This window comes from Caecibacter sp. AF58-12pH5A (genome assembly GCF_027681725.1).
Classification (GTDB): domain Bacteria; phylum Bacillota; class Negativicutes; order Veillonellales; family Megasphaeraceae; genus Megasphaera; species Megasphaera hominis.
The window spans coordinates 1-44,656 of record NZ_JAQDBC010000021.1; the positions used below are offsets into that span (position 1 = coordinate 1).

Here is a 44,656-nt window from a genome sequence, read left to right on the forward strand (position 1 = left end):
TTTCGAGCCAGTGATCCTCATTCGTTTTTATAGGGGCGTTATTTCACAGCCCCTTTTTTATTACAGAAGCAATATAAAAGACTACACTTTTTCCGTTTTTCAATAAAAAAACTTTATCTATCTATTTCATTTTTTTATCAAAAAATTATTTCATTTTAACCCTAAAAGTGCTAAAATGAATTAGCTTAAATTAAGGCTGATTCTATTATTTTAAAAGACACGTCCATTTTTACATTGTGTCTGGCCTAAGAAAGAAGGACTGATAATGAAAACTTCCCGTCGTAAAATGTCTATGGTTCAGCTGACGTTTGTCACTGCAGCCAATATGCTCGGTGCCGGCATTATAATGTTGCCGACCAAGCTGGCCGAGGTTGGTACGATTTCTATTATTTCTTGGATTATTACTTCTCTTGGCTCGCTGGCACTGGCTCTCACCTTTGCCAGGTGTGGCATGTTCTCTACCAAGCCGGGTGGCATGGGAGGATATGCTGAGTATCGGTTTGGACGCTTTGGACATTTTATGACGAGCTACTCCTACTCCGTATCGATCGTTATTGCAAATGTGGCTATTGCCATTTCCGCCGTAGGCTACGGTGCCGGATTCTTCGGTGTCGACCTCACGCCGGTGCAAACGTGTCTATATACTATCGCTCTCCTTTGGCTCGCTGCAGTACTCAACTTCAGCGGCTCTCGCTACTCCGGCAAACTCAGTACGATTACGATCTGGGGTGCCATCATTCCCGTCTTAGGCATTTCCCTTATCGGCTGGTTCTGGTTTGATCCCCAGCTCTGGATTTCCTCGTGGAATCCCAACAGCTTTGGTTTCAGCGATGCCGTAGGCAATTCCATTGCCCTGACGCTCTGGTCGTTCCTAGGTCTCGAATCGGCAGCTGTCAACATGGATGCTGTAGAAAACCCGCAGCGTTCGGTTCCCATTGCAACCTTTGTCAGCACCCTGGCGGTGGCCTTTATCTACGTGGCTTCAACGAATGCCATTGCCGGCATTGTGCCTAATGCAGATATTCTCAGCTCCAGTGCCCCGTTCGGTCTGGCCTTTGCTACGATGATGGGTTCTACAGCCGGTAAGGTCGTCATGGGTCTCATGGTTTTCTCCTGCGCAGGCTCGCTCCTTTCGTGGCAGTTCACTTTAGCCCGTGTTTTTAAAACCAGCGCCCAGCGTGGCCTCTTCCCGAAGGTCTTTGCCAAGGTTACCGAATCGGATGTACCCTTGAAGGGCATCATCGTCATTCTCATCATCCAGACTCTGTTATCCTTTATGACCATCAGCCCGACCTTGTCGGAACAGTTCGAAAACCTGGCCAATCTGGCCGTCGTTACCAACGTCATCCCCTACATTCTCTGCTCGGCAGCCTTAAAATCCATTTTGGATCAGGAAGGCATTGATGGCAGTGTCTGTAACCGGAATACGTCGTATTTTCTCGCCGGCGTATCGATTATCTATTGTTTCTATGCCATGACGACACTGGATCTGCCCACCTTCCTCGGTGGCTGCACTGCTCTGCTCATCGGCTGGATGACCTATGTCGTCCGCTTCAACATTATGAAACAGACCTTTATTCAGGAACAACGCGTAAAAAGCTAAGCTATACAACCAGTCATAACGGAACGGCACCTAATGAATGTATGCTTCCATTAGGTGCCGTTCTTTTGTATCCGTGTATTATAAATTCCCCCTACGTGCCTCTCTGTGCCGATTTATCTATACACCCTAGGAAAGATTACTCTATTTGTGCTACAGGCCGTCAACATGTCTCTGGAGCGCAAAAAAACGCTGCCTTCCACAAAAGGAGAACAGCGTTTTGCATGACTATAGATACTTTTTGTTAGACGGCACGAGGAATACGAGATTACTGCAGGCTACAGCTACGCAAAGAGCCAATGCTTCTGCCACCAGGGGAATGAGATAGACCAAATAACTCCCCTGGAAAATGGGCGTAATGCCTACGGAAAAGCTGATATAGGGAGAAGACGGCACGTGCAGTCCCACCCAGACGAGAAGCATGATCAGCAGCCGAACCAGCTGCCAGGCCCGTTCTGCCGACGAACTGTACCGGTTCTTACGGGGATAGAAATATAAGACCAGCGTGCCGATGACAAAGATAAGCGTGAGGAAATAACAAAGTCCCATGAGGACGAAAATTCCCGGACCGAAAAGGCTAAGCTGATCGAACTCATTCATAGAATGAAAAAAGGTAGTGCCAAAGAAGACACAAGGAATTGGCAGAGCATAGAGACAGGGATCCAAAAACTCGGAATAGGCGTGCTTGCGGCGGTTATCTTTCCACCAGTCAAAGCCCCGTGCCAGCAGGCTCTGCAAAATCAAGGTCGTCAGCATCCACAAAAAATAGGCCGCCACGCGGCTGTAATAGTTCTGCCATAGGACTGACGAATTGAGCAGATCCAAAAAGCTGAGAGAAAAGAGGAGCCCCGTCAATGAGGCGTACAGCTGCATAGCTGTTGTCGCATAGGCTGAGGTCCCCTGTTTTTTAATCTGTCTGTGCCGCAGCCATAGAGGCAACAAAAACGAGCCCAGAGCGAAGATCAAAAAAGAAAGAGTGACAAAGAATACCCGGTCTGACGCAAAGGCCCCAAAGGGTACCGGAATCAGACAGACGGCCAGCCAGCCAATAGACAGGGCCCGCTGACGCCATGCTTCTCTATTCATAGGCCCCTCCCTTCTGTCTTGCCCATGAGCCGCGTTTGCACGTAGGCGCCGGCCATAGTAAGACAAAGTTCAATATACATGAGAATGATAAAAACAATGTCCCTGCCGAAGGTCGGCCAATTCCAAAAGGACGAATGCTTCCATACAGGTCCCATGAACTTGCTGAAAACAATGCCGGCAAGTGCCAGAAGAATCCAGACGCACACATAACTCGTGCGCGTAATCACTTCACTGTGCGGGCCAAAGGAAGCCTCCCGGCTGCCCAGATAGGCCAAAGGAATGACGAAAGAAAGAACGATATAAGAAATCAGTGCGACAGCCGCACTGGAACCGCTATGGATCGTATACGAACCGATGGGAATAGGAATAATGAAAAAACTCATAAAAACGCATTGACGGATAAGATCACGCCATAAGCTCATGGTATCTGCCTCCTGTACTCGTAGTCATTTGGGCTACATCTTCTTTAGTATATCAAATTATAGAAGCCTTGGGTAGCCTTGCGTTACGGCGGAAGACTGCACGATAAGCGCATCCATGGTATAATAAACATGATATATTTGCTTTGACGAAAGGAAAGACATATGACCATACAAACAGAACCTCTTTTTTCATTCCTGACCCAAGCCGTTTCTCCCTATCACGCCGTACGGGCCGGCAAGGACGTGTTGCGCCGTCATGGCTATAAAGAACTACCGTGGACGCAGGCCTGGCACCTGCACCAGGGAGGCAGCTATTTTGTGTCTCTCTATGGCTCAGCTCTCATGGCCTTTCATATCGGTAAGAATGTACGCAGCCATGTGCGTCTGGCCGCTGCCCATACAGATTTCCCCTGCTTGCGCATAAAGCCTCAGGCCGTTGCCAAACAGCGCGTCTACAGCCGCCTGAACGTGGAAGTTTACGGCGGTATGAACCGCAGCACCTGGCTGGACCGTCCTTTATCCTTGGCCGGCAAGATCGTCCTTCGTGGCAGTGATGCCTTTCAGCCCCGCACACAATACGTGAACCTGACGCGGCCCTTGCTGACCATTCCCAGCCTGGCCATTCATATGGAACCAAAGACTAACGACGGACTCGTCCTCAATCCACAAAAGGACATGCTGCCCCTCTTTTCCTGTGACGGTACAGAACTAGCGGAAGAATCTCTCCTCTCCTATTTGGCGGATGCCTTACAAGTCGACAGCGACGCCATATTGGCCTACGAGCTGACGGCTTATCCCGTAGAACCGCCGTGCTATTTAGGTGCTCACGATGAACTCATTTCCGCATCGCGTTTGGACAACATGACCTCTGTTCTGGCCTGCCTGGACGGCCTCGTAACAGTCAAAGAGGCCGACGGCCTCTCCCTCATTGCCCTCTTCGATAATGAAGAAGTAGGCAGCCGGACCAAACAGGGTGCCTTATCGGCAGCGCTGCCCAACGTCCTGCAGCGCATCTATGCCGCCCTGGGTCTTACGCAAAACGACTATCTGACAGATCTCAGCAGGGCCTTCCTGCTCTCTGTAGACGTAGCCCACGCCCTCCATCCCAATGCGCCGGAAAAAAACGATATTACGAACTTCCCTGTCTTAAACGGCGGTGTTGTCCTGAAAACGGCTGCCAGCCAGAGCTACGTCTGCGATGCCGAATCAATCGCCATCATCCGCGCACTCTGTGAAACGAATGACATCCCCTGGCAATACTACGTCAACCGCTCGGATATCCGTGGCGGCTCTACCTTAGGCTCACTCGTCTCGGCTAACCTGGCTATCCGCGCCATGGATATCGGCGTGCCACTCTTGGCCATGCATTCGGCACGGGAACTCATGGGAACCAGGGACCAGGATGCCCTGACGCAGCTTCTCACAGCCTTCTTTGCAGGCTGAGTCATTGTTTGACAGCCCTTCATTTTCTCTATAGAAAGGTATACACATGAAAACATTTCAAACCCTGGGTGTTACGCCCTTTATTTCCGATTTATTGCATAAACAGGGCATTGACGAGCCTACAGAAATTCAGGCCCAGTCTATCCCGGCGCTCTTTAAAGGCCGCGACGTTTTGGCCCAGGCCCAGACCGGTACAGGCAAAACCCTGGCCTTCCTCTTGCCGGCACTGCAGCAGATCCGTACGGATCTCTCACGGGAACAGGTACTCATCGTCGCACCGACGCGGGAACTGGCCAAGCAGATTGCCGACGTAGCAGAAACACTGGCTCCGGCCCTCTCTGTAGACGTACTCAGTCTGATTGGCGGTAAAACCATTGAAAATCAGCTGCAAAAGCTGCATCGCCATCCGCATATTATCATCGGTACACCGGGCCGCTTATTAGACCATTGCAACCGGAATTCCCTCGATTTATCCAACGTCAAACGGGTGATCGTCGACGAAGCAGACCAAATGCTTCAGGCTGGATTCCTGGAAGACATTGATATGCTCATTTCCATGACACCTAAGAGCCGGCAGCTGCTTTTCTTTTCGGCTACGATTCCCGACAAGATTCGTAATCTGGCCAAGAAACACATGACCAATCCCTTAGTGCTCAACGTGCGCGAAGGAGAAACGATTGCCTTGGAGACGATTGAACAGCGCATTTATATGGTCAGTGAAGAACACAAGCTAGAGCTCCTTTGCCGGATGCTGACGGACATGAATCCTTACTTAGCCATCGTCTTTTGCAATACGAAGGAACGCACGTCTATCCTGGCCAGTGATCTCATCGCCCGGGGCTTCAATATTGGCGAGCTCCACGGCGATATGAGCCAGGGCCGGCGTACGCAGGTACTACGCGATTTTGCCAAGGCGAAAACGCAAATCCTCGTAGCCACGGATATTGCCGCCCGCGGCATCGATATTGAAGGAATCACGCACGTCTTCAGCTATGACGTGCCTCACGACGTCGATTATTATATTCATCGTATTGGCCGTACAGGCCGTGCCGGCAGCGAAGGTCTGGCCATCATGTTCGCTACGGCCGCTGATGAAACGTGGGTACGCCGCATTGAACACAACATTCAGGCGACGATTACCAAGTACGCTGCCAACGGCCAAGTGCGCGTAAAAGCCGCGAATACAGCGCCTAAACGCAAAAAGGTATTCAAGGATAAATTACCAGCCAGCACGTACCAGGCCACGAAGAGCAAGCGCCATAAAACACTTCATAAAGGTGGCGACAACCGGCGTCGCCGCAAGTAACCGGATACAACAAAACAACCCCCGTTACCAGCATAGGCTGATAACGGGGGTTGTTTATATTACGTCAGATCAAAGTCTGCCAATATCTTTGAGGAGCTGCTGGCATTTAGCGCGAACTTCCGGCGAAGCTTCTACCAAAGGCAGGCGGAGCGGGCCGGCCGGGAAACCGAGCATGTTGACCATGGTCTTGATGGGTACAGGGCTGACCGTACAGAAAATCCCTTTCATAAAGGGCAGATACTTCTGGTGCATAGCCGCAGCCTTTTTAACGTCACCGTCTTTATGAGCCTGAATCATTTCGCTCATTTCTTTGCAGATCACGTGGGACGCGACGGAGACAACACCTTCACCACCGACGGCAATGATCGGCAGAGTCAGATTGTCATCGCCACTGTACAGGTGGAAGCCTGCCGGGGCGTTGGCTGCCACATAACCGGCATAATCCAGGTCACCGCTGGCGTCCTTCAGGCCGATGATGTTCGGGAAGTCATGAGCTAAGCGGCACAGGGTCGGTGCTTCGATTTTCCCGCCCGTACGGCCCGGTACGTTATAAATGAAGATCGGCAATTTCGTCGACTTGGCAATAGCTGCAAAGTGTGCATAGCAGCCATCCTGGTTCGGCTTATTATAATACGGAACGATGCACAAGAGGGCATCAACGCCAAGACCTTCGGTCCTCTTGATCAAATCGATGGTCTGCGCTGTATTATTAGTCCCTACGTTAGCCATGACGAGGGTTTTATCCTTCAAGGCATCGGCGGCAATTTTGAAGAGCTTCAGCTTTTCGTCTTCCGTCATGACGGCGCCTTCACCTGTCGTCGCGGCAACGAGAATGCCCGAGCCTTGGGCTGTATATTTTTCTGCCAATTCCCGGAAGGCTTCATAATTGACGGAGCCATCTTCATGGAACGGGGTAATCATAGCTGTGATTACATTTGGAAAGGTTAACATAGTAAATCAACTCCCGTAACAATGCATATTAGATCATATCATGAGCCAGCATGTATTCAGCAATCTGCAACGCGTTCAATGCTGCCCCTTTACGAATCTGGTCACCGGAAACCCAAAGATTAATGGCTTTCGGGTTATAAATATCTTTACGGATACGGCCTACATATACATCATATTTTTCCGATGTATAGAGCGGCATAGGATAGTCCATTTCAGCAGGATTATCCTGTACCTGTGCGCCCGGGAAGGCCTGAATGGCCTTGCGTACGTCTTCTACGCTCAGTTCATCGGCCGTTTCCACCATGATGGATTCGGCGTGGCTGCGGAAGACCGGTACACGGACCGTCGTCGGCGTAATGGCAATGCTGGCATCGTGAAGCATCTTATGTGTTTCATTTACCATTTTCATTTCTTCTTTTGTATAATCATTTTCCATGAACTTATCGATCTGCGGAATCAGGTTGAAGGCAATCGGATAATGTTTGGGCAGGGATTTGCTCGGCAGGATATGTGGCTGCATTTCTCTGCCATTGAGATAATCCACCGTTTCTTCCCGCAATTCATCGAGACCTTCTTTGCCTGCACCGGATACGGCCTGATACGTGCTGACGACGATTTTCTTGATAGGAGAAAGATCGTGAATAGGCTTTAAGGCCATGAGCATGATGATGGTCGAGCAGTTCGGATTGGCAATGATATTTTTATGCCACGAAATGTCTTCCGGATTGACTTCCGGCACGACGAGCGGCACTTCCGGATCCATCCGGAAGGTACTGGAATTATCGATGACGACACAGCCGCGTTTTGCTGCTTCCGGCCCCAGTTCCTTACTAATGGAGCCACCGGCAAATAAACCGATGTCTACGCCATCAAAGGATTCCGGTTTCGCTTCTTCAATTGTATATTCCTGTCCGTTAACAGTCATTTTTTTGCCAGCAGACCGGGCGGACGCCAGTAATTTTAACGTACTGTACGGAAAATTCCGTTCTTCAATCAAGCGGATAAATTCCTGTCCTACAGCGCCTGTGGCACCTAAAATAGCTACTACCGGTTTCTTTGTCATATTAAAATTCCCCCTATAACCCCGGTTCCCTCGTTTAGATTATAAGAAATTTTCCAGACCAAAGGTCAGGCCCGGATAGGAACCGACTTTCTTTACAGCCAGGATAACGCCCGGCATAAACGACTTGCGGTCGATGGAATCGTGGCGAATCGTCAGGTATTCGCCATAGCCACCAAAGAGTACCTGCTGATGGGCTACATAGCCGGGCAGGCGCACACTGTGAATGGTAATGCCGTCAACCTTGGCACCACGGGCACCGTCGAGACTTTCGTGGGTCTTATCCGGCGCCGGTTCGATACCGGCTTCCTTGCGGGCTGCCGCAATCTGGTTCGCCGTCATGATTGCCGTACCAGACGGAGCATCGAGCTTGTTATTGTGATGCATTTCAATGATTTCTACATCCGGCAGATACTTGGCCACTTCTGTAGAAATTTTCATCATCAGTACAGCCCCGAGGCCGAAGTTTGGCGCAATGAAAATGCTGGTTTTCTTGGCTTCAGCCAATTTGCCCAGTTCCGTCCGCTGTTCTGCCGTCAGGCCTGTCGTGCCGACAACCATATTTACACCATGTTCAATGACCGTTTTCGCATTTTCGAAAATGGCTTTAGGCGACGTGAAATCGACGACGACATCCGGTTTTAAATCATCCAGGGCCTGGCCCAATCCTGCACGGATAGGCATGCCTAACGTACCAAGTCCGGCAAATACGCCTGCATCTTCGCCAACGTGCGAAATACTGACGCCACCGACCAGTTCTAATTCTTTATCATCATACACGGCTTTTACTACCTGGCTACCCATACGGCCGTCTGCCCCATTTACGAGTACCTTCAGCATATTATCACACTCCTTGCCGGCAGATTCTGATGCCACACGGCAACAGTGATGTCCACCTTACTATAAAATAAATGAATAGCTGTATCTCTCATCGGCGCTGCGAATTCATAGTATCAGTGCAACAGATACATAAAGACTATCCCTTTACATTATGCTAATTATAAATATAGCACACATTGACACGCTTTACCAATTATTTTTACCTTTTTCGTTGCAGTTTTCATGCAGGAAAAGCATCATCTTATCAGCATTTCTGATCGTTGCCCCGTACTTGCTCTACTAACTGCCGGGCAGCCTCTAAACTGGCCTCACTCGTATCATCACCGGCAAACATACGGGCAATTTCCCGGACGTGCTCTGCTTCGGTAAGGCAACGGACCCGGGTCAGCGTACGGCCTTCCTTTTCTTCCTTATAAATGAAATCGTGATGATCGGCAATGGCCGCCGTCTGTGGCAGATGGGTAATGCAGAAGACCTGGCCGCGGTGTCTTAATTTGCGTATTTCTGCAGCTACCTGAAGGCCGGTCTGACCGCTTATACCCACGTCGATTTCATCGAAAATAACCGTGCGGCCATTATTTTGATTGGGATTAGTCGTCTTCAGGGCTAAGGCAATACGGGATACTTCCCCGCCTGAGGCGATTTTCGCTAAGGGCTGCATCGCCTCGCCTGTATTAGCGGAAAAATACAGCTCAATATTGGCGGCCCCGTCCGCTGTAATAGCCTGCATCGGTTCGATATGAAAACAAATGCGGCTGTTGATGAGGCCTAGCCGTTGCAGCGTGTCTTCCATGCGCTGGCGGAAGTCCGTATCCGCAGCCTGGCGCAATGACAACAGCTCATCGGCCTTGCGGCGTAGCGCTTTTTCCTTTTTCTGAATGGCTGCTTCGAGTTCAGCCAGCGTACTTTCCGACTCGGCCAAACGACCATACTCATGCTTGGCCTTTTTGAGAAAAGCAAAAATTTCTTCAATAGTAAAACCATACTTACGTTTCAGCTTTTCAATGGCAGCGAGGCGGGACTGCATCTTGTCTAAGGCCTTTTCATCGAAATGGAAGGAATCGGCATAGCGGGCAATCTGATCGTGCACATCTTCCAGTTCGTACGACAGGGTTTCTGCCCGTTTTGCCAATTCTACAAAGGCCGGTTCATAGGCAGAAGCCTTTTCAAGACTACGATGAACGGCATCGATCTGTTCCGTCAGACCTTTCTGCCGCTCGCCGCCTTCAAAGGCAAACAAGGCCGTCCGCAGCGTATCCTTAATGTGTTCGGCATGGGAACTCTTGTTGATCTGTTCTTCCAGTTCCTCATCTTCCTTTTCTTTTAGCTGGGCCCCTTCAATTTCCTTGATCTGAAAATCATAAATGCTTAAGAGGCGTGCCTTTTCCTGTTCGTCCTTTTGCAGGTGTCTGGCTTCCCGGCAAAGTCTGGCCCAATCCTTGTAGAGGTCATCATATTCTTCCCGCGTCTGTTTTAGGGACGGCGTGAGGCTATCGAGAATCTGCACGTGATAGGCCGGGTCAAAAATCAGCTGGTTATCGAACTGGCCGTGAATATCCAGCAAATAGGCGGCAATACGACGCACGACCGTTACCGGTACGAGCGTGCCATTGACCAGAATGGAGCCACGGCCGTTACGATGAAAGCGGCGGGAAATAATAAGCTGTCCGTCTTCCCATTCAATGTGATTTTCTTGTAAGAGCTTGGACAGGTCACCCTTTTTATCCAAAAAAAAGAACGCTCCCTCAACGAGGAATACGTCTGTACCGTGCCGGACGAACGACGCGGAGGCCCGTTTGCCGCTCAGCATACCGATGGCGTCCAAAAGAATGGATTTCCCGGCGCCGGTTTCCCCGGTGAGGATCGTCACGCCATCGGCAAAGCTAAGGTGCAAATCTTCAATGAGAGCAAAATTGTGTATATGCAGCGACTGCAGCATACGGCATCAGTCCTTCATTAAAGAAACGATAATTTTAGTAATTTTCGGTACACTATCGGGATTATTGGTAATGATCAGAATCGTATCGTCGCCGGCAATGGTGCCAATTACGTTTTCCCATTTAGCCAAATCAATGGCCGATGCCACCATCGATGCCGAACCGGGCATGGTGCGAACGACAATTTGGTTCAGGCACGAATCGACGCGGACGATCGAATCCTGGAACAGGCGGGCCACACGGTTTTTAGACATGAGCATGCTTTGTTCCTGGCTCAGAGCGTAGCGGTAGTGGCCATCGCTCGTCGGTACCTTGACCAGCATGAGTTCTTTAATATCACGAGAAACCGTAGCCTGAGTAACTTCAATACCTTCTTCCTGTAAGGCCTTGGCCAGTTCTTCCTGTGTTTCAATCGGACGGGACTGCACAATTTCTTTGATTTTCGTATAGCGGAATCTCTTCATAATTACCCTCTTTTCTGTATCATATATAAAATCGGCGGAAAATGTATCTGGTTAAGAGGCTGCCAGGAGGATACATCAAACTCCTTCTGGGGCAACTTCTGTAAAAACGAACGGACAGCCTCAGCCTCGGCAGCACCTGTTTCTGTGCCGGGGTACGCTGCTATCATAATTATACCCATTTTCGCAATTTTATGCAAGCCTATTTTTATTGCTTTTATGGTAATTTCACTTTTTGTGCAAAGAGAATGATCACCTGACGGCAAATAACCCAAATTAAAGAGAATAATATCCGCTGTTTCCTGCAGCTCTTCCAGGAGCTTATCGTGCGATCCCTGCTGCAGCTTGATCTGAGGGGACCACAGATTCTCTGCGGCCAGCCGTTTTCGCGTAACTTCAATAGCCTGCGCCTGCAGATCAAACGCATAGAGCGTCGCTTGTGGCGACATATGGCCGGCCAGAAAGGCTGTATCATGTCCGTTGCCACAGGTCATATCAACAAGTACGCGTGCTGTCGGAATGTATGGCTGTAACAAGGCATGTCCTACATATACGGCATTTTTTAAAGGATACTGTTCCATTAGCCCTTCCCCATTAATTTTGTAAAAAGATTCTTATAAAAATAATTTTTATTAAAGCGGATAATCTTTAGCACTTTATCCGATTCATGAATATGAATGACCATATTCTTAGTAAATTCCTGGTCCATCATACCATCTACAGAAATACGGATGCTGTTGCGGCTGTTAGCTACGGAAAGGCTGACCGTATCGGTATTGCTCAAAACCAGGGGCACCTTGAGAAGCAAATGAGGACAAATAGGGGTAACCATGAGACAGTGCACATCCGGTGAAATAATGGGGCCGCCGGCAGAAAAGGTATAGCCTGTAGAGCCCGTCGGCGTGGAGATAATCATGCCATCGCTGGGATACTGCTGAATAAAATGACCGTTAATACTCATATCGATACGAGTCATTTTGCCTACATTGCCATGGCCGATGACCACATCATTCAGGGCTTCCGACAAAACCTGGACAGAGCCATCTTCATAGGCCAGTTCGGAGTGAAGCATCATGCGCTTTTCCAAGAAATAGCGGCCTTCCAGGATATCACAAAAGCGTTGTTCCAGATTCCGTATTTCAACTTCGTACAAAAAGCCCAGGGAACCAAGATTGACTCCGCAAATGGGGATATCCGCTGCCGCAAACTGGCTGGCTAATTTTAAAATCGTACCATCTCCGCCTAAGACAAGAGCCACATCAATGGTATTCAGGAGCGGCAGATGGGGCAGCAAATGAGATGCTTCTACGTGGTGATAAAAGTCTTGTGTACTCTGTGCGACATAGGCAGGAAGATAATAATTTTGCCCATATTTTTCGCAGAGGTCTATTAATTTCTTTACAATCTGCGTACTCTCTTTTTTTACTAGATTAGGAAAAATGCCAATCCTCACGTTATCACCTACATTTTATGCGATATGTCTACTATTTCGTCTATGATTTCATCGGTTATGTCATTGTGACATAGTTCATCTTTACGGCTGAAGAGCAGGTATTCAATGTTGCCATCTGCCCCTTTAATCGGAGAAAAGGTCAGCTGTAGCGGCGATAAGCCGCAGGCAGCGATACCATCTGTGACGTGGCGGATTACCTGGCGATGTACATCTCTGTCCCGCACGATACCGCCTTTGCCAACGTGTTCCCGGCCTGCTTCGAATTGCGGTTTAATGAGCGTCACCATAGAACCGCCTGCCTTTAAGAGCGGTGCTACGGCGGGCATGATTTTTAGAAGCGAGATGAAGGACACGTCGATCGAAATGAAGTCGACAGGTTCGCCAATATCTTCCGGTGTCACATTGCGGATATTGGTCCGTTCCATATTGACTACCCGTTCATCTGTACGCAGTTTCCACGCCAGCTGGCCATACCCTACGTCGACAGCGAAGACCTTAGCCGCCCCGTTTTGTAAGGCACAATCAGTAAATCCTCCTGTCGAGGCACCGATATCCATCATCGTGACGCCTTCTAACTGCAAGGGAAATTCCTGCATGGCTTTTTCTAATTTCAGACCGCCCCGGCCTACGTAAGGAATGGGATTGCCCTTGACGAGAATGTCTATATCGGCCGGCAGCTTTGTACCGGCTTTATCACACCGCTGGCCATCGACAAATACGAGGCCCGCCATAATCGTAGCCTTCGCCTTTTCCCGGCTTTCGGAAAGGCCCCGTTCTACGAGAAGGACATCGAGTCGTTCTTTATGCTGCATATCATCCCCTCCTTATTGTACGCGCGTCAGCATGGAAAGGACGAGGTCGCGCAAAAACCAGGCCCGGTCCCCCAGAGGTTCGATAGCGGCAACGGCCGCCTGAGCTGCTTCGTCTGCCAGGCGCTGCGCTTCCGGAAGGGAAAAGAGTGTCACATACGTAGCCTTATCATTGCGTTCATCGCTGCCAATGGGTTTGCCCAGTGTCTTTTCATCGCCCGTAAAATCCAGAATATCATCTGTAATCTGGAACGTCAGCCCCATGTGAACGGCGTAATCCGATAGCATTTGCTGTTCTTCTGCCGTGGCATCACCTAAGATAGACGCCAGCTCAATAGCTGCCTTAAAAATAGTACCTGTCTTGGCATGATGCAGCAGCTTTAAACCGGATAAACCAATTGACGCGTGACCTTCGCAGGCTAAATCGTAAGCCTGGCCGCCTACCATTCCGGCCGGGCCGGCAGCTTTGGCGAATACAGCGATACAACGGTTGAGTTTGGCTGCATCCAGGTGCTTCTGACGGGCCATGAGTTCAAAGGCGAAGGTCAGCAGCCCATCGCCTGCGAGGGTAGCCAGCCCGGCACCATAGACAACATGATTGGTTGGTTTGCCCCGGCGCAGATCATCATTATCCATACAGGGCAGGTCGTCGTGAATCAGGGAATACGTATGTACACATTCGAGAGCACAGGCCAGATCCAGATAGGGCTGAGCGTCTTTCCCCAGGACCTCCAGCACGGCCAGAAAGAGGATCGGACGCAGCCGCTTGCCGCCAGCCAGAAGGCTGTAATTCATGGCTTCGTATAAGCTCGCAAATTCTGGCGTTTCCGGCTGGAGCAATTCTCTCAGGCGCTGATCAATATACGTCTTTTTTTCCTGCATGTATTCTTTGAAGTTCATAAATCCAAGGTCCCTTCTTCCGCTGCACCGGAAAGCGTATGTTCCGCCTGCACATCGGCCAAAGCCTGTGCCCGTTGTCTGGCATATTCCAGCGCGCTTTCACAGGCCTGCGATAATTTAATAGCCTTTTCAAACAAATCGAGCGATTCCTGCAGAGTCAGATCCGGCGCTTCCAAAGCCTGGACCATTTCTTCCAGTTTCGCATAATTCGTTTCGAAATTCTTTAATTTAGTGTTGCTTCCTGCCATGTGTGGTCACCTCTTTTACCTCAGTTGTAATGGTACCTTCCGTCACGTGAATGCGCAAGGGTTTATCTACCTGCAGGGCTGACAGTGCCGTAAGGATCGTACCCTCCTGCTCGAGCTGGCCATAGCCCTTGCGTACGAGCTCAGCAGGGTTCATGGCCTTCAGGGAAGCGGTCAGTGCCGCCACCTGTCCGCTCTGGCGGGTAAGGGTCAGATCAAACTGCTGCTTTGCCAGACTGATGAGATGGTCTACAGCCGCCCTTTTCAGCTGTAAAAATTCATCGTACCGCCGCGGCTGCAGCTGGGCTTTCGTCCGCGCCACGTCCCGTTCCCACCGTTCTAAGCGCAGGACAACCGATTGGTAGGCCCGGTCGGCTAAATCGGCTACTTCCATCTGGATTTCCGCAAAATCGGGAAAGGCCAGTTCTGCCGCGTGGGTAGGCGTTGCCGCCCGTACATCAGCAGCGTAGTCAGCCAGGGTCGTATCCGTTTCATGGCCAATGGCTGTAATAACCGGCACCTTCGCCGCATAAATAGCCTTGACTACGTCGGGGCTGTTAAAGCACCACAAATCTTCCATAGAGCCGCCGCCCCGTGCCAAAATCAGTACATCCAGAGACGTATCTGCTCCGGCCTTTTTAAGTGCCGCGGCAATGGTCTTTTCAGCGCCCTTCCCCTGGACGGGAATGGGCAGCAGACGAATTTCCACATAGGGATTCCGCTCGGCTGCAATCTTATGAATATCATGGAGAACAGCACCCGTGGCCGACGTAAGGACGCCGACAGTCCAGGGGAAGCGGGGAATAGGCTGCTTATGCTCCGGTGCAAAATAACCTTCTTCATAGAGCTTCGCCTTGATTTGTTCGTACTGCTGCTGCAAGCTGCCCATCCCCTGGGCAAAGAGCTTTTCTATAATAAAAGAAACGGTACCGCCTTTTTCATATACATTGACAGCACCGATAACGATAACATGATCGCCTTCGCGTACAGTATCCATGGACCGGCCCACACGGCTGCGGAACAAAATGGCCCGGATAGAGCACTGCTCATCATGTAAATTCATATAATAATGGCCATTCGACGCACGCTTCAAGCCAATAATGTTGCCTTCCATAGCTACGCTTTGCAGGCGATAATCCTGCATGAGGTCGTCCTTGATACGCCGTACGACCTCAGTAACAGACGCGTATTTCATGTTCATACGCTTTTCTTCCTTTCCTGCCAGGCCGCCCAAAAAGCAGCGCCTGACGCATTGTCGGCACTAAATCCTTCTTCTGCCAGGAGCAATTCTACGTCATGCCGGTGGCAATAGGCAGTTAGTTTTTGACGCAAAAAGCCGTTGCTCATGACTCCGCCGGCAGCGGCCAACTGCTGCATGGCACTAGCGCCACATTGATCAAGGAGGATTTCCAGCCCGCGCCATACCGTCACCAGAGTCCAGGCACTGCAGCGTGCCGGATCCACATCACCTTGGGCAATGGAACGCTGGGCCTGTGATTCGGGACCGGAAAAACTGAGTTCCCCGTCACGGCAAAAGACGTGGCTGCCCTTGACGTGTTCCGTGCACTGACGGGCCAACGTTTCCAGGTGTACGCCTGCCGGAAAGGGCAGGCCCAGGGCAACGCCTACGCGGTCGATAAACTGGCCGGCACTGATATCACTGGTGCCGCCTACACGGGTAATCGCCAGGCCGTCTGCATCAGGAACAGCCCGGACCAGATCGGTCGTACCACCAGAAAGATGGAGGCCATAAAAAGGCCGGTCTGGAATGGTATTGCGGCTGCGCAGGACCGCCAGGAGATGGTTTTCCTGATGACTGATCGTATAGAGGGGCACAGCCAGTACAGCTGCCAAAGAACGGGCACAGCCCAAACCGGCCAAAAAGGCCGGCATATAGCTGTCTTCCCGGCGCCGTGGCTGACTCGTGACGGCAATGGCCCGGATCGTATGGCCTGCAAAACGCGGCGCCAGCCGTTCCATAAGAAGAGGCAGGTTGCGCGTATGCTGGTAGACCATATTAGACTGGGATAAGCCCCGGCCACCGGCAGAAACAGAAAGGATAATCCGTTCATCGCCGACGATGCTTCCGTCAGCCGTGACGGCACATACAGACGTAGTGTAACAGCTCGTATCCAATCCCAGGTACAGATCCATCAGGCCCGTTCCTTCGTATAAGCGCCCAGAATCCCATTGACGAAACGGGCAGACTGATCATCACTATATTCCCGAGCCAGCACGATAGCTTCATTGATGACAATAGAAGCCGCCAGCCCTGCTTCCTTCGGATAGATAAGTTCGCACAGGGTCAGGCGCATGATGTTCTTGTTCGCCCGGTTAATCTGGGATAAATCCCATTTTTTTGACAAGGACTGAATAATCGCGTCAAATTCAGCCACATGGGCTGTCGTAGTGGTCACCAAGTATTCGCAGTATTCGTTTTCAGCAGCCAAGACTACTTCGTCGTCTGTTTCATCTTCCGCTGCGCCGCTGCGCAAAATTTCATTTTCTGCGTATTGTATATCGTTTTCTTCGTGGAACTCCCGGGAAAAGAGAATTTCCAGGGCCCGCTGCCGGGCTCTATGCCGGGTTCCTTTTGTATGTTTGCTCACAAAAGCCTCCTATTTTTCCTTTAAAACAAGATCTTCAACCGTTACCTGGACGGCCAGGGATTCCGGTTCGCCCATGGTTTCTAAGGCAGTACTTACATGCTGCTGTACCGTAAGGGCCAGCTGTTCCAGATTATCGCCAAAATAACCGGCAATATGGACTTCTACTGCCAAGGCTTCCCCGGCACGATGTACGACGATGCCGCGGCCCCGCGTGCCTGCCACGCCGGGAATCTCACGCAAAGCCATCGTTACCAATTGTTCATATACCGTGTTGGGGACAATATACTCTACCTGTTCTTCCATTTCCGTCATGGCCGCGCCTCCTCTGCTCCGTCTGCCGGAAATGTGATGCCTGTAACCATGACATTCACTGCGCTCACAGTACACCCGGTCAGCCTTTCTACCGCTTCCTTGACTGCTTTTTGCACTTGCAGGGCTATGTCGGGAATGCGGCAGCCACCGGAGACAATGAGACGTACTGTAATTTCTGCTTCATTCCCTGCCAGTACCGTATCGGAGCCACGGCTCAGGCTGCCCCGGCCCAGGCGCTGTGCTGCTGCTTCGGCCAGATTCGCCTCCAGACCGCAGACGTGCCGTATAGACAGGGCTGTTTGGGAGGCAATAGCTGAGATGGCTTTATCCGTAATATGTATACTGCCCAGGGCATTTTGCTTTGTCGTTTCCATGACAGCTCCCTTATTGATAAAAAAGGAGCCGGCGCAAGAAGCATTCTACTTCTTACGACAGCCCCTTGCAAGTTAACTGACCTTATGCTCTGCCAATATAGTTTCCTGTACGGGTATCGATTTGGAGAACTTCGCCTTCGTTGATGAAGAGCGGCACTTTTACGACATAGCCAGTTTCCAGTGTAGCCGGTTTGCTGCCACCTGTTGCTGTATCGCCACGTACGCCCGGGTCCGTTTCTACTACTTTGAGTTCTACGGCAGCCGGCAAATCGATGCCGATAACCTTGCCTTTAAAGAGCATAACCGATACGGTCATGTCTTCTTTCAGGAAGTTAACAGCTGTGCCAAGGCTTTCCTTGTTCAATTCGATCTGTTCGTACGTTTCGTTATCCATGAAACAGTACATGCCTTCATTTTCATAGAGGTACTGCATCTGACGGCGGTCTACATGACCTTCCTGTACTTTTTCGCCGGCATTCCACGTACGTTCAACTACCGAACCCGTTTCCAGGTTTTTAATTTTAGCACGAACAAAAGCGGCGCCTTTGCCCGGTTTTACATGCTGAAATTCGACAACCTGCCATACCTGGCCATCAATTTCAATCGTTACACCTGGTCTGAAATCATTACTCGTAATCATCTTTTAACTCCTCCTATAACAGCTCCATTAATTCTTTGGGTGTTTTAGTCAAAATTTCACAGCCATCAGCTGTAACGGCAACGGAATCCTCTATGCGAACTCCATATTTGCCTTCTATGTACAGCCCCGGTTCTACCGTGACTATCATATTCTCTGCAAGGACACCGGAACTACGCGGTGACAAAACGGGTTCTTCGTGAATTTCCAAGCCTGTGCCATGACCCAGGGCATGCGTGAAATACTGGGCCTGATCATGTTTGGCAAAAAAATCTCGCACAAGTCCATCAATATCCTTTTTCAGCGCGCCTGCCCGTACGGCAGCAACACCTAACTGCTGGGCTTCCAAAATCATCTGATAAAACGCTTTCTGCTCATCGCTGGCCTTACCAACGACGACCGTACGGGTAATATCCGAATGATACCCTTCCCATACAGCGCCAAAATCAAAGGTCACGAAGTCGCCTTTTTCAATAACCTTCGGACTGGCCGTACCGTGGGGCATGGAAGACCGGACACCGGAAGCGACAATCGTCGTAAACGATTTTTCTTCAGAACCGGCTAAGAGCATATTGCTTTCCAGGCGTGCGCCCAATTCCTTTTCTGTCACGCCGGGCCTGATAAAGGGCAGCAATTCAGCAAAGGCTTTGTCAGCAATAGCACTGGCTTTACGTGTAGCCGCCAATTCGTAGGGTTCCTTTACAGCCCGCAGGATGTTCAGGTTTAACCCGGTAAAACGGCATGACGTTTGCGACGCAATCTGTTCATAGGCAAAATGCGTCAGAAAATTGCTTTCGTACAACACATGCTGTACGCCTGCATCGTTCAGTGTCTGCGCCATACACGCTGTCAGCCGGCCTTGGTGGTTAGAAATGGTATACCAGCTTCCGGACTGACTGCCTGCCTGTTCCGTATAACGCGAATCTGTCCAGAGGACAGCCACTTTACTCGTCACAACCAAGGCGCCTTCGCCACCGGTAAAACCGCTAAAATAGCGGAGGTTTTCAGGTTGCATCACGATTATTCCGTCTGCCTGCTGTGCCTGCAAAAACGTACGTAAACGGACGAGTCTTTCTCCAATCATGTTCATCACCTAATTTTTTATTTTACAACTTATCATATCATATATAGTATCCCTTGAAAAGGAAAAAACTGCCGTTTTTTCTCAAATACCCGTCATAGGTGCACAAAAATGCATTTCTTACAGGTCCGGCTGTATAAAAACGGCTTCTTTTTCCGTTTCCGTCAGGCGGCGCCATTGGCCAGGTGTCAGGCTGGGATCCAATACCAGGGCACCGATGGACAATCGTTCCAGGGCTTCTACGGTAAGACCCACGGCAGCGCACATGCGCTTGACCTGATGGAACTTCCCTTCCTGCACCGTAATCGTAAGCTCTTGCGCACCACTGGGAACCGCCCGGGCAGGCAGGCAGACGAGGCCATCGTCAAGCACCAACGAGCTCTGAAAACGGGCATCCACATCTGCCGGAATCGTACCGCTTACAGTCGCCTTATACACCTTGTTTACATGTTTTTTCGGGGCTGTTATGCGGTGAGCCCAGTCACCGTCATTCGTGAGCAGCAAGAGCCCTGTCGTATCCTTATCGAGACGTCCTACAGGAAAGAGGCCGGCACCGGAAAATTCCTGCGGCAGAAGATCAAGAACCGTCCGGGCCATACGGTCTGTCGTCGCCGAAAGGATACCGGCCGGCTTGTAGAGCATGACATAGGAGAACTCTTCATACAGCACACGTTCCCCCCGGACGGTGACGACATCCTGCTGCGGGTCTATTTTGGCACTGCTGTCTTTTACGACACGATTGGCAACACAAACGACACCGCTGCGGCACAATTCTTTAATTTCCCGGCGCGTACCATAGCCGCTGTGGCCCAGCATTTTGTCCAGGCGCATAGTTCCTTTCATAGCTCCTCCTACATGACCGTATGTTGGCTGCCTACCCATTGGGGCTCGTAGCCTGGCATACCTTCTAAATGCTGGGTACAATTCATGAGCGTCATGACGCTGCGATTGCCATAGTATTCAATAATCGTAAAGGCTGTATTATATTGCTGGAAGCACCAAAGCTTGCGAAAATCCAGTTCTAAGAGGCCAAAAAGAAGGCAACGGATGGCAGCACCATGAGACACGATGAGGACTGAATCGCCATCTGTATGCTGTGCCAGAATTTCCTTTGTCTTTTTCGTAATGCGATCGCGAACTTCCAAAAAGGATTCACCGCCGCGGGCTCTCAGCCTTCCTTCTGAGGCATAAAAGGCCTCGATTTCACCGGGCCAGCGTTTTGTAATTTGATCGTATGTATGCCGCTCCCAGACGCCAAAACTAATTTCCTGCAATTCCGCATAGGTTTGTACCGTCAGCCCATGCGGTGCTGCAATAATTTCTGCCGTTTTTTGCGCCCGCGATAAGGGGCTGGCATAGATTCCATCAAAATGGACCGGTTTCATAAAGGTACTGAGACGCCGGGCCTGTTCTAGTCCCGTTTCATTTAAAGGGATATCCGACGATCCCTGGAACCATTGCTGGGCATTTCCTTCCGTTTCACCATGACGAACCAAATATAATTTGATCATACATTACTTCCTTTCTTATAGGATACCGTGCAGGCTGGCACTAATTCCTAAGAGCACTAATTCCGTGAGTTCTGTGACAGCCCCATAGGTATCGCCTGTGACGCCACCTAAATGGCGTGTAATATACGTGTTAGCTGCCAGACTGGTCAGCATGGCAGCTCCTAAGAGAATGAGATAATACCAGGTGCCGGCAAGAACAGGCACCAAGGCTGCCAAGAAGCCCCAGGCCAGTGTATGGGCCGGGGCATAGCGGGCAAAGGCTTTGCCCAGCCCTTCTTCGCGGGCATAAGGAAATTCGAGAACACTGATGAGGGTCCCGTAGCGGGCGGCCGCAGGTACACCTAAAAGAACCACATACGCTAAGAGGCCGTTTACATTAGCGAGAAAGCAAATCTTTAGTATAGCCAGGAGAAAAAAGGCCATGACACCATTCGCCCCGACACGACTGTCTTTTAGTATTTCCAGCATGCGTTCACGGCTGCGTCCGGAAAAAAGTCCGTCCGCTGTATCCATAAAACCATCGGCATGGAGGCCGCCCGTGAGCAAAAACCAGGCGGCTACGATACAAACAGCGAGATAGAGACCGGAAAAGGCAAAGGAAAAGAGCCACCAAAGCAGGCAGAGAAGTGCCCCAATGACCGTGCCAACTAAGGGAAAACAACACAAGGAACCGCCAAAGGCCTCATTTGTCCACACCGTTTGCTTGGCCAGGTGGATCCGTGACAGAAATTGCAGGGCAATGAGAAAGCGTGTCATAAATGGTCCTCCACCGGCGGCAGGTGTACACTCTTTGCCTTTATTTCCGTCGTAATACCGCAGATACTGACATACACTTCATCGGCAGCCGCTGCCGTTTGCTGATTCAGCAGGCCGAGCAGATCCCGGTACTGCCGGCTCAGGGGTTCCATTGGCACGATGCCCGATCCCACTTCATCAGTGACAATCACAATGGTCTTTTCACCACTCTGCCTGAGCGTACGCAAAACCAACGCCCATTCACGTTCAGCTTCTGCGATACTTTCTGCAAAAGGCTGCGCTGTACGCTGCAGCAGAAAATTAGATACATAGAGAGTCAGGCAATCGATAAGCAGGGCATCGGCACATGCTAAAATATGATCCAATTGTCCCAAGAGACCTGCCGGCACTTCAAAGGTCTGCCACGCTGCAGGCCGCCGTGCCTGATGCCGGTCAATACGTGCTTTCATTTCTGCATCTAAAGCCCGGGCTGTCGCTATGTAGGCATGCCGGCCGGGACAGGCAGCCAGGTACCGTTCGGCAAACTCACTTTTCCCGCTGCGGGAACCACCGGTAGCTAAAACTAGGTGCGCCATACTGTTCTCCTTTCAAGACAAGATTAGAGATATTATACCACAAGAAAAGGTACTGCCAAAATAAAAACAGGGCTCTTGCGAGCCCTGCTCCTTATTTCTGCAATTCGTCATGCAAATGAAATACTTCCGGAATAATAATCTTTTCCATACCGATTTTAATCAGGCGTGGCAAGCCTGGCAGGCAAAAGACCAGGCACTGCCGGCAAACGCCGGCACTGGAACGATACGCCAGGGACTGGACACCGCAATCGTTGCGATAGGCCAGGGCATCCATGAGGCCGGCAAAGCCCGTAATTTTTTTATCAAATATCGGTTCAATAGCTTCCAGTGTCACATCCCGCTTGGCCAGGCCTGTACCACCGCTGGTAATGACGACATCGACGCTGCATACCCATTCATGCAAATGCCGTGTAATTTCTTCCCTGTCGTCACGGACGATCTGATAATCCACTACCTGATGACCGGCATGGGTCAAGGCCGATTGAATCATCAGGCCGTTCGTGTCATTTGAAAAAGTACGGCTGTTACTGATCGTCAGAATAGCCGCCCGTAAAGGATGTTCCTCGGTCATTTTTTTTGACAAAACAATACCCCCTTTTTTGAGAAACACATTACATCATTTTAGATACTATACATAAAGCCGCAATCGCCTTATATGCTCTGCCTGTTATTCCGATTTTTGCGCGCCTGCACGGACAGCGTCTGCTAACGTTTTCCCTGTCAGCAGGGCACATAGAAAAGGCGGCATGAAAGAAATGCTGTCTCTATCTGATGGATACGCTGAAAAAGACGGTCCATCGATTTGTACCCGGCCAGCGCGGACAGCCAAACTAAGCCGGCAGTTCCCTTGCCGCGGCAAAGGGCGTTCTTCTTCCGACCAAGTCAAATGGGCATAGGCCTGCCATTCTTTATTTCTCGCCTGGCGCCGCTGATCGGCTACGACAAAGAGCCCATTGTCTGCTGCTTGCCGTGCCGCTTCAGTAACGAACCGGCTGTAGGTTTCCGGGCCCATGGCTGCACTCGCTGAAATATAGAGAAAGAGAAAATCTTCCCAATAGACAGCGTCAGACAAAAAGTCCCTCTCCGGTAACGCCGGCCCTGTGGCAACAAAGGTATCATCCCAGCCGGCTTCCTGGCAGATAGCGTGTCCTGCAACACCGCTGTTAAGAGCGCTGACAGGCTGGCCGCATTGTGCAAAGGCACGTGTGAGCCTCTTATCTTCAGCACGCCAAAAAGACTCGTCCTGCCAGTGCGAAAAAGGCAGTCCGATGTACAAGAGAGCCATACGATCACTTCCATTTCTTCTATAGTATAATATTCAACCTAAACAGATAAACTCCTGCTTTTTGCACAGCGAAATTTATTTTCTTATTGTACAAAATAAAGGCAGCCGGTTCCATGCAAATAGACGAAAAGAACCCTTTATCTTAAAATGAATTCTGCTATAATATATTGTATCAGAATCATAAATTTGTGGTTTAAAGGAGAAGATTTATCATGTTAAAAAAACTAGGTTCAGCGCTGATGCTTTTCGTATTTTGCAGCTGCACATTGGTTTCTGCCATGTTTTTCGATGACAATCCCCGCTACATTCAGGTTGGTCACGATGCCCTGACGGAATCCTATATCGATATGACTTCAATCAGCCCGATCCGCTACGATCCGCCCTATTACGTCATCCGGGCCACAGTCCTGACGTTCGATTTTTCCACCAATACCGCTACGGGCTACGAAGACAACTTTTTCTACGACTTTAATTCCCAGGCGGTAAAAACACAAACCCTTTCGACGACGACCTACGACGACAAAGGCATTCCCCGGGCACAGGTAGTCAATCCTGACCCGGAAGTCGTGTCTTCCGAACGGTACTCCGTCAACGGCAACGCTGCTGACAAGGCCTTCTTCAATTGCTATAACATGACCTTCTACCACAGTTTTAATAAAGACAATGCCAATAAGAACAAATAACTAACACGCTTCCCATTCCCGCGAAAGGAACTGATACGTATGAATACCCTGTTGCATTATGGCGGTATGATCGTCACTGTGCTTTTTATTGCAGCCGTCCTTTACTCTATGATCATGGCAATCCGCCGCCGCAATCGCAAACAAAAGGCAAAGGAAGCCGTCATCAAGCGGCCCCACGTAAAAGTGGCGAATCTGCACCAATTCGATATTAAGCCATCTGATGGCTACTATAAATACCCTTTAGGTCCGGAACAATTTACACGCCGCCGGCCCCGCCGCTTTACAGCCGTTTCTATCGAACTCGCCGGTGAACAGCCCTATTCCATTTATCTCATTGGCTTTGCCGAATTTGCTGACGGCGAATTACGGGACCAGCATTATTTCTATATTCAGCCGCCGGAAAAAGACATTTCCCACGTAACCAATCCTGATGTAACGTGGGATCTCTTAAGCAAAGCTGACGAATTTGGCGAATATTGGAATGCCGGTATGAAAGACTATTTTATCGACCACACGCTGATCTGTCATAACGCAACGTACGTCATAGGCTGTATAACGCACGCCTTAACGGTCTTCGGCATCGAAGTACCTCAATTCCGCTTCATCGATACCTTGGAAATTGCCAAAAAGCTCTACTCCTTCGAATCAAATAAGCTGGAAACGATTTGTGATGAAATGGATATCGACCTGGATCAGTATAACTGCCTGAGCGAAGCCCGGGCTATTGGACAGTTCTTCTACCTGGCCTGCCGTGAATATCCGATGTATGTGCCCCGCCTCCATTACACGCAGGGAGGCCCTAGCGAAACAGAGCTCTCAGCCAGCCTGGTAGCCCTGGCAGAACGGGAAGAAAAGACGGCAGCCGAACTCTTCGAAGAACGTCCGGTCGACACGTCTTTATTGCAAAAGCTGGTCGCTAAAAATTATTTGGAACCCGGCGAAAAGGAAGGCACCTATTATGCTACCGATACGGGCCTTGATTTCGCGGAAAACCTGCCTTAACCGTTGTAGTATAAAAACAGGCCATCCCTAAAAAGGATGACCTGTTTTTTTATGCTAAAATATCTTCCAGCCACGAGATCGCATCTTGCATCATATTCGTCGTAACGAAGTGCTTTAAGCCCGGATACGTAATATAGCGGCTACGTACGCCGGCGTATTGGTACAGCCGGTCCATATAAAAGGTTTCCGCTGCCGGATTGACCGTATCATCGTCCCCTGCCGTCAAAGCCAGGACTGAGCGTCCTGACAGCTGATTCACATGCGTATAGGGATCAAAGCAGGCAATTTTTTCTTGTAATTCCGGCAGAAAATCCATAGGTTTAAGGGGCAGCTCTGCCCGCAAGCGCCGCTCTGATTCATCCCACCAGCCGGACCCGTTCATAGACACGGCCGTTACGACTTCAGAATACCAAGTAAGTACGCCCAAGGCCGTAAAGCCGCCTAAGGAATGTCCCATGACAGCCAATGGTACGTGAGGCTGCCAAGTTTTGGCATAGTCAATAAGCTGGCGGGCCTCTTCCAGATTACGGAAAATTGTTTCCCAAAACCGTTTATACGCCCGGGGATTTTCGTCATAATCGATCAGCCCCCGTTCGCCATGATAAATAGCTTCCGGAATCAGTACGTCATATCCATAGGCTGCCAGAATATGACCGCGCAGGGATTGCAGCTCTTTCGTGGAACTCCAGCCGTGGTAAAAAATAATGACGCCCTTTACTTTTTCATGGCCTTCAATTTTGAGACAAGGAATGTCCCCAATATATATTTTTTCTTCTGTAATCATTCACGTATCATCCTTCTGAGACAAAAATCAAATGGGCCGTGTCCTCTTTCCGGCACGGCCATTGAGAGTCGTACTATCGTTCTTTCGGTCGCATTGAAACAGGCTTTTGCAGTAATTCTGACCACACGAGGCCAGCGTAAATATCCCGGGCCGGCCCTTCAAGGCCGCTCCAACACGCAGGCTGCACCCGCTGAGGTACCACCGTTTCCGGACCTGCATCATGCTGTGAAGAAGGTAACGCTGCTGCCGCCTGGAGCTGTGCCTGCGTATACGCCGGCTGAGAAGAAGAAGTGCGGCGCCGTTCCGGTACGCTCTCCGGTTCCGGCTCCGGTGTGCGACGCTGCCACGGCCACGGCCCTTCTTCTTCGGGCTCAGTCTCATAAGGCGCCTGTGCCGGCGGCGTTTGCGGCCGGCCTGTCGTCTGAGGCGGCTTTTGTCCCGGACGGCTATGGCCGCGTGTAGGATACTTGCGTTTTTTCCGTAGCAAATCAGGCAGCGAAAGGAGTGCCATGAGCAAGATTATACCAATGATGGTTTCCATAGGCTCACCTACTTATCTGTAACCGGCGGCATAGTATGATCGTCTTTATGTGTCGTCATCGGCGCCTGGCCTTTGGGAACGCCGGCTTGGGCTACGGCGTCACGCATCTTTGTATCAGCCATAATATTGCGCATAGTGTAGTAATCCATTACGCCCAAATGACCTTCGCGGAAAGCCTGGGCCAGAGCCAGTGGTACTTCAGCCTGGGCTTCTACGACCTTAGCCTGCATTTCCTGCGTGTAAGCCTGCATTTCCTGTTCCTTGGCAACCGCCATGGCCCGGCGTTCTTCGGCTTTTGCCTGGGCAATCTGCTTATCTGCTTCAGCCTGGTCGGTTTGCAGGCGGGCACCGATATTACGGCCTACGTCGACGTCGGCAATATCGATGGAAAGAATTTCAAAGGCTGTCCCGGCATCAAGGCCCTTACTGAGGACGGTCTTACTGATTTCATCAGGATTTTCCAGTACCTGCGAATGATCCGAAGCAGACCCGACGCTGGTAACAATCCCTTCGCCAACACGGGCAATAATCGTCGCTTCACCGGCGCCGCCTACGAGACGGTCGATATTGGCGCGAACCGTGACACGGGCCCGTACCTTTAATTCAATACCGTTTTTGGCGACGGCCGAAATAAAGGGCGTTTCAATAACCTTCGGATTGACACTCATCTGTACAGCTTCAAGGACATCACGGCCGGCTAAATCGATGGCGCAGGCCCGTTCAAAGGTCAGGGACATCGTGGCCCGATGCGCTGCAATGAGGGCATCGACAACGCGGTCGACGTCGCCACCGGCCAAATAATGAGCTTCAAGCTGATTGACATTGACATCGAGGCCGGCCTTGTTGGCTTTTACCAACGGCAGGATAATTTTCGACGGTACGACACGGCGCAGGCGCATACCGATAAGGTTGATAATCCCTACGGAAACGCCGGCTGCCATGGCCGAAATCCAGAGACCAATAGGGACAAAATGTAAAAACAGGGAAATTACGACGATTGCCGCTACAATGATGACCAGCGGTGCCGCCAATAACGAAAGCATAGACATACGTTACCCTCCTTTATTCTGTTCCGGTACCGGTTCGACGACGACCCGTGTACCTTCCACTTCAATGACCCGTACTGCCACGCCACGGTCGATATAGGAACCATTCGAAACGGCATCTACCCGTTCCTTACCGATGCGGACAATCCCGGCAGGACGCAAAACGGTAATCGCTGTACCCCGTTGAAACAGGTACTTGCTTTTATCTTCCTGTGACGTATATCCCTTTTCTTTCGTCGAGCGGGTAGTCAAGGCAATTTTGGCAAAAAGACGACTTTTTGGTAAATGCTTGCCAATGAAATAAAAGAGCACGATGGCAATGACAATACCACCAGCCAGAATATAACACGCCTGCACTGTAGCCCCCAGCAGCCAAAACAAGCTGCCAAATACAAACAAAATCCCCACTACGCCAAAGATACCGATGCCCGGCGTGACCAATTCCAGACCGATGAGCAAAAGGCCGGCAAAAAAGGCACCTAACCCTTTTAGGCCATCAGCCAGAGATCCATCGCCGGAAATAAAGAGGACACCGCTGAGCAGCAGGGCTGTCAAGAGGCCTATACCGACACCGGCCGTCTTGATCTCAATAAGCACAGCTGTCAGAATGAGGCCGATGAGGAGCATGCGCACGTATTCATTTTGCAGCAGGCCGAGACCACTATCCCACCAGGTTTTATTTTCATAGTAGACCTTGGCATTGCCCAGACTGAACAAATGAAGCGCATCTTCTACGGTATCAGCGGACCCTTCTGAGAGGTTCAATTCCCGCGCTTGCGTATCTGTAAGTGCTAAAATTTCACCAGCTGCCGCATAATGGGGCAGGCCGGCATTTTTATCTACCATCGCTTCGGCTACACGCGGATTATGCCCCATATCGGCAGCGGTCGTACTGAACTCTGATTTTAAAGCAGCAATATTTTTTTCCGTAGCCGGTATGGGTTCTGCCGCGCCAATACTGCTGCCCGGTGCCATAATGATGTGCCTGCAGGAAAGGGCAATGAGCGCCCCTGCTGACCAGGCCCGTGACGAAACAAAGGCAATGGTCGGGATCGATGTTCCCTGCAAGATATCACGAATACGGAGCGCACTGTCGACAAGACCGCCCTGCGTATTGATCTCTACGACAATGGCCTTGTCCTGATTTTCTTCAGCATCCTTTACGCCGCGTTGGACTAATGCAGCCTGGCCGGCATCGATTTCGCCAGAGATTGTAATGACCCGGACGGCATCTTCTGCCTGTGCTGGCTGCATGCCTGCCAACCCGGCCCAAAAGAAGAAAATAAATAAGCATATGCCAATTAATCTGGCACGTTTCAATGGCCTCACCTCCGCGTTATGGTTTCTCCTCCCCCTTGGTCCGCCGTTCGATCCCTTTAAAATATCCTGCAGCCTGCATGGCTGCCAGCTCAGAGTCAGAAAGCGTCCGGGCTGCATGCCGTTCTGCTTCTTCCCGTGGCTGCGCCTTTACAATAGAAATTTTGTCAATGACGGCATCATACACTTCAGCTGATTTATTTTCTTTCAGCCATTCCAGCATATGTATTACCCAATCATGACAGGACCAGGACTGTTCTCCGTGGTTGTGACCGCGCAAAATCTGTATCTGTACCTTTTCCGGTATTTTGGCAATGAGCCAGTTCCACATTTCATATTGTATAAGATACTCGTATTTCGCATCGATCTCACGCAAATGTTGCCCATGTAATTCCAGTTCATAGCGGGACCAGAATAAACCAAGAGTCATTCCGATTACCTCCTAATGGTATATCCATATAGTGAATTGCACCCCGCATAACGTAAGCCGTTGGAAGCAGGGGCTTTGGGGATACGATCCGTATCCGTTTAAGAAGTTTGGTGTATATCCCATAGGATTCAGGCTACCCTTATTCTTACAGGCGCATTCACTTCGCCTGTGGCGTATAGGGCACTAAGGCCCGCAACGTTGCTTTTACACAGAAGGTGCAATTCCCCATTGATGACAGCATATACTGCCTGTAGAGGTACGCTCCTTCGGCTTACATTAGATAAGGAAAAGCACAGTTCATCAAAACAAACTGTGACCTTTCCATTACCATAATTTTATACATTTTTCAATAATTCTGCAACTCCCAGGCCAGAACAAAAGGAAACAAAAAGGACAAGCCGTCCTCATGCTATATCACGCACAAAACGGCTTGCCTTTTATCATGCACATCTTACAACGTATTCATCTTATCTACAGAAAGGAGGAAGCTGGGCGCATAGTCCTGAAGAAACTGGGCCACTTCCGGTAAAGGCAGGGCGCGCAGATTGGCGCCGATCGTATCATAGGCTTCATCAAATTCGCGATTGCCGGCATACTTTTCCTGCAAGCATTTTAAGTACGCACTGAGCATATCCGCGGCCTTCACATAGGGCCAGACGGGATCCTCTTCCGCCTGGCAGAGCAACGGTTCATACGCTGCCTGTAAAGAGGCAGGCAGTGTTTCCAAAAGCCGTTTTTGCGCCAGCTTTTCTACTTCGCCATAGGTTTTACGCATAACAGGGCTAAAATATTTGACTGGCGTAGGCATATCGCCTGTATAGACTTCGCTGGCATCATGATACATAGCCAGGAGGACCGCCCGGCCGGCATCAACCTGATCCTCTGCTGCTGTTACACGCTGATTGTGCAAGAGGCACAGGTGATAGGCAATCATAGCCGTCTGTAACGTATGTTCCTGAATATTTTCCTCAATCGTATTGCGCATGAGGCTCCAGCGCCGGATAAAGCGCATTCTCGCGAGGATAGCAAAGAAATGGCTCATAGGGACTCCTTATTTGCGGAAGAGGCCCATAGCCTGGCAGACCTTTTCGTAGGTTACGCTGGCCTTAGCGTGAGCTTTTGCCGCACCGGCATCGAGAATACGGTCTAATTCCGGATCGCCTACGAGTTCCTGGTAGCGGTTCTGGATCGGTTCGAGAACAGAAATGACCGCATCAGCCACATCTTTTTTGAAGACGCCATAGCCTTTGCCTGCATAGGCGGCTTCAATTTCTTCGTGTGTCTTGTCCGTCACAGCCGAGAGGATTTCGATGAGGTTAGAAATGCCCGGCTGGCAATCAACATCGTAGCGTACCGTGTTTTCGCTGTCTGTCTGGGCCCGTTTGATTTTCTTTTCGATGTCCTTTGGATTGTCAAGGAGATAAATCGTCGCTGTTGTATTATCGTCAGATTTGCTCATTTTTTTCGTCGGTTCCTGGAGGCTCATGACACGCGTACCGTCGTGGCCTAAGAGAATCTGGGGAATGGTGAATACTTCGCCATAAAGGCGGTTAAAGCGCTGGGCCAGATCGCGTGTAATTTCCATATGCTGTTTCTGGTCATCACCGACAGGAACGTAGTTGGTCTGATACAAGAGGATATCGGCAGCCATGAGAGGCGGATAGGTCAGAAGGCCTGCCGGGATAGAATCGCCCCGCTTAGAAGCCTTATCCTTATACTGGGTCATGCGTTCCAGTTCACCCACATAAGAGAGGGTCGTCATGATCCAGCCGAGCTGGGCATGTTCCGGTACTTCCGACTGCACGAAGAGCGTCGCTTTTTCCGGATCAAGACCGGCTGCCAAATAGATTGCCGCCAGCTCGCGCGTACGCTGATGCAGGAGCTTCGGGTCCTGCGGTACGGTAATGGCATGCTGGTTAACGACGCAATAATAGCATTCGTTGTCATGCTGTACTTTTGTGAAATTGCGCAGGGCGCCTAAATAATTGCCTAATGTAAGATTACCACTCGGCTGAATGCCGGAAAAAATAATAGACATAGTTTGTTCCTCCTAGATATAAAAAAAGCCTTCCATCCCCTATCATAAGGGACGAAAGGAAAGTAGGTTCCGCGGTACCACCCTGGTTGGCTAAATGCCCGGCTCTGCAATGCACATCATATGCACTCTTTCATGGTAACGGTGAAAGCTCCGGCCAATCTTACTCGCTTCAGATGGCATCTCCCGGGCCCATTCACTTTTCCGCCTCTTACCGGTCTTGCACCACCACCGGCTCGCTGAAAAGGGTTTTGAAAAAGGTACTTGCTCCCGTTCATAGACTGTATCTCTTTGTACAGGTGTAATTGTATATCCTCTCACAGGCCTTGTCAATATATGGACACAGAAATCACCGCGTTCAAAGGGATGCCTTCCCCTAAAGTCATATTTTTTCAAGTCAACACTTGACTTAAAGCACACTTAAGGTCCTATAATAGATATTATTATTTCTTCATGATTAAAAGGATACAGAGGGGGCCTTTTATTTGGAACCTATTTCACGCAGAACCTTTTTAAAGCTCGCCGGCCTGGCCGCTATCGGTGTTGCCGGCGGTTTAGCATATGAATTTATTCCTGGCGCCAAGACCGTCACTCATCAGGCCGTGCGCTCGACAAAGGCGGCGGCTGCCCATTATGAGCTCACGAGCGATGTGGACATGCTCCATTTGTGGCAGGTCATTACGGCAGATAGCCGTACGTCACGTACCATTTCCTGGCAATCAGCCCTTTCTGAGGAAGAAGCTGTTGTCGAATACCGCCTAAAGGATGCTGAAGATGCCTTTGTCATTTCTGCCGGCAATGAAACTTTTACGGACGACGATACGACGACGTACCTCCACACGGCAACCATCCAGGATTTAAAGACCGGTACGGCGTATGAGTACCGCATTGGTTATGGCGACAAGCGGAGTGACTGGTATTCGCTTCACACGGCAGAGGGCAGCGATTTTAAGGCCCTCATCTTCCCTGATTCCCAGTCCAGCGACTATTCCGTCTGGCGTGATACAGCTGTGCCAGCGTATGAACGCAACCAGGATGCCCAGTTCTACATCAACATGGGTGACCTCGTCGATAACGGCCAGGACCACTACCAGTGGAGCGCCTGGTTCGGCGCCATCGAAAAAATGGCCAGTGCCATTCCGATTGCCCCCATTCCGGGCAATCACGAAACATACAACCGCGACTGGAAGGTCCGCTTCCCCGAAGCCTACGTACATTACTTTTCCCTGCCCGATAATGGCCTGAAAAAGTATAAGAACCAGTTCTATACCTTCGATTACGGCGACATCCACTTTATCTGCCTGGATACGCAGTTTACGGAAATGGAACAGTTCCAGCCATCCCTGGAAGCCGACGAAGTGGCCTGGCTCAAGAACGACGCCGCCAAGACAGACAAGAAATGGAAGATCATCGTCATGCACAAAGATCCTCTGCAATACGCCTTCAATCCGGCTGTGCGTAGTGGCGACCGGCAAAACGGCTTTTCTGCTGAAGGGGAAACGTTCATGCCTATTTTCGACCAAATCGGCGTCGACGTCGTCTTGTCGGCCCATCTCCACACATACCGTAACCGTGGCCACATCCGCCAGTTTAAGCGCGATCCCGCAGGTCCGCTCTACATCCTCACGGGTGTCGCCGGCAACGTACGGTATCCCAGCCTCTGGGCTACCCATCCCTTAGACGAATACGTACCACCCCAGCCGGAAACAGACAATTACATGGTCATGGAAGCAACGAAAAATAAGCTTACCTTCCAGTGCTTCCTGCCTGACGGTACCCTTCTCGATACGGCAAGTGTCGAAAAATAACGTCTTTTCCCTTAAGAGGACAAAAAACGTAAACTTTCTTCATTTTTCGTTGCAAATGGTACTAGTCAAGCGAAATAAGTATGATATAATAAACTCAAGTCCGGAGATTAACGTCCGGAACTGTATTTCGTAGGGAGGAATCAAAATGCCAGCTATTACTAAAGATACAGGTATTATTGCTGCTGTCCAGAAATATCCGCAGATCGTTCAGATCTTCCAGGCTTATGGTCTGGGCTGCATTGGCTGCATGGCCGCTCATTTCGAAACTATCGGCGAAGGTGCCGGTGCACACGGAATTGACGTAGATGCCTTAGTTGCCGATCTCAATGAATGTATTGCTGACAGCAATAACTAATGAACATATAAAAAGGCCAGCCTGTTATGGGCTGGCTTTTTTATATACTATATTAAGAGGTATCTCTATATAACGAAAAAGACTCCGGCGTGGCTTCCGGAGTCTTTTTCTCTTGTGGATGTGGCTATTATTTGTATTGGTGGCAAACATTCTCACATTAGTTGGACATGATGAAGTTGTTCAACTAATGTGGATATTATATGCTTACTTGTTTCTTCTGTCAAGGAAATTTCCAAACCTTTAGAAAGATAAATTCAAAAAAAGAATACCTCTGCCACAAAGGGTGGAAGTATTCTCTCTATCGTTCACATTATATATCAAAATGATTTTTAGTAATACCATGCTGCATATGGATTCGCATGGCATCACGCGCTCCAATCGGGTCGCGGCGTTCTAAAAATTCTGCCACTAACAGATGATCCGTTATAGTGCTTTCGCCGGCTTGTACATACTGATCGTAATAGGATACATCCTGGGCTATGATGCGGTACAAAATAGGAATCATCTTTTCCAGATAGCGGTTGTGCGCAGCCTGGATAATGGCTGCATGAAATGCTTTATCCGCTTCCGTGCGGTCTTCACGGTTACGGATTTTTTTTTCAACTTCGTGACCTAATTCTACGATACGCTTAATTTCCCGCTCGCTGCCCCGTTTAGCCGCCAAATAGGCAGCCGCCGGTTCCAGAATGAGCCGCATTTCATTTAATTCGTTAAAGTCGTGTACATCCAATTCCATCTCCGAAAAGGGATTGATCCGTTTTTCCAAATCCTTTTTTTCGACAGCGTCGGTAACAAAGGTACCGCTGCCCCGACGGATATGTAAAATGCCATAGGCACTGAGAATACGGATTGCTTCGCGCAACGTATTGCGGCTAATATGGAGTTCCCTGGAAAAATCGTTTTCATTGGGTAGCCGGTCGCCTGCATGGAAGCGTTTTTCTTCCGTAATCATGGCTAAAATTTGATCGGCTATATCTTGTGCTAAAATACGGTTTTCTGCCATATGCCTCTCCTTTTTCTCCTCTGTGATCGTTGCAGTTGTTAGTGTTCCAGTACCTCTGCATACGACCCGCCATCTGGCGGGGTGCAGCCTAGGAGCCATACAGACAAAATAAAAACTGCCGTTGCACTAACGCAGCGGCAGTTTCTATGCCTCTTTCTGTATCATCTCTACAAACAAATTATTCAAAATAAATGACGGCAGCTGCAAGGCTAATGATAACCACAGTTGTTAACAGCGGAATAGCGTTTTTAATTCTATTCATAATGATGCCCTCCCCTCCAGTTGGTTCTCAGCGTTGTTCATCGTTCGTTTTGTTAAAACGGGGGCAGAACCAATACTGTCAGAGCTACTCGCAGAGTACGGTAAGGCAGAGTCTCCTTTTGACTTCTCGCTCGCAATGCTAGGGAATCGTTTTTGTATAATACTAGGACACTAACAATGTTACATTAAGTACGTACTTAATGATCACACTGGTTTCTTTATATTTTTATTATATAACATATTTAAAAAATGTCAATCAGGAATGTGTTCTATGCATACAAAACATAAATAAATCATTTCTTATATCAAAAATGCAATAATCACCTTTTAGACACAAAAAATACGCACGACACCTGATTCTTCTCTCCTCCGGTGTCGTGCGTACGTTCAGTCATCAGTTATTCACTGCTGGCTGCATAGGTGTATATATTTTTTTACTACCTGGGCCATAGCTGCTTCAGCAGCCTTGGTCATCGTTTCAAACCGCGTATTCGGATCCATGTGTTCTGCCAGGAACACGCGCGCAGCCTGAATGCCTGCAGTAGACACTTCCGTATTGATGTTGATTTTACGGATGCCCCGGCCAATGGCCTCTTGCAGTAAGGGGAACGGAATTCCGGAGCTGCCATGAAGCACCAAGGGAATATCCGTAGCGGCTTCAATCTCAGAAAGGCGTTCCAAATCGAGTGTCGGTGTTCCTTTATAAATACCGTGGGCATTGCCAATAGCAATTGCCAATGCATCTATACCGCTTTCCAACGCATACTGCTGTGCCGCTGCAACGGTCGTATACCCTTGTGTTCCTTGCACTACGCCACTACCGTCTTCTTCATTCATGTAGCCCAGTTCCCCTTCTACACTGACATCCAAGGCATGGGCCAGGGAGACAATATGGCGGGACAGGGAAATATTTTCCTGAAGCGGACGGGCTGACGCATCAAACATGACGGAAGTAAAGCCGGCCCGCAGGGCACGAAGAATATTCTTTTCATTGCGGCAATGGTCCAAATGCAAGACGACAGGCAAAGACGCATCACGTACATAAGACAAAATGAGCGCTGCAGCTGCTTCAATAGGCATATGGCTGTCATAGGACTCACCAAACGAGATAATAACCGGCGTCTGGGTTTCTTGCGCCCCCTGCCAGACAGCTTGTACCGATTCTACGTTATACACGTTAAAAGACGGTACAGCAATCTTCCTTTCCTCTGCATATTGCAGCATTTGTTTAAGATTGATCAGCATAGACTAACTCCTGTCTCAGGCATTCATCATAGCAACGACGTCACGCAGCGTCGTTACTTCGCCTACATTGCCCGGGAATACAACATAGCTCATACCCGGGAACTTGCTTTCACTGCCGGCTTTCCAGGCAGGAATCCCCGGAGCAACCTGGCCCAGAACCAGGGCTTTTTTAATATGCAGGCCCTTGGTAGCTACGTCACTGGACGTGATACCGCCTTTAGAAATGATAAATTTCGGCTGAATCGTCAGACGGTTGACAATCTGTACGAGGGCATCAGAAATCTTAACGAAAACGCGCAGCGAATCTTCTTTCGTATCCATCTTTAACAGCTTACGGCCTGTCATAACGGCTGTCGTTACGCCATGTTTAATATTATCTTCCGTCTTTTTAATAACCCGTTCGATTTCAGCTTCCAGTTTTTCATCCGATTCCAGAACCATGAGGTGATTGAATTCGATGAATTCAATGCTATCCAGTTCCTGCAGCTTTTCCAGCTGCTGAGTCGTCTTCTTTACATGGGAGCCAATGATGATGAGACCGCCGTTCGTATTGCCTTTGACGACCAATTCATCTTTCGTCAGCAATTCTTTATCGGACACGCCGCCCAATACCTTCGTCAGTGCAGCTGCCGAACGGAACATGAAATGACGGCCTTCGCGCATGGCTTTCAGCAAAGCCAACGCAAATACTTTTACGTCGATATAATCGGTGCAGTTGACGATTACTTTGTTGAAGTCATGAACGGCAACCAACTGCTGGGCAATAGCATCGACATTACCGGCCCGCAGATCTTCTAAAGAAATGCAGGTTACGCTGTCTGCTTTAAAGGCGCCGCCCGTTTTTTCTTCAATGTATTCAGGCATCGTAGCCGCTTTATAGCCAAAGGTGCTGTCTTGGGCAAATTCCGTTTCGTTAGCCGGAACGAGGTATTCCCCTTCCTGTACATAGTGAACGTTGCCAATGGTAAAGCGGCCGCCTTCTTTAAAGAACGGCATAAGTACTTCCCCATCGATGACAGGAGCCCCGTTGGCTTCGAGTGTTTCTTTCAGGGTTTTTGTTTCCAGCGGATAGTGCCCGCGCAGTGTAGAGTCGCTGCGGCTGATGATGATGAAATCTTTACCCGTTGCTTTGGCTACGTCGGACACGCGTTTAGCAATATCTGTATGTACCTGGCGCGTGTAGTCCTGGGTAAACGCACGGGAATTGGTGAGCACATAAAATTCCGAATTTTCTTCGTTAAAGCCCTGTGTCAGCGTGTCTTCCGTCCATTCTGTGTATACAGAAATATCGTGAACTGTCTGCGTTCCTGTCGGATCATCATCGAGCACAACGATTTTTTTATTGAATTCTTTTAATTCTTTCAGGAGTTCCTGACTGATTTTTTCTTCATCTACCTGTACTTTCGGCAAGGACTGAAATAATTCAGCCTTTAATACTTTTGCCATGCTTTTTGTCTCCCCTTTCGCTCAGGTCTTATTTTTCGTTGGTCTTTACGGTAACGCCGGAAATCTGTTCGTAGAACTGTACATAGCCGGCATGATCGTCCATGACGTGGCCAGACTGTTTAAGGCTGAGCTGGATCTGCTGTACAATGCTGGAAAGGAGGAGAGGTACCTGGAGGTCACGGGCTGTATTCATGACGTTTGTAATATCCTTCAGGTTAACCTTGATCGTACCGCCAGCGCGGAAGTCACGGTTGAACATTTTCGGAGCTTTCGTTTCCAATACGGTGCTGCCTGCTAAGCCGCAACGAACAGCTTCAAAAACTTTTTTCGGATCGGCGCCGGCTTTTTGTGCCAGAACGAGTGCTTCAGCAACGGCGCAAATGTTGACGTTAACCATGATCTGGTTAGCCAGTTTAGTAACAGAGCCGCTGCCTGTCGGGCCGACGACGAGCCAGCTCGAGCCCATAGCTTCAAAGGCTTCTTTGATCTTTTCGGCTGCTTTTTCGTCGCCACCGATCATGAAAGCCAGGGTACCGTTAATAGCGCCTTCTTCGCCACCGCTTACAGGCGCATCGAGGAAGGGGCAATTTTTGGCAGCTGCCAAATCGCGGCACTGCTGGGATTCAATAGGAGATACGGAGCTGCTGTCTACGACTACCGTACCGGCATCGACACCGGCGAGGATGCCGTCTTCAGCCGTAAGTACGCTCTGTACAATAGCAGCCGTCGGTAAAATCGTGAAGACAGCGTCTTTACCGGCTGCCAATTCTTTCAGCGATGCAGCCGATTTACCACCTGCTGCAACAACTTCATCAACTAATTCCTGTTTCAAATCCGATACGGTTACTTCAATGCCGGCTTTCAGCATGTTCATAACCATCGGTTTACCCATAACACCTAATCCTACAAAGCCAACTTTTAACATACTCGTTTCCTCCTTTAATATAACTACATGTAAAAATAAATGCCACTCTTACTTTACGCGTCTTCGAGACCACTTTCAGCATGAAGAATCTGCCGTGTTACCTGCATGTGATATTCAAAAGCACGTACGGCTTCCTCTTCTTCTCCTGCCGCCAACGCAGAAAGGATTCTTTCGTGCTCTTCAACAGCCTGATCCATACGCGATTGTTCCTGTAACGAATGTACTGTTGCCTGTGCCTGCTTCGTCTGTATCATATCCGAAACCTGCATCAAATACGGATTATTCGTGAATTGAACGAGTAAACGGTGAAAAGATACATCGGCTTGGGTAAACAAATAGTGATTTTTTTTGCCTGCCTTGATTTTTTTCATATCTTCTACTGTTTTCTGTAACTGCCGTCTTGTGTCTTGTGCCGGAGCACTAGCGTATTGGCGCGCCAATAACCGGACGCCAAAGCCTTCGATAGCCAGACGTGCCTGGATAATTTCCTCTATATCGGCAGCGCAAATATCTTTGACGCCAAAGCCACGGTTGCTGTATACCTCTACCAGATTTTCATGGCGTAGCAACTGGATGGCTTCACGGACAGGCGTCCGCGATACGTGCAGCGTATCGGCAATCATCTGTTCCGAATAGACCATACCAGGCTGAAGCTTGCCTTCGACAACGCCTTTTTTTAAGTATTCATAGACTTGTTCCTTAATTGAAATTCTGGTAATCACGACTTCCTCCTGCAACTCACCTTCTTAATATACAGTACTTGTATGTAGCATACTACTCCATTGCAATAGTGTCAATACATTTAGAAATATTCATCATACATATTTGTTACTATGGTTACAAATATATAAACTAAATGCATATATAAAAAAAGAGTACTGCAGAAAAAACGCTGCAGTACTCTTTAGCACATGGGGATACCCCCATATAATATTGTTATTTAAGAACCGATGCACAACGGGCACACAGTGTCGGATGATCGGCATCCGTGCCAACGGTGGCGTCATGACGCCAGCAACGTTCGCATTTTTCGCTAGCCGACGGAGCGACGACGGCCTTCATCTGCGGATGGTCTTCGCCTGCTTCAGCTTCAGCCGGAGCATCACCCTGCACCAGGGTAACTTCACTGACGATGAGGAGTGTAGCAAGCTTATCCTGAACCGCTGCCAGGAAGTCATAATCTTCACCGCTAGCGTAAATGGTAACAGCCGCATCAAGAGGATGACCGATAAGGTGGGCTTTACGCGCATTTTCGAGGACCCGCATGAGGTCGCTGCGGTAGGAAAGGAGCTGACGCCAATGTTCGTCCAGATCGGCGTTCAGGTATTCCGGATGAGCCTGGGGCCAATCCGTGAGAAGGACGCTTTCTTCCTTGCCTGTGACAGCCGGCATGTTCTGCCATACTTCTTCTGCCGTAAAGGAAAGAACCGGCGCGATAATCTTGACCAGCGTATCGAGGATCTGATACATGGCAGTCTGGGCGCTACGGCGGATGAGGGCATCCGTTTTTTCCGTATAGAGGCGGTCTTTAATGATATCCAAGTAGATAGCACTCAGATCAACCGTGCAGAAGTTGTGAATCGCGTGATACATAACGTGGAACTGATAGTTTTCATAGGCATCTGTGACAGTTTCAAAGACCTGTTCCAGGCGCAGGAGTGCCCATTTATCGAGTTCCGTCATATTTTCATAGGCTACAGCATCGGTTTCAGGATTGAAATCGGCCAGGTTGCCCAAGAGGTAACGGAAGGTATTACGGATCTTGCGGTATACGTCGGAAAGCTGTTTCAGGATCTTCGGCGACAGGCGGATATCACCCTGATAGTCAGCCGAGGAAACCCAGAGACGCATGACGTCGGCACCGTACTGATCAATAACTTCCTGCGGTGCTACCGTATTGCCTACGGATTTACTCATCTTACGGCCTTCGCCATCTACAGTGAAGCCGTGGGTCAGTACCTGACGGTACGGGGCAATGCCATTGATGGCAACAGACGTGAGGAGGGAGCTGTTGAACCAGCCGCGATGCTGGTCAGAGCCTTCGAGATACATATCGACAGGGTAGCCCGAATCAGGATCATTCTTCATGACACCCTGGTGCGTGCAGCCGCTATCGAACCAAACATCCATCGTATCCGTTTCTTTTGTAAATTCTGTACCGCCGCAGTGCGGGCACTTGTAGCCTTCCGGCATGAGTTCTTTTACGTCGTGCATCCACCACGTATTAGACCCTTCTTTGGCAAACATGGCCTGCAGATGCTGGATCGTTTCGTCATTGATGATGTGTTCGCCACAATCCTTGCAGTAGAAAATAGGAATCGGCACACCCCAGACACGCTGACGGGAAATGCACCAGTCACCGCGGTCACGGATCATATTGTAAATACGGTCGTGGCCCCAGGCCGGGATCCAGCGGACTTTATCGATCGCGTCCAGTGCTTCCTGGCGGAAACCATCGACAGAAGCAAACCACTGTTCCGTAGCACGGTAGAGAATCGGTTCCTTACAACGCCAGCAATGCGGATACTGATGGCGCATGGAAGCTTTGGCAAAGAGCCAGCCTTCTTCAGCCAGTCGTTTCAGAATAGGCACATTGGCATCGAAGACGAACATGCCCTGGTAATCAGGAATGACCTTCGTGTAGCAGCCCCGGGAGTCCGTCGTACCCATCGGTTTGAGGCCCCAGGCCGCGTATTTCTTGCAGACGTTGAAGTCATCTTCGCCGTGGTCAGGAGCCGTGTGGACGACACCGGTACCACTTTCCAGGGTGACGTGGTCGCCGCAGACGACGGGAAGCTTACGATCCGGGTAGAAGGGGTGCTGGAAGACCAGGCCTTCGAGCTGGCTGCCCTTCATGACGTCCGGCAATACTTCGTAGTTTTCTACCTTGCCGGCAGCCATAGCAGATGCTACCAGTTCTTTAGCCATGAGCATGTACTGATCGCCAACCTTGACCCATACATAGTCGATGTCCGGGCCGACGCACAAACACATGATGGTCGGTACGGTCCAAGGCGTCGTCGTCCAGATGAGGGCCGAAACCTTTTCGGGATCGGCGCCGGCCGGCATGTGGCTGCCCTTGTCATTGCCCAGGTCATGAGCCGGGTAACGGACATAGAGGGAGATGGATTTGTCGTCCTTGTATTCGATTTCTGCGTCAGCCAACGCTGTTTCGCAATGGGGGCACCAGTAGACGGTCTTCAGGCCCTTGTAGATATAGCCTTTTTTGGCCATTTCACCAAAAACGCCGATCTGGGCGACTTCGACGGGCTTCTGCAGCGTCAGGTACGGATGTTCCCAATCGCCGAGAACGCCGAAGCGGATGAAATCCTTTTTCTGCATTGCTACGTTTTCCAAGGCGTATTCGCGGCATTTGGCACGCAGATCGAGCGGCGCGATTTCATGACGGTTGAGGCCCGTAGCCTTGATGACGGCATGTTCGATCGGCAGGCCGTGCGTATCCCAGCCAGGGATGTATTTCGTATAATGACCGGTCTGGGTCTTATATTTTAAGATGATATCTTTCAGCACCTTATTCAGGGCATGACCGATATGGAGTTTACCATTGGCATACGGAGGACCGTCGTGCAAAATAAATTTTTTGCAGCCCTTTCTTTTTTCCAGTCTTTTTTCATAGATCTTATTTTCCGTCCAGAATGCAAGCATATCCGGTTCGCGTTTCGGCAAATTGCCACGCATAGGAAATTCGGTTTCTGGTAAATGCAGCGTCTTACCGTAATCCATTGTTGTTCCTCCTTTTAAAGTAAAAAAATAACGCCTTCCATCCCCCAAAGGGACGAAGACGTAATCACCGTGGTACCACCCTATTGACTGCCTCGCAGCCACTTTATTGCGTCATAACGGTGCAACCCGGCAGCCGGTACGCGGCTGCTGCTCCCAAGTGATCCGCCTGCATACGGTCTTTCCCGGGCTCACACTTTCCCCGGTTCGCTGAAAAGACTGACGACACAGGCCGTCTTGTTCCTAGCATTTTAGCTTATTACTTTTATATACTTTATACTTTGTATATACGGGTATTTTAAAGGTTTGTTATCTATTTGTCAAGAGAATCACGGCCTGATCCGCTCCGGACCACCTGCCGGACTGGGATGGCAGCCGTTTCTCTTGTACGTCCAAAGAGGATTATTGTATAATATAAGCATATACTGTACTTTACATAAAAGAAAGGTGGTTCACCTATGAACATCCCTCAGCTCATACAACGGGCCGTCGCCTATGATCGCGGCGATGCCCGGCGCATCCAGCACTTCCTTAAGGTCTATACCTATGCCGACCTCATTGGCCGTCTGGAACAACTGCCGGCAGAAACGCAGGAAATTCTCACTGTAGCCGCCGTCCTGCACGATATTGGCATCCACGCAGCAGAAGAAAAATACGGCAGTCCTTCCGGCAAGTATCAGGAACTGGAAGGCCCGGCCATTGCCAAAGAGATTCTCGACCAGATGCAGTGCCCGCCAGCCTTGACAGAACGCGTATGCTGGCTCATAGCCCATCATCATACGTATACCGGTGTCGACGGTGCCGATTACCAGATTCTGTTAGAAGCCGATTTCCTGGTTAATGCCTACGAGGACAGTCTCGACAAGAAGGCCATCACTACCTTCCGCGATAAAATTTTCCGTACCAAGAGTGGCATAGACCTCCTCAACACGACCTTTGCTTTATCATAGGCGGCACCTATGCCGCATCACGCCTGCAGTTGAAAGGAGCTGGTAACATGGCAGACATAGATACATTTCTCGATCTCGTAAAACACTCAGACAACATCGTTTTCTTCGGTGGTGCCGGCGTCTCTACGGAAAGTGGCATTCCCGATTTCCGCAGCACAGACGGCCTCTATCATCAGCATTACAAATATCCGCCGGAAACGATGCTCAGCCACACCTTTTACGAACAACATATGGATGAATTTTACCGTTTCTACCGGGACAAGATGCTGGCTTTAGACGCCCAGCCCAACATGGCCCACATCAAACTGGCCGAGCTGGAACAGGCCGGCAAATTAAAAGCCATCGTCACCCAAAATATCGACGGCCTCCATCAAAAAGCCGGCAGTAAAAATGTCCTGGAGCTGCACGGCAGCGTACATCGTAACTACTGTCAGCATTGCCACAAGCTCTTTTCGGCAGAATATATTAAAAATTCGACAGGCATCCCCCACTGCGATGCCTGTGGCGGCACGATCAAACCGGACGTCGTTCTCTACGAAGAAGGCCTTGATAACGATACAGTCCAGCAGGCACTCTACTACATCAGCCACGCAGATATGCTGATCATCGGTGGCACGAGCCTCGTTGTCTATCCGGCAGCCGGTCTGATCAATTATTATCACGGCCACAAGCTGGTCCTCATCAACAAATCGTCCACTGATATGGATAGCCGGGCAGATCTGGTCCTGCACGAACCGATCGGCCAGGTATTCGCCAAAATCACGCTTTAGGAGGCTCTATGAAGATCACGATTCTCATGGGCAGTCCCCGCAAGCATGGTAACACGGCCCAATGTCTGGAACCTTTCTGTGACGAGCTGCAAACGCTGGGCCATACGTATACCCTGCACTATTTGTACGAAAAGAAAATCGACCCGTGCTACGCCTGCCGGGCCTGTCAAAAGGATTGGCAGCACTTTGCCTGCGTGCGCCGCGACGACCTGGCGCCCATTGCCGAAGACGTCCTGGCAGCAGACCTGCTGGTCCTGGCTACGCCCATTTATTCGTGGTACTGTACAGGTCCTATGAAAAATGTCCTGGACCGCTTCGTCTATGGCTTCAACAAGTACTATGGCGATGAAGTAGGCCCTGCGCTTTGGGCCGGCAAAAAGCTGGCACTTTTTGTCACCTGCGGCTATAAACCGGAAAAGGGTGCCGACCTCTTTGAAGAAGGGATCAAACGCTATTGTAAGCACTCAAAGCTCACGTACCTTTCCATGTTTACGGAACGCCACTTGGGCTATAAGACGGTCTTTATGGATGAAAATAAAGCAGAGCACGCCCGGGAATTTGCCCGTCAGATTACAAGCGAATAAGGGGAAATAGTACTGTTTTACAAAAGGGGATGTGACAAAATGAGAAATCATTTTGTCCACATCCTCTTTTTATTTGC

Annotated in this window: 48 protein-coding genes and 1 other annotated feature; of the genes, 10 read left to right on the forward strand and 38 right to left on the reverse strand. The window is 49.9% G+C overall.

Annotated elements, in window-relative coordinates:
- Positions 1-265: 265 nt before the first annotated feature.
- Entirely contained in the window at positions 266-1,603 is a 1,338-nt protein-coding gene (gene potE / locus PGX44_RS09320; protein ID WP_498855175.1) for a putrescine-ornithine antiporter, read from the forward strand.
- Positions 1,604-1,828: 225 nt separating this feature from the next.
- On the opposite strand, the gene PGX44_RS09325 is transcribed toward potE, so the two are convergent.
- Together PGX44_RS09325 and PGX44_RS09330 are read right to left on the reverse strand one after the other, a co-directional pair.
- Positions 1,829-2,686 (reverse strand): hypothetical protein, encoded by an 858-nt coding sequence (locus PGX44_RS09325; protein ID WP_498855176.1) that lies wholly within the window; start codon positions 2,684-2,686, stop codon positions 1,829-1,831.
- Positions 2,683-3,108 carry a hypothetical protein gene (locus PGX44_RS09330; protein ID WP_498855177.1) on the reverse strand — a complete coding sequence of 142 codons (426 nt, stop codon included), beginning with the start codon at positions 3,106-3,108 and terminating at the stop codon, positions 2,683-2,685. The genes PGX44_RS09325 and PGX44_RS09330 overlap by 4 nt, the downstream gene beginning before the upstream one ends.
- Before the next feature lie 162 nt (positions 3,109-3,270).
- On the opposite strand from PGX44_RS09330, the gene PGX44_RS09335 reads away from it, so the two are divergent.
- Together PGX44_RS09335 and PGX44_RS09340 are read left to right on the forward strand one after the other, a co-directional pair.
- Positions 3,271-4,551, forward strand: coding sequence for a M18 family aminopeptidase (locus tag PGX44_RS09335; protein WP_498855178.1), 1,281 nt, complete (start codon positions 3,271-3,273; stop codon positions 4,549-4,551).
- A gap of 46 nt (positions 4,552-4,597) precedes the next feature.
- Positions 4,598-5,857 carry a DEAD/DEAH box helicase gene (locus PGX44_RS09340; protein ID WP_498855179.1) on the forward strand — a complete coding sequence of 420 codons (1,260 nt, stop codon included), beginning with the start codon at positions 4,598-4,600 and terminating at the stop codon, positions 5,855-5,857.
- A gap of 69 nt (positions 5,858-5,926) precedes the next feature.
- Here the strand turns inward: PGX44_RS09340 and dapA are convergent, their stop codons facing one another.
- The 23 genes from dapA to PGX44_RS09455 form a co-directional block, all read right to left on the reverse strand.
- Complete coding sequence (dapA, locus tag PGX44_RS09345; protein WP_498855180.1) at positions 5,927-6,808, reverse strand: 4-hydroxy-tetrahydrodipicolinate synthase; 882 nt, start codon at positions 6,806-6,808, stop codon at positions 5,927-5,929.
- 28 nt (positions 6,809-6,836) lie between these two features.
- Positions 6,837-7,871 carry an aspartate-semialdehyde dehydrogenase gene (locus tag PGX44_RS09350; RefSeq protein WP_186503157.1) on the reverse strand — a complete coding sequence of 345 codons (1,035 nt, stop codon included), beginning with the start codon at positions 7,869-7,871 and terminating at the stop codon, positions 6,837-6,839.
- Between the two features lie 39 nt (positions 7,872-7,910).
- Complete coding sequence (gene dapB, locus PGX44_RS09355) at positions 7,911-8,708, reverse strand: 4-hydroxy-tetrahydrodipicolinate reductase (RefSeq protein ID WP_186503156.1); 798 nt, start codon at positions 8,706-8,708, stop codon at positions 7,911-7,913.
- A 244-nt stretch (positions 8,709-8,952) separates the two neighbouring features.
- Positions 8,953-10,647 carry a DNA repair protein RecN gene (gene recN, locus PGX44_RS09360; RefSeq protein WP_498855181.1) on the reverse strand — a complete coding sequence of 565 codons (1,695 nt, stop codon included), beginning with the start codon at positions 10,645-10,647 and terminating at the stop codon, positions 8,953-8,955.
- Positions 10,648-10,653: 6 nt separating this feature from the next.
- Complete coding sequence (gene argR, locus PGX44_RS09365; protein WP_186503154.1) at positions 10,654-11,109, reverse strand: arginine repressor; 456 nt, start codon at positions 11,107-11,109, stop codon at positions 10,654-10,656.
- Positions 11,110-11,111: 2 nt separating this feature from the next.
- Positions 11,112-11,687, reverse strand: a complete 576-nt coding sequence (mnmM, locus tag PGX44_RS09370) for a tRNA 5-(aminomethyl)-2-thiouridylate-methyltransferase MnmM (protein ID WP_498855182.1) — start codon at positions 11,685-11,687, stop codon at positions 11,112-11,114.
- On the reverse strand, positions 11,687-12,400 hold the full coding sequence (locus tag PGX44_RS09375; RefSeq protein WP_498855183.1) for an NAD(+)/NADH kinase: 714 nt from the start codon (positions 12,398-12,400) through the stop codon (positions 11,687-11,689). Before PGX44_RS09375 ends, mnmM begins: the two co-directional genes overlap by 1 nt.
- A gap of 167 nt (positions 12,401-12,567) precedes the next feature.
- Complete coding sequence (locus tag PGX44_RS09380; protein ID WP_289001646.1) at positions 12,568-13,371, reverse strand: TlyA family RNA methyltransferase; 804 nt, start codon at positions 13,369-13,371, stop codon at positions 12,568-12,570.
- Between the two features lie 12 nt (positions 13,372-13,383).
- Positions 13,384-14,268, reverse strand: coding sequence for a polyprenyl synthetase family protein (locus PGX44_RS09385; protein ID WP_498855184.1), 885 nt, complete (start codon positions 14,266-14,268; stop codon positions 13,384-13,386).
- On the reverse strand, positions 14,265-14,516 hold the full coding sequence (gene xseB / locus PGX44_RS09390; RefSeq protein WP_498855185.1) for an exodeoxyribonuclease VII small subunit: 252 nt from the start codon (positions 14,514-14,516) through the stop codon (positions 14,265-14,267). Before xseB ends, PGX44_RS09385 begins: the two co-directional genes overlap by 4 nt.
- The gene (xseA, locus tag PGX44_RS09395) at positions 14,497-15,714 is read right to left on the reverse strand and encodes an exodeoxyribonuclease VII large subunit (protein WP_498855186.1); all 1,218 of its coding nucleotides are present in this window, start codon (positions 15,712-15,714) and stop codon (positions 14,497-14,499) included. The genes xseB and xseA overlap by 20 nt, the downstream gene beginning before the upstream one ends.
- Positions 15,711-16,667 carry a tRNA (adenosine(37)-N6)-threonylcarbamoyltransferase complex transferase subunit TsaD gene (locus PGX44_RS09400; protein ID WP_498855187.1) on the reverse strand — a complete coding sequence of 319 codons (957 nt, stop codon included), beginning with the start codon at positions 16,665-16,667 and terminating at the stop codon, positions 15,711-15,713. Before PGX44_RS09400 ends, xseA begins: the two co-directional genes overlap by 4 nt.
- The gene (gene nusB, locus PGX44_RS09405; RefSeq protein WP_498855188.1) at positions 16,667-17,122 is read right to left on the reverse strand and encodes a transcription antitermination factor NusB; all 456 of its coding nucleotides are present in this window, start codon (positions 17,120-17,122) and stop codon (positions 16,667-16,669) included. The genes PGX44_RS09400 and nusB overlap by 1 nt, the downstream gene beginning before the upstream one ends.
- Before the next feature lie 9 nt (positions 17,123-17,131).
- Positions 17,132-17,434: an Asp23/Gls24 family envelope stress response protein gene (locus PGX44_RS09410; RefSeq protein WP_498855189.1), complete on the reverse strand. Its 303-nt coding sequence runs from the start codon at positions 17,432-17,434 to the stop codon at positions 17,132-17,134.
- Positions 17,431-17,808, reverse strand: a complete 378-nt coding sequence (locus PGX44_RS09415) for an Asp23/Gls24 family envelope stress response protein (RefSeq protein WP_186503145.1) — start codon at positions 17,806-17,808, stop codon at positions 17,431-17,433. The genes PGX44_RS09410 and PGX44_RS09415 overlap by 4 nt, the downstream gene beginning before the upstream one ends.
- Positions 17,809-17,890: 82 nt before the next feature.
- Positions 17,891-18,448, reverse strand: a complete 558-nt coding sequence (gene efp, locus PGX44_RS09420; protein ID WP_186503144.1) for an elongation factor P — start codon at positions 18,446-18,448, stop codon at positions 17,891-17,893.
- Between the two features lie 13 nt (positions 18,449-18,461).
- Positions 18,462-19,529: a M24 family metallopeptidase gene (locus PGX44_RS09425; RefSeq protein ID WP_498855190.1), complete on the reverse strand. Its 1,068-nt coding sequence runs from the start codon at positions 19,527-19,529 to the stop codon at positions 18,462-18,464.
- Positions 19,530-19,646: 117 nt separating this feature from the next.
- Entirely contained in the window at positions 19,647-20,369 is a 723-nt protein-coding gene (locus tag PGX44_RS09430; RefSeq protein ID WP_498855191.1) for a pseudouridine synthase, read from the reverse strand.
- Between the two features lie 8 nt (positions 20,370-20,377).
- Positions 20,378-21,037: a histidine phosphatase family protein gene (locus tag PGX44_RS09435; RefSeq protein WP_498855192.1), complete on the reverse strand. Its 660-nt coding sequence runs from the start codon at positions 21,035-21,037 to the stop codon at positions 20,378-20,380.
- Positions 21,038-21,052: 15 nt separating this feature from the next.
- On the reverse strand, positions 21,053-21,793 hold the full coding sequence (cobS, locus tag PGX44_RS09440) for an adenosylcobinamide-GDP ribazoletransferase (protein ID WP_498855193.1): 741 nt from the start codon (positions 21,791-21,793) through the stop codon (positions 21,053-21,055).
- Positions 21,790-22,368: a bifunctional adenosylcobinamide kinase/adenosylcobinamide-phosphate guanylyltransferase gene (gene cobU / locus PGX44_RS09445; RefSeq protein WP_498855194.1), complete on the reverse strand. Its 579-nt coding sequence runs from the start codon at positions 22,366-22,368 to the stop codon at positions 21,790-21,792. Before cobU ends, cobS begins: the two co-directional genes overlap by 4 nt.
- Before the next feature lie 91 nt (positions 22,369-22,459).
- Positions 22,460-22,939, reverse strand: coding sequence for a MogA/MoaB family molybdenum cofactor biosynthesis protein (locus PGX44_RS09450; RefSeq protein ID WP_288298843.1), 480 nt, complete (start codon positions 22,937-22,939; stop codon positions 22,460-22,462).
- A 96-nt stretch (positions 22,940-23,035) separates the two neighbouring features.
- Positions 23,036-23,653: a hypothetical protein gene (locus PGX44_RS09455; protein ID WP_498855195.1), complete on the reverse strand. Its 618-nt coding sequence runs from the start codon at positions 23,651-23,653 to the stop codon at positions 23,036-23,038.
- Positions 23,654-23,865: 212 nt separating this feature from the next.
- On the opposite strand from PGX44_RS09455, the gene PGX44_RS09460 reads away from it, so the two are divergent.
- Entirely contained in the window at positions 23,866-24,336 is a 471-nt protein-coding gene (locus tag PGX44_RS09460) for a hypothetical protein (protein WP_498855196.1), read from the forward strand.
- A gap of 39 nt (positions 24,337-24,375) precedes the next feature.
- The gene (locus tag PGX44_RS09465) at positions 24,376-25,338 is read left to right on the forward strand and encodes a 3'-5' exonuclease family protein (RefSeq protein ID WP_186504573.1); all 963 of its coding nucleotides are present in this window, start codon (positions 24,376-24,378) and stop codon (positions 25,336-25,338) included.
- 49 nt (positions 25,339-25,387) lie between these two features.
- Here PGX44_RS09465 and PGX44_RS09470 read toward each other — a convergent pair whose 3' ends face one another.
- The 7 genes from PGX44_RS09470 to trpS all read right to left on the reverse strand — a co-directional run bounded on the left by PGX44_RS09470 (position 25,388) and on the right by trpS (position 31,494).
- Complete coding sequence (locus PGX44_RS09470) at positions 25,388-26,122, reverse strand: alpha/beta fold hydrolase (protein WP_498855197.1); 735 nt, start codon at positions 26,120-26,122, stop codon at positions 25,388-25,390.
- A 73-nt stretch (positions 26,123-26,195) separates the two neighbouring features.
- Positions 26,196-26,663, reverse strand: coding sequence for a hypothetical protein (locus tag PGX44_RS09475; protein WP_498855198.1), 468 nt, complete (start codon positions 26,661-26,663; stop codon positions 26,196-26,198).
- 8 nt (positions 26,664-26,671) lie between these two features.
- On the reverse strand, positions 26,672-27,712 hold the full coding sequence (floA, locus tag PGX44_RS09480) for a flotillin-like protein FloA (protein WP_186503136.1): 1,041 nt from the start codon (positions 27,710-27,712) through the stop codon (positions 26,672-26,674).
- 3 nt (positions 27,713-27,715) lie between these two features.
- A complete protein-coding gene (locus tag PGX44_RS09485; RefSeq protein WP_498855199.1) occupies positions 27,716-28,963 on the reverse strand; it encodes an NfeD family protein in 1,248 nt (415 codons plus the stop codon).
- Between the two features lie 82 nt (positions 28,964-29,045).
- Complete coding sequence (locus PGX44_RS09490; RefSeq protein WP_186503134.1) at positions 29,046-29,456, reverse strand: hypothetical protein; 411 nt, start codon at positions 29,454-29,456, stop codon at positions 29,046-29,048.
- Between the two features lie 451 nt (positions 29,457-29,907).
- Positions 29,908-30,498: a 5'-deoxynucleotidase gene (gene yfbR, locus PGX44_RS09495; RefSeq protein ID WP_498855200.1), complete on the reverse strand. Its 591-nt coding sequence runs from the start codon at positions 30,496-30,498 to the stop codon at positions 29,908-29,910.
- Between the two features lie 9 nt (positions 30,499-30,507).
- Positions 30,508-31,494, reverse strand: coding sequence for a tryptophan--tRNA ligase (trpS, locus tag PGX44_RS09500; RefSeq protein ID WP_498855201.1), 987 nt, complete (start codon positions 31,492-31,494; stop codon positions 30,508-30,510).
- A 44-nt stretch (positions 31,495-31,538) separates the two neighbouring features.
- Positions 31,539-31,778 (reverse strand) — a binding site (T-box leader).
- Positions 31,779-31,976: 198 nt separating this feature from the next.
- On the opposite strand from trpS, the gene PGX44_RS09505 reads away from it, so the two are divergent.
- Both PGX44_RS09505 and PGX44_RS09510 read left to right on the forward strand, forming a co-directional pair.
- The gene (locus PGX44_RS09505; RefSeq protein ID WP_498855202.1) at positions 31,977-33,299 is read left to right on the forward strand and encodes a purple acid phosphatase family protein; all 1,323 of its coding nucleotides are present in this window, start codon (positions 31,977-31,979) and stop codon (positions 33,297-33,299) included.
- A gap of 145 nt (positions 33,300-33,444) precedes the next feature.
- Entirely contained in the window at positions 33,445-33,654 is a 210-nt protein-coding gene (locus PGX44_RS09510; RefSeq protein WP_186503131.1) for a DUF1858 domain-containing protein, read from the forward strand.
- Between the two features lie 310 nt (positions 33,655-33,964).
- On the opposite strand, the gene PGX44_RS09515 is transcribed toward PGX44_RS09510, so the two are convergent.
- The 6 genes from PGX44_RS09515 to ileS all read right to left on the reverse strand — a co-directional run bounded on the left by PGX44_RS09515 (position 33,965) and on the right by ileS (position 42,278).
- Positions 33,965-34,657 carry a FadR/GntR family transcriptional regulator gene (locus PGX44_RS09515; RefSeq protein WP_307973606.1) on the reverse strand — a complete coding sequence of 231 codons (693 nt, stop codon included), beginning with the start codon at positions 34,655-34,657 and terminating at the stop codon, positions 33,965-33,967.
- A gap of 663 nt (positions 34,658-35,320) precedes the next feature.
- A complete protein-coding gene (locus PGX44_RS09520) occupies positions 35,321-36,163 on the reverse strand; it encodes a class II fructose-bisphosphate aldolase (RefSeq protein WP_498855203.1) in 843 nt (280 codons plus the stop codon).
- A gap of 15 nt (positions 36,164-36,178) precedes the next feature.
- Positions 36,179-37,609, reverse strand: a complete 1,431-nt coding sequence (locus PGX44_RS09525; protein ID WP_498855204.1) for a four-carbon acid sugar kinase family protein — start codon at positions 37,607-37,609, stop codon at positions 36,179-36,181.
- A gap of 28 nt (positions 37,610-37,637) precedes the next feature.
- The gene (locus PGX44_RS09530; RefSeq protein WP_186503127.1) at positions 37,638-38,534 is read right to left on the reverse strand and encodes an NAD(P)-binding domain-containing protein; all 897 of its coding nucleotides are present in this window, start codon (positions 38,532-38,534) and stop codon (positions 37,638-37,640) included.
- Positions 38,535-38,587: 53 nt separating this feature from the next.
- On the reverse strand, positions 38,588-39,256 hold the full coding sequence (locus PGX44_RS09535; protein WP_498855205.1) for a GntR family transcriptional regulator: 669 nt from the start codon (positions 39,254-39,256) through the stop codon (positions 38,588-38,590).
- 214 nt (positions 39,257-39,470) lie between these two features.
- Positions 39,471-42,278, reverse strand: a complete 2,808-nt coding sequence (gene ileS, locus PGX44_RS09540) for an isoleucine--tRNA ligase (protein ID WP_498855206.1) — start codon at positions 42,276-42,278, stop codon at positions 39,471-39,473.
- A gap of 455 nt (positions 42,279-42,733) precedes the next feature.
- Here ileS and PGX44_RS09545 point away from each other — a divergent pair, with 455 nt between their 5' ends.
- From PGX44_RS09545 to PGX44_RS09555, 3 genes are read left to right on the forward strand one after another with little or no spacing between them, the layout of a single operon-like run.
- A complete protein-coding gene (locus PGX44_RS09545; RefSeq protein ID WP_289001664.1) occupies positions 42,734-43,225 on the forward strand; it encodes an HD domain-containing protein in 492 nt (163 codons plus the stop codon).
- Between the two features lie 47 nt (positions 43,226-43,272).
- Positions 43,273-43,995, forward strand: a complete 723-nt coding sequence (locus tag PGX44_RS09550) for an NAD-dependent protein deacylase (protein WP_498855207.1) — start codon at positions 43,273-43,275, stop codon at positions 43,993-43,995.
- Positions 43,996-44,003: 8 nt separating this feature from the next.
- A complete protein-coding gene (locus tag PGX44_RS09555; RefSeq protein WP_498855208.1) occupies positions 44,004-44,579 on the forward strand; it encodes a flavodoxin family protein in 576 nt (191 codons plus the stop codon).
- Positions 44,580-44,656: the final 77 nt, after the last annotated feature.

What these genes read in the sequence shown, in the direction of transcription:
- potE (WP_498855175.1), top strand. Translation starts at nt 266, where the DNA reads ATGAAAACTTCCCGTCGTAAAATGTCTATGGTTCAGCTGACGTTTGTC.
- PGX44_RS09325 (WP_498855176.1), bottom strand. Translation starts at nt 2,686, where the DNA reads ATGAATAGAGAAGCATGGCGTCAGCGGGCCCTGTCTATTGGCTGGCTG.
- PGX44_RS09330 (WP_498855177.1), bottom strand. Translation starts at nt 3,108, where the DNA reads ATGAGCTTATGGCGTGATCTTATCCGTCAATGCGTTTTTATGAGTTTT.
- PGX44_RS09335 (WP_498855178.1), top strand. Translation starts at nt 3,271, where the DNA reads ATGACCATACAAACAGAACCTCTTTTTTCATTCCTGACCCAAGCCGTT.
- PGX44_RS09340 (WP_498855179.1), top strand. Translation starts at nt 4,598, where the DNA reads ATGAAAACATTTCAAACCCTGGGTGTTACGCCCTTTATTTCCGATTTA.
- dapA (WP_498855180.1), bottom strand. Translation starts at nt 6,808, where the DNA reads ATGTTAACCTTTCCAAATGTAATCACAGCTATGATTACCCCGTTCCAT.
- PGX44_RS09350 (WP_186503157.1), bottom strand. Translation starts at nt 7,871, where the DNA reads ATGACAAAGAAACCGGTAGTAGCTATTTTAGGTGCCACAGGCGCTGTA.
- dapB (WP_186503156.1), bottom strand. Translation starts at nt 8,708, where the DNA reads ATGCTGAAGGTACTCGTAAATGGGGCAGACGGCCGTATGGGTAGCCAG.
- recN (WP_498855181.1), bottom strand. Translation starts at nt 10,647, where the DNA reads ATGCTGCAGTCGCTGCATATACACAATTTTGCTCTCATTGAAGATTTG.
- argR (WP_186503154.1), bottom strand. Translation starts at nt 11,109, where the DNA reads ATGAAGAGATTCCGCTATACGAAAATCAAAGAAATTGTGCAGTCCCGT.
- mnmM (WP_498855182.1), bottom strand. Translation starts at nt 11,687, where the DNA reads ATGGAACAGTATCCTTTAAAAAATGCCGTATATGTAGGACATGCCTTG.
- PGX44_RS09380 (WP_289001646.1), bottom strand. Translation starts at nt 13,371, where the DNA reads ATGCAGCATAAAGAACGACTCGATGTCCTTCTCGTAGAACGGGGCCTT.
- PGX44_RS09385 (WP_498855184.1), bottom strand. Translation starts at nt 14,268, where the DNA reads ATGAACTTCAAAGAATACATGCAGGAAAAAAAGACGTATATTGATCAG.
- xseB (WP_498855185.1), bottom strand. Translation starts at nt 14,516, where the DNA reads ATGGCAGGAAGCAACACTAAATTAAAGAATTTCGAAACGAATTATGCG.
- xseA (WP_498855186.1), bottom strand. Translation starts at nt 15,714, where the DNA reads ATGAACATGAAATACGCGTCTGTTACTGAGGTCGTACGGCGTATCAAG.
- PGX44_RS09400 (WP_498855187.1), bottom strand. Translation starts at nt 16,667, where the DNA reads ATGGATCTGTACCTGGGATTGGATACGAGCTGTTACACTACGTCTGTA.
- PGX44_RS09410 (WP_498855189.1), bottom strand. Translation starts at nt 17,434, where the DNA reads ATGACGGAAATGGAAGAACAGGTAGAGTATATTGTCCCCAACACGGTA.
- PGX44_RS09415 (WP_186503145.1), bottom strand. Translation starts at nt 17,808, where the DNA reads ATGGAAACGACAAAGCAAAATGCCCTGGGCAGTATACATATTACGGAT.
- efp (WP_186503144.1), bottom strand. Translation starts at nt 18,448, where the DNA reads ATGATTACGAGTAATGATTTCAGACCAGGTGTAACGATTGAAATTGAT.
- PGX44_RS09425 (WP_498855190.1), bottom strand. Translation starts at nt 19,529, where the DNA reads ATGATTGGAGAAAGACTCGTCCGTTTACGTACGTTTTTGCAGGCACAG.
- PGX44_RS09430 (WP_498855191.1), bottom strand. Translation starts at nt 20,369, where the DNA reads ATGAAAGGAACTATGCGCCTGGACAAAATGCTGGGCCACAGCGGCTAT.
- PGX44_RS09435 (WP_498855192.1), bottom strand. Translation starts at nt 21,037, where the DNA reads ATGATCAAATTATATTTGGTTCGTCATGGTGAAACGGAAGGAAATGCC.
- cobS (WP_498855193.1), bottom strand. Translation starts at nt 21,793, where the DNA reads ATGACACGCTTTCTCATTGCCCTGCAATTTCTGTCACGGATCCACCTG.
- cobU (WP_498855194.1), bottom strand. Translation starts at nt 22,368, where the DNA reads ATGGCGCACCTAGTTTTAGCTACCGGTGGTTCCCGCAGCGGGAAAAGT.
- PGX44_RS09450 (WP_288298843.1), bottom strand. Translation starts at nt 22,939, where the DNA reads ATGACCGAGGAACATCCTTTACGGGCGGCTATTCTGACGATCAGTAAC.
- PGX44_RS09455 (WP_498855195.1), bottom strand. Translation starts at nt 23,653, where the DNA reads ATGGCTCTCTTGTACATCGGACTGCCTTTTTCGCACTGGCAGGACGAG.
- PGX44_RS09460 (WP_498855196.1), top strand. Translation starts at nt 23,866, where the DNA reads ATGTTAAAAAAACTAGGTTCAGCGCTGATGCTTTTCGTATTTTGCAGC.
- PGX44_RS09465 (WP_186504573.1), top strand. Translation starts at nt 24,376, where the DNA reads ATGAATACCCTGTTGCATTATGGCGGTATGATCGTCACTGTGCTTTTT.
- PGX44_RS09470 (WP_498855197.1), bottom strand. Translation starts at nt 26,122, where the DNA reads ATGATTACAGAAGAAAAAATATATATTGGGGACATTCCTTGTCTCAAA.
- PGX44_RS09475 (WP_498855198.1), bottom strand. Translation starts at nt 26,663, where the DNA reads ATGGAAACCATCATTGGTATAATCTTGCTCATGGCACTCCTTTCGCTG.
- floA (WP_186503136.1), bottom strand. Translation starts at nt 27,712, where the DNA reads ATGTCTATGCTTTCGTTATTGGCGGCACCGCTGGTCATCATTGTAGCG.
- PGX44_RS09485 (WP_498855199.1), bottom strand. Translation starts at nt 28,963, where the DNA reads ATGCAGCCAGCACAGGCAGAAGATGCCGTCCGGGTCATTACAATCTCT.
- PGX44_RS09490 (WP_186503134.1), bottom strand. Translation starts at nt 29,456, where the DNA reads ATGACTCTTGGTTTATTCTGGTCCCGCTATGAACTGGAATTACATGGG.
- yfbR (WP_498855200.1), bottom strand. Translation starts at nt 30,498, where the DNA reads ATGAGCCATTTCTTTGCTATCCTCGCGAGAATGCGCTTTATCCGGCGC.
- trpS (WP_498855201.1), bottom strand. Translation starts at nt 31,494, where the DNA reads ATGTCTATTATTTTTTCCGGCATTCAGCCGAGTGGTAATCTTACATTA.
- PGX44_RS09510 (WP_186503131.1), top strand. Translation starts at nt 33,445, where the DNA reads ATGCCAGCTATTACTAAAGATACAGGTATTATTGCTGCTGTCCAGAAA.
- PGX44_RS09515 (WP_307973606.1), bottom strand. Translation starts at nt 34,657, where the DNA reads ATGGCAGAAAACCGTATTTTAGCACAAGATATAGCCGATCAAATTTTA.
- PGX44_RS09520 (WP_498855203.1), bottom strand. Translation starts at nt 36,163, where the DNA reads ATGCTGATCAATCTTAAACAAATGCTGCAATATGCAGAGGAAAGGAAG.
- PGX44_RS09525 (WP_498855204.1), bottom strand. Translation starts at nt 37,609, where the DNA reads ATGGCAAAAGTATTAAAGGCTGAATTATTTCAGTCCTTGCCGAAAGTA.
- PGX44_RS09530 (WP_186503127.1), bottom strand. Translation starts at nt 38,534, where the DNA reads ATGTTAAAAGTTGGCTTTGTAGGATTAGGTGTTATGGGTAAACCGATG.
- ileS (WP_498855206.1), bottom strand. Translation starts at nt 42,278, where the DNA reads ATGGATTACGGTAAGACGCTGCATTTACCAGAAACCGAATTTCCTATG.
- PGX44_RS09545 (WP_289001664.1), top strand. Translation starts at nt 42,734, where the DNA reads ATGAACATCCCTCAGCTCATACAACGGGCCGTCGCCTATGATCGCGGC.
- PGX44_RS09550 (WP_498855207.1), top strand. Translation starts at nt 43,273, where the DNA reads ATGGCAGACATAGATACATTTCTCGATCTCGTAAAACACTCAGACAAC.
- PGX44_RS09555 (WP_498855208.1), top strand. Translation starts at nt 44,004, where the DNA reads ATGAAGATCACGATTCTCATGGGCAGTCCCCGCAAGCATGGTAACACG.